The following is a 57,671-nucleotide window of genomic DNA, read 5'->3' on the forward strand; positions in this document are numbered from 1 at the left end:
AACGGCGCCGGCACCCAAAGCGGATCCCGCGCGTCGCGCACCGCCATCGTCTCCAGCCCCAGGCGGATGTCGCGCACGGAACGCGCCAGAACCCCTTGGGAGGAGCCGATCTGCAGACAGAGCGAGCGTTCGCCCTTGCCGGTCGGGTTGAAGGCGGGCACCCGGCCGGTGGTCGGACGCATGCCGTAGATGCCGCAGGCGCTGGCCGGCAGCCGGGCGGAGCCGGCCAGATCGTTGCCATGGGCCAGCGGACCGATGCCGGTGGCGACCGCGGCGGCGGCCCCGCCGCTCGAACCGCCGACATTGCGGGCGGGATCCCAGGGGTTGAGGGTCAGGCCATGCGGCTCGTTGTCGGTGAACCAGCGCACCGAGAAGGGTGGGGCGTTGGTCCTGCCGATGAAGACGGCACCGGCCTTGCGCCAGTTGGCGACCGGCGGGCTGTCGGTTTCGGCGATCAGGCCGGTGAAGGCGGCAACACCGTTGGTGGTGGCGACGCCGGCCTGATCGACGTTGATCTTGGTCGTGACCGGCACGCCATGCAGCGGTGCGAGCGCTGCGCCGGTCGCCGCCAGCTGATCGGCCAGATCGGCCTCCGCCAGGGCGCCGGCGCTGAGATCGCCGACCATGGCGTTGACCGCCGGGTTCACGGCGCCCAGCCGTTCCAGACAGCTCAGCGCCGCGTCCCGTGCGGACAGCTCCCGTCCGGCGATCCGGGCGGCGAGGTCCGTGGCATCCATCTGCCAGGGGGCCGGTGTTCCAGTCCTCTCGTCAGTCATGATCGTGAATCCCTTGTCGATGCGCCCGTTCGCCGGGCTGCCTGCCTGTTCGTCCGGCCCCATGATCCGCCGGGGCCTGACGCCGTGCCCAATTATCGGGCGGCGCCATTTTTTGTTCATGTTTCGCTTGACACCGATAGCACCCGATCTGCATGTTGGTCAAACGATTTGGTCAAACGACCAGATTTTTACGGAGACCCCGGTCCAACGGCTCTCCGGACCCTTTTGCGAAGACAGTTCAAGGAGCGGTCGCACCGCTTCACGCCTGGGTCTATCCTGTCCCCAAGGGGCAGGGAGTCCCCGTCTCCGGACAACGATCCGGCGGACGAACCACAGCAAGGACATTCCGGCCCGGCCGACATTGCGAGCGGCCGCGGCGACAGCGAATGCCACTGAACAGGCAGCTTCTGGGAGACACATCATGAGGTCTTCGACCCTTCGGTCTTTCGCGGCCATCACCCCTCTCCCGATTGCGCGGAACCTTCGGGCCGGACCGGCATGCAGCCTTCCCGGACTGCGTTTTGGCGATCCGCTGACGGCGTGATCCATCGCGGCCTCCTGGCCGCCGGACCGCTCTCAACGGCTTCTTTCCCGCCGCCTCGCAGCATCCGGGCCGACCGGCTGTGGCCGCAGTCCCGGTGCTCCCGACTCCCCCATCGAGAGAGTGCCGCCCCCATGTCCAACCCGCCCAACTCGTCCAATTTCTCCGATTCCGGGGTGCCGCAGGACGGCGCCCAATCCGCCGACAGCCCGCTGTCGACCGCCGCCATCACCCTCTTCGGGATCGTCGGCCCCTACAGCTTCCTCGTCTCGCCGGTGGTCGCCGGCCAGATGGCCGGCCAGCTCGACTGGTCGGCGGGGACCATCGGGCTGATCATGGGATGCGAACTGGCCGGCGCCTCGCTGGTCTCCTTCCCCGCCATGCGCCTGCTGCGCGTCCTGTCGCCGCGCACCGTCGCCCTGCTGGCGACCGTCCTCTTCATCCTCGCCAACGTCGCCTCTGCGCTGGTCACCTCGGTGGAACTGTTCCTTCCGGCGCGCATCGTCGCCGGTGCGGCCGGCGGCATCCTGTCGGTTGTGGCGCTGGTATCGGCCGCGCGTGCGGCCAATCCGCCGAAGGCCTTCGCCTATTGGAGCGGCGGCCAGACGGTGGCCGCTGCGATCGGTCTGCTGTATCTGCCCGATCTGTTCGTCAGCACCGGCATCGGCGGCATCTATGCCTGTCTCGCGGCGGCCGCACTGCTGTCGCTGGTGGTGATCGCCGGCTTCGGCGGCGGCCTGCTGCCGTCGCTCAGCGGTGGCGGCGAGCGGCACAACCTGAAGGCGGCGCGCTGGACGCTGGTGGCGATCTTCGGCTTTTACGTCGCGGTCGGCGGCGCCTGGGCCTTCGTCGGCATTCCGGGGGCCGAGCTGGGCTTCACCGACGCCGGAATCGGCATGCTGTCGTCGCTGGCGATGACGGCCGGCATTCTCGGGTCCGTGCTCGCCTCCCATGTCGGCGGCAAGGCTCATCACAACCGCTTTGTCCTCGGCAGCTATCTGCTGCTGGTTCTCTGCCTGGGAGTAATCGAACTGGTGAGCGACCATATGGTCTTCGCCGGGGTGATCGTCCTGCTCCAGGTTCTGTGGTCCTTCCTGCTGCCGCTCCTGCTGGCCTCGCTGGCCGACAGCGACGATGATGGCAACATGGTGATCCTGTCGAATATGATCATCGGCGGTGGTGCGGCGCTCGGCCCCATGCTGGCGGGCTACACCATCGACTTCCTCGGCGGCTATGGGGCCGTCGCCACCGAGGGCGGCATCATCCTGCTGCTGTCCGCCGCCGCCTTTGCCCGTGCCCGTTCGAAGGCCCTGGCCAAAGCGGCGGCGATCCAGGCTCCGACCAGCTCCCTTTCTCATGGATGACGATCATGGTTGATACCACCCGGTTCTACATCGACGGCAAATGGGTGCAGCCGCAAGGCTCCCGTCTGATCGATGTGATCAATCCGGCGACGGAGGAGGCGGTCACCCAGGTGGCGCTCGGCACCTCGGCCGATGTCGATCTTGCTGTCGCCGCGGCCCGGAAGGCCTTCGAGAGCTTTTCCCGGACCACGCCCGCCGAGCGCATCGACCTCTTGTCCGCCATCCTTGCCGCCTACCAGCGCCGCATCGAGGAGTTCGGCGACGCGATCCGGCAGGAGATGGGGGCGCCCCAGGGCTTCGCCTGCCAGGTTCAGGCCGGCATCGGCGTCGCCCATCTGGCCCAGACAATCGAGACCGCCCGCAGTTTCCCCTTCGAGGAGGATCGGGGAGCCCAGCGCATCCTGCGCGAGCCGGTCGGCGTCGTCGGCTTGATCACCCCGTGGAACTGGCCGATCAACCAGATCACCTGCAAGGTGGGGCCGGCCATCGCCGCCGGCTGCACCATGGTGCTGAAGCCGAGCGAGCTGGCGCCTCTCAGCGCCGCCCTGTTCACGGAAGTGATCCACGAGGCCGGCGTTCCGGCCGGCGTGTTCAATCTGGTCCACGGTGACGGACCGGAGGTCGGGCAGGCGATTTCCGCCCATCCGCACATCGACATGGTGTCCTTCACCGGCTCGACCCGCGCCGGCATCGCGGTGGCGAAGATGGCGGCCGATACCGTCAAGCGCGTCACCCAGGAGTTGGGCGGCAAGTCGCCCAACATCATCCTGGCCGACGCCGATCTGGCCAAGGCGGTGAGCCGGGGTGTCGAGCGCTGCTTCGGCAACACCGGCCAGTCCTGCAACGCGCCCACCCGCATGCTGGTGCCGGAAGTGCTCTATGAGCAGGTCGCCGAGCTGGCGAAACAGGCGGCGGCGAAGGCGGTGGTCGGCGATCCGCTCGACCCGGCGACCACCCATGGCCCGGTGTCGAACGCCAACCAGTTCCGCAAGATCCAGAGCCTGATCGAAACCGGCATCGCCGAGGGGGCTGAGCTTCTGGTCGGCGGTCCCGGCCGGCCGGAGGGGCTGGAGCGCGGCTATTTCGTCCGTCCGACCATCTTCGGACGGGTCACGCCGGACATGACCATCGCGCGCGAGGAGATCTTCGGGCCGGTGCTGTCGATCATCACCTATCGGGACGAGGAAGAGGCGATTCGCATCGCCAACGACACCGTCTATGGGCTGGCCGGCTATGTTCAGACCGGCGATCCGGCCCATGGTGCTGCGGTGGCGCGGCGTCTGCGCGCCGGCACCATCTATGTCAACGATCCGCCCTGGTCGCCGGCCGTGCCCTTCGGCGGTTACGGCCAGTCGGGCAATGGTCGCGAATATGCCGAGTTCGGGCTGGCTGAGTTCGTCGAGATCAAGGGCGTGGTCGGTGCCTGAGTTCGATGGCTGGGGTTTGAGTGCCTGAGTTTGAGGTCCCGTGCGGGTGACGGTTCACGCGTAGGCGCCTGAACCGGCCGCATCCAAGTCCGGGGGCGGAACGGTCGGGATTTCCCGGCCCGTTCCGCCCGAACCGGCGCAAAAAATCAAGATATCACGAACGGAGAGTGCTTCATGTGCAACGCCCTGCGCGTCGCGCCACGGATCGGTGCGCGCTTTCTCAAGTCCGTCTGTTTGGCCGGCACCGCCCTCCTGGCGCTGACCGCCGCCGCCCATGCCGACGTAACGCTCTATGAGCAGAACGGTGTCACGCTGGAAGGCGGCTTCACTGCCGGCCTCGGGGCCATCGGCGTCAAGAACGCCAATCTCGGTGCCGGGGTGGTCACGCCCAGCGGCGAGGTCCAGAAGGACCGCAACTGGGTGGAGGGCTACATCGCCCCCAGCCTGAAGCTGACCTATGCCACCGAAAGCGCCGGCACCCTCTACGGCGGTGTGCGCGCGGTGTCGAGCGGGACCGGCGGCGACGGCGATGCCGGCGGCTTCACCCAGGGCCGCCAGGGCCGCACCGACCTCGACAATCTCTATGTCGGCTGGAAGAGCGGCGACCTGCTGTCCAGCCTGGGCAAGGATGCCGTCGACCTCAGCTACGGCCGGCAGAACTTCGTGATCGGCGACAGCTTCATCATCGGTGACGGCACCCTTGATTCGCAGCGGCAGGGCACCTATTGGCTCGGGCCGCGCCGCGGCTGGAACACCGGGACCGCCGTCGCCAAATTCGACATCGCGCCGGTCCATGCCGACCTGTTCCGCCTGAAGAGCGACAAGAACAGCAACACCGACGTCATCTATGGCGGCAATCTGGAATGGCGCTTCGGGGCGGAGGGCAAGAGCTCGGTCGGCGCCTCCTACATGCGCATCGACGAGTCGAAGCTGGCGACCCGCAAGGGCATGGACATCTACAATCTCCGTGCGCTTGGCGTCACCGTCCCGTCGGTCCCCGGCCTGACCCTGTCGGCGGAATATGTGAAGCAGCACAACAGCCGCGCCGGTGCTGCGCTGGACGCCTCGGCCTGGTACGGCGAGGCCGGCTACAGCTTCGCCGACGTCGCCTGGACGCCGCGCGCCAGCTACCGCTACAGCCAGTTCAGCGGCGACAATCCGGGAACGGTCAAGAGCGAGGCGTTCGACCCGCTCCACATGGGCTTCCCGCGCTGGGGCAGCTGGTTGCAGGGCGAGATCAACGGCCAGTATTTCCCGACCTCCAACAGCAATGTGAAGGTCCACAATGTCCAGTTCGCCGTCCAGCCGGCCGAGACGGTGACGCTGACCGCCCTGTTCTACGACTTCCGCTTCGACCGCAAGCCGGCCGGCGTCACCAGCGGCCATGTCGGCAACGAGATCAACCTCGCGGTCGACTGGGCGGCGACGCCAAACCTGCTGGTCTCGGCGGCGGTCGGCCGGTTCTTCGCCGGGGACGGCGGCAAGCAGTTCCTGCGCGGCACCAAGGACAGCTCCGTCTTCGAGCTGGCGGCGATCTTCACTTACTGAGACTCGCGGCCTTCGATCCTGACCTGTCAGGATCGAAGGCCGCGGCCGCCTGTTCCACAACAGCAAGTGCTGGAGTTCCAACTCCCGCGCCACACGCGCCGCAGCGGGGCAAGATCGGCCGGCCCATCACCGGAGCTTGCGGACAGGCCCTTTCATGAGGGGAAATAGCCAAGGATGGCTTTGGTTTCGAGGCACTCCTCCAACCCGAACAGGCCATACTCGCGTCCGTTGCCGGAATGCTTGTAGCCACCGAAGGGGGCATGGGCATCCCAGGCGGGATGATTGATGTGGACCTGCCCGGACCGGATTTGGCGTGCGACCCGCCGGGCGCTGTCGAGATTGGCCGACTGGACGTGGCCACCCAGCCCGAACACCGTGTCGTTGGCGATGGCCACGGCCTCCTCCTCGGTCTTGTAGGGCATGATGCAGAGGACCGGACCGAAAATCTCCTCCTGCGCGATCCGCATGCCGCCGGTCACGCCGGAAAAGATGGTGGGCCGCACGAAATGGCCGGTGTCGAGCCCCGTGGGCTTGCCGGGCCCTCCACAGAGCAGCCTGGCGCCTTCCGCGATGCCGACCGCGATCATCTGTTGCACCCGGTTGAACTGTGCCTTGTTCGCGATGGGGCCCAGGGTGGTCTGCGGGTTGCGCGGGTCGCCGACGACGATCGTCCCGACATGGTGCCGGGCCAGAGCCTCCACCTCGTCCAGCCTGTCGGCAGGCACGATCATCCGGGTTGGCGCGCTGCAGGATTGTCCGACGTTGCGGAAGGCCGAGGTGATGCCCAGCGGCACCGCCCTTTCGAAATCGGCGTCCGGCAGCAGGATGTTGGGCGACTTGCCGCCCAGTTCCTGGACGACGCGCTTGACCGTGACGGCGGCAGCCTGGGCCACCAGCACCCCGGCCCGCACCGACCCGGTGATGGAGACCATGTCGATGCCGGGATGGGCGGCGATGGCGGCCCCCACCTCCTCGCCGGTGCCGTTGACCAGATTGAAGACGCCCGGCGGCGTTCCGGCATCCTGCATGATCCGGGCGAACAGCAGTGCGCTCAGCGGCGAAAGTTCGCTGGGCTTCAGCACGACGGTGCAGCCGGCGGCAAGCGCCGGCGCCAGCTTGGCGGTGATCTGGTAAAGCGGCCAGTTCCAGGGCGTGATCAGGCCACAGATGCCGATCGGTTCTCGGACGATCGCCGTCGTCCCTTTCCGGGCGAGGAAGTCATAGCTGCCCAGAAGCTCGACCATCGCCCGCAGGTGGGCGATGGCCAGCGGCACCTGCGAGCTGCGGGCGAAGCCGATGGCGGTTCCCATCTCCGCCGTCATGGCGAAGGCCAACTCCTCGGATCGTGCCTCCATCAATTCCGCAATCCGCTGCAGCAGGGCTCGCCGCTCCTCCACCGGGGCTATGGAGAAGGTCGCGAAGGCCCTGCGGGCGGCGATGACGGCCTTGTCCACATCCTCGGCGGTGCCCGCCGCGATGGAGCCGATGACCGCTTCGGTGGCCGGATCGACCACGGCGATCGTCGCGCCGGAGGAGGGCGCGACCCATCGGCCGTCGATGTAGAAGTGCCGCGCGTCCTCCAGATTCATCGTCTCTCTCCTCTTGCGGCCGTCGCGGACCGATCCGCTGTCCGGGCCGGTTCTCAGTGCAGAATGTCCTGCAGCTTGTAATAGGCGCCGACGAAGGGCAGGAACCAGGTGGGACCGAAATGGCCAGGAATGGCAGGCCAGTCGAAGTCGCGCAATGGATTGGCGGCGGCATTGCCGTCCATGACCTTGGCCATGACCTGGCCCATGTGGGTCGACATCTGGGTTCCGTGGCCGCTGTAGCCCATGGAATAGAACAGGCCGTCCCGTTCCCCGGCCCGCGGCAGGCGGTCCGCCGTCATGTCCACCATGCCGCCCCAGCAATAATCGATCCTGGCATCGGACAGGTCGGGGAAGATCTCGAGCATCGACCGCCGGAGGATGGTGCCGCTCTTGACATCCGATCGGGCATTGGATTTGGCGAAGCGCGCCCGGCCGCCGAACAGCAGCCGGTTGTCCGGCGTGACGCGGAAGTAGCAGACGAAGTTCCTGGTGTCCGTCACGTTGCGGCGATGCGGCAGCAGGGCGTCCAGGCTTGCGGGCGACAGGGGCTCCGTCGCGATCAGAAAGGCGCCGACCGGCACAATGCGGCGGCGGAAATAAGAGAGGGGACCGACCGCCGAGGTGCCGGTCGCCAGCAGGACCTGCTTGGCGGTGACGGAACCGGTGGGGGTGGAGAGCCGGTGCGCGTATCCGCTCAGCCGCGTCAGGCCGATGACCGGCGTGTTCTCATGCAGCCGCACTCCCTGGCGTGCGGCCGCCGTCGCCAATCCATGGGCGAACTTGCCCATATGCATGGCGGCACTCTTGGGAAAGATCAGGCCGCCGAAATAGCGGTCGCTGCCCAGCTCGTTCCTGAGATCCTGTCGTGAAACCATATAGCTGTCGGGGTCGGCACCACGCGCCATCAGGTCCTGCGAGCGCGCGAGCTTGTCGTAATGCGCCGGTTTCGCCGCCACCTTCAGCTTGCCGACCCGCTTGAAATCGCAGTCGATGCCTTCCTCGCGGACGATGCGCTCGACGGTGTCGACCGCGGCGTCATAGCTCAGGTAGAGCCGCTTGGCGGCGTCCGCGCCCAGGCGGCCGACCATCGCGGCATAATCGCCGGCGAAGCCGTTGTTGCACATGCCGCCGTTGCGCCCGGATGCGGCTCCGCCCAACTGTCCGGCGTCCAGCAGGATGACCCGTGCGCCCTTCTTCGCCAGGGCGAGCGAGGCCGACAGGCCGGTGAAGCCGCCGCCGACGATCGCCACGTCATAGTCGCCCTCGACCGGTCCCTGGTGGACAGCGAGGAACTTGGGGACGGTGTCGAGCCAATAAGGTGTCAGTTTCATCGCATTCGCCTCAACCGAAGGGCTGGCTTGCAAGGTCATGGATGCGCACCGGCCCGGCCGCCGGAGGGCGTGTGCCCCAGCCCGAGCCCCAGCCCGAGAGCGGCGCTCAAGTCCTCCCGGCGATAGGGCCGGCCGACCGCTTGCGGCAGCGGCAGCGCGCCGTCGAGGTCAGCGGCCGTCACGGCGCTCCGCATCAGGGGGGCAGCGGCGGGAATCACCGTTCCAACTCCTTCAGGGACTCCACCCGTTTGATGGTGTGCTGGTCCCGGCTCCGTGGTGCGGGGCAGCGGCCCGGACCGCGATGGCGTCGATTTCCACCAGATAGCCGTAATGGAGCTCAGGCACCGGGACGACCGAGCGCGCCGGTCTGGCGTCCCCCAGCATCTCCGCATAGATCGCGTTGAAGCGCGGCCAGTTCGCCACGCCCACCAGATAGACGGTCACCTTCAGCAGGGTCGCGGCGTTGCCGCCGGCGGCCTCCACCACCGCGATCATGTTCCTGATCGCAAGGCGGGCCTGCCGGTCGAAATCCGCGTCCGCGTGATGGGTGCCGTCGGGCGCGATGGGCAACTGGCCCGAAACATAGATGAGGTCGCCATGACGGACGCCCTGGGAATAATGACCTCCCGCCGGCGCTGCGCCGTCGGTGGATATGGGCGCCACGTCCAAGCCCTGTGACATCGGGTCCGTCATGTCACCACCCTCCGAAGCGGGGCCAGACGGCCTCGATCTTGTCGCTGCCGCTTCGCATCACATGATAGGCCCCGTGCTGGGCGCCGGTGGCGCAGGCGTGGTTGGGGAGGATGCGCACGCGGGTGCCGATCGGCAGGTCGGGCAGCCGGGCGTCCGTTCCCGGACGCAAGGCGATGATCCCGTGTTCCTGGTTGGCGTCGGACAGGATCAGGTCACCGAACGGCTTTCCGTTGATGTCACAGACGAGGCCGTAGCCCTGGTCGATCCTCTGTTTGGAGGTTCCGCGGTCGCGGGACATGGCCATCCAGCCGGCATCGACCAGAATCCAGCCCTTTTCCGGCTGATGGCCGATGACCGTCGCAAGCACGGAAAGCGCGATCTCATCGATGCTGCAGACGCCGATGCCCGCCATCACAAGGTCGAAGAAGACGAACACGCCGGCGCGCACCTCCGTCACCCCGTCCAGCGCCTCCGCGAAATGGGCGGTGGGCGTCGAGCCCACGCTGACCACCGGACAGGCGAAGCCGGCCTCGCGCAGCAGGGTCGCCGCCTCTACCGCGCTGGCGCGCTCCACCTCGGCGCAGTGGCGCAGGGCGTCGTCGCCGACCGCGCCGTAGCTTGCCCCCGCATGGGTCAGGACGCCGCGCAGACGGCCGCCATCCTCCAGCGACCGGGCGATCCGGACCAGCGTCGCCCCGTCGGCGGGCAGAACCCCGGACCGGTGTCCGTCGCAGTCGATCTCGATGAGGGCGGGAATCGGATCCCCTGTCCGCCGGGATGCTTCGGCTACAGCCCGGGCCTGGTCCACGGTATCGAGCGTGACGGCCAGATCGACGCCGCGGGCGCGCAGCGCCAGGATGCGGTCGATCTTGTCCGGAGAAACGCCCACCGCATAGATCAAATCCCGGACACCCGCATCGGCGAACTGTTCCGCCTCCTTCAAGGTGGAGACCGTCGCCGGGCCCGACGGGGACATCATCACCTGCTGCGCGGCGTCGACTGATTTCGCCGTCTTCAGATGCGGCCTCAAGGTCACGCCCAGCCTGTCGAGCCTCTGGCGGAGGCGGCGGACATTGCGGTCCATACGGTCCCGGTCGAGAAGGAGGCAAGGGGTGCCGACATCCATCAGGCCAAGGGCTTGGGAGAGGTTTCGCATCGGGTCATCCAGCATGGCCAAGGTCCGTTCCGCGGCTCAAGACCGCGACAGTCCTTGCATTCTAGGGCATGCCATGTAGCATGCAATTAATGATGTCTACAGGCATTATTAAGGTAGCACTTAATGCTCACGAGCGATGATCTTGTCTTCTTCGGCGTCGTTTCCAGCTCCTCCTCGCTCGCCGAGGCCGCAAGGACGCTCAATGTGACGCCGCCTGCCGTCACGCAGCGGCTGAAGGCGCTCGAGCAGCGCGTCGGCGTCCGCTTGATGGAGCGCACGGGCCGCGGGCTTGCCCTCACCGACGAAGGCGAACTGCTGGTCGCTGAAGGAGCGGCCATCATCGAGGCCATCGAAGGGCTGGCTGAGTCGCTCGACCGGCGGACATCGCGGGTCAGAGGCAGGCTGAGGATCGCGGCGCCTTATGGGTTCGGGCGGGAGCATGTCGCGCCGGTCGCGGCGAATTTCGCGCGACAGCATCCGGAGGCCACCGTTGCGCTGGAGCTGTCCGACCATCCCAATGTGCTGACGGCCGACAGCTGGGATGTCGTGATCCATATCGGCACGCTCAATGCTGCCGAACGGCTGGTCACGACGCTCGCGCCGAACGGACGGGTGGTCTGCGCCTCTCCGGCCTATCTTGCGGAACACCCTCCCATCGAACAGCCCGAAGACCTTCTAGAACATCGCTGCCTCGCCCTCAGGGAGAATGACGAGGATGTGACGCTGTGGCGCTTTTCCCATTCGGCCGGGAGCGCCAGAACGGTCCGCATCAAGCCGGCGATGTCCACCAACGACGGTACGATCCTGCGAACCTGGGCGATAGCGGGGCTTGGTGTCATCGTCCGGTCGGAGTGGGACGCCACCCAGGATCTCGCCGCCGGCCGGCTGGTCCGGATCCTGTCGGATTGGCTATGTCCGGCTGCGGATGTCGTCGCCTTGCTGAGCACCCGCCATGGCCGCAGCCGGAGGTCCACGGCGTTTCTGGCGATGATGCGTGAAGCCCTGAATCCGCCTCCCTGGCGCCTGCGCGACCAGAGCTCTTCCCCACGCTGGCCTGACAACATGTTGGATTAGGCTGCCGGGCCGGCTCTGCTGCAAAGTTTTCCGGCGATCGCGAGATGATGGTTACGGGCATCGCCGCCGACGCTATGCGTCCTGGCGCTCGAACTGCTGGGTGATGAACTGCAGGGCCTTGGGGAGCGCGTCGCCCCGCATGTCGCGGGTGATGGTGAAGCTGGACGCTTGGCCGTTGCGGAGCGCCCGCATCACCTCAAATCCCTTGATCGTCGCGTAGGCCGTCTTCAGGGTCTTGAAGCCCCGCACCGGGCTGATCAGCTGCTTCAGCTTGCCGTGGTCGGACACCACGACGTTGTTCAGATGCTTGCGCCCGACTGTCCGGGATCGGGGAACAGGTCAGTCGTGAAAGGGCAGTATGGCTGCTTCGGGAGTTTCTCCGCGCCAGATCGCCTGCAACTGCCCGACGATGTGGTGCCCGAACTCTGCATAGGGCACATGGATGGAATCGAGCCAGGGAGCGATCCAGCCATTGAGATCGCTGCCATCGATGCTGATGACGGGGCAGTCGTCCGGAATGCGGATGCCCTGTTCCATGGCGAAGCGGTAGACGCCATAGGCGATCTGGTCGCTGACACCAAGAATACCGTCCGGCCCAGGCCGCCCGGCAAAGAGCGTCCCTGCGGCGGCATAGCCGACGTCCAGATGCGACAGGCCCGGCGCCTTCACTCTGGCCAGCCGGTCCGGCGGAATGCCCAGTTCCGTCATCCGGCGGCAGAAACCGGCCTCGCGCTCCAGCGTCACGACCGAACCCTCCAACGGCATGATGACTGCCGGGCTCCGGCAGCCGCGCGCCCACAGCCGGTCGGCCGCAGCCGCCCCCGCCGCCTCGTTGTCGATGCCGACGAAGGCGCCCGGAGCATCGGGGTCGGCGGCGTAGGGGTTGGGACGGCAGGCGAAGACGACCGGCTCGCCGCGGGCGACGAAATCGGCCAGCCCCGGACTCTTGATGTTGGTGACGAGGATGTAGCCGCCGACCGACTGCGACCGCATCGCCTGCAGATACTCGTCCTGCAGATCCTCGCGGTCATGGGTGTCGCACAGCGTCATGACATGGCCGATGTCGCGCAACGCCGCTTCGGTGGCCGTGGCGATCATGGCCATGACCGGGTTGTTGAGGTTCGCGGTCAGCATCGCCACGACCCGGCTTCTCCCCTGCTTCAGGGCGCGGCCGATCTGGTTCGGCTTGTAGCCCAGCGACTCCACCGCCTGCTGGATGCGAGTCACGGTTTCGGGCGAGGCGCGGTGGGTCTGGCCGTTGACGATGCGCGATACCGTAGAGATCGACACACCGGTCGCGGCGGCGATGGTGGCGAGCGAAACCGGCCCCGCCGCCTTGCGACTCTTTTCCATGGTCCGTTCGCCCCCTCTTGCTGCCGGTCCGTCCGTCCGGCCCTTGATACACTGTCAGGACGGAACCGGCAGCAGGTCTGACGCGGAGCGGTTGCTGCCGGTCAGGCGCCGGCCAGCGCGACGGCGACGGTCCGCCAGCCGTCGGCGGTGCGTTCAGATACCGTCGTGCCGCCGACGATCTCGAGGGTGCGGCGCTCCTGCGGGGGCAGAAGCAGGGTCAGGGCCGTGGCGACCGGCGGGCGGTTGCCCTCCTTGGCAATCGCCACGGTCAGGCGGTCGGCCCCGGCAGTGACGGCCACCGTCCAGCGGCCATGGCCACCGGTGCGGTAGGCCTCGCTGTCACCGTCATCCTCGTAGCATTCGGTCTGGAATGCACCGGTGCCGCGGTGGGGGAACAGGACGAAGCCGCGCTCGTCAGCTCCCTGGGTGGCCCCCTGGTTGAAATGCTGCTCGGCGAGGTTCAGCGGAATGGCGCAACCGGCCCGCGCCAGCAGCGGCGGACGGTCCCACGGCGCCGCCAGCGTCACCGTTTGGCCGCCGGCGAAGCTCTCGCCGGTCCAGGCGTCGTACCAGTCGGTCCCCGCCGGCAGATAGACCTCGCGGTCCCGCCGGCCCGGCTCCACCACCGGCGCCACCAGCAGGTTGGAGCCCAGCATCATCTCATCATTTTCGTCGAAGCAGCGCGGGTCCTCGGGGAAATCGAGGAAGGTCGGCCGGATCATCGGCTCGTAGGAGGCGTGATAGCGCCACAGCAGGTCGTAGAGATAGGGGACCAGCCGGGCGCGCAGCTTGATCAGCCGGCTGATCGCCGGGGTGATCTCCTGATACATCCAGGGCTCGTTGACGGTCTTGTCGTCGTTCCAGGAATGGATCGAGAAGCGCGGCAGGAAGATGCCGAACTGCACCCAGCGCAGGAACAGCTCCGCATCGGGGGCCGGGCCGGCGAAGCCGCCGATGTCGTGGCCGGTGTTGGACACGCCCGACAGAGCGAGGCCGGTGCCCATGCGCACATTGTATTTCAGAGTTTCCCAGCTGGTGTAATTGTCGCCCGACCAGGTCTGCACATAGCGCTGCATGCCGGCGGCCCCGGCGCGCGAGATCAGGAAGGGCCGGGTGGCGGGCGCGAACTCCTTCTGGGCCTCTTTCGAGGCGCGGATCATCAGCAGCGTGTGCAGCGGCTTGGCCTCGCGCGCCGGGAAGGGCGTGCCGAAGCCGGCCGCCAGGGCGCGGTCGCTCCAGATCTCGAACTCGTTGTTGTCGTTCCAGGTGGCGGCGATGCCGGTTTCCAGCAGCGCCTCCTTCACCCGCGCCTTCCACCAGTCCAGCGTCTTGGGGTTGGTGAAGTCGAGATAGGCGCCGGCCTCGTCCCAGAACTGCACCATCGCCGGGCTGCCGTCGGGATCGCGCACCAGCAGCCCCTCGCGCACCGCCTCCTCGAAGCGCGGGTGGTCGCGCAGCAGGCATGGCTTGATGTTGGCGCACAGCCGTACGCCATGGTCGAGGTAATGGTGGGCGAAGGCGGCCGGGTCGGGGAACTTGTCGCGGTTCCAGTGGAAGACATAGCGTTTGTCGGCGATGGACGTGTAGCCCGACGACAGGTGGAAGGAATCGCAGAGGATGTCATGTTCCTCGCACTTCGCCAGGAACTCGTTCATGCGGTCCTGGGCGTCGGGCGCGTCGGTGTAGGTCATGGTCGAGCCGGAATAGCCCAGGCTCCATTTCGGCATGAAGGCGGGACGGCCGGTCAGCCAGGTGAAGCGCCGGGTGATGTCGGCCGGAGCCGAACCGGCGATGACGTAGTAATCGAGGTCGCCGGCATCGGCGACGAAATAGCGGTAATGGCCGTGGTAGTTGTCCAGCTCCCGGCCCATGTCGAAGCTGCAGTCGGACAGGGTGTCGTAGAAGATGCCGAGCGGGACCTGCGCCGCCTTCTTCCAGGTGATGTAGAAGGGGATGTGCTTGTAGAGCGGATCGGTCGTCCGGGCGCTGTAGCCCATCGCGTCCAGATTGCTCATCCGGTAGGACTGGCCGTGGCGGTCGGCGGTCCCCGAGCGCTCGCCCAGGCCGAAATACATCTCGTCGGCGCCGTCGCGCTTCAGATAGTGATAGACCCGCTCGTCCCACCAGCCGAAATTATAGTTCTGGGTCGGACGGTCGGCGGCCACCGCATGCCACGTTCCGCGCACCAGGGTTTCCCAGCGGCAGAACAGGCCGGTCAGCGCGACGGTCAGGCGCAACCGCGCGGTGGCGACGACCAGGCTGCCGGCGCTCTCCTCCACCGTGAAGGCCGGGCAGGAGAAGCCGGTCAGGTCGAAGCGGTCGCGGCCCTCCGCCGGCACATCCTCCGCCCCCGGCGCCACCGTCCAACTGCGCGGGCTGCGCAGCGTGCCGCCGGGCAGCACCATGACGCGGACGATGTCGTCCTCCAGAACGAACAGGTGGGCGACATGGCCGCCCTCGGCCGCGCGCAGGGTCAGGCGGGCGCCGTCCCGCTCCGCCAGGGCGAAGACCGGGGGGGCGGACAGCGACGTCGCGGTTCGGGCGGAAGCCGACGGGGTCGGAAGCGGCTGGGTCATGATGGGTCTCGATGGGTTTGCAAGGGGGCGGCGCCGGAGACGCCGCGCCCCGTGGGAACTTTTGAGGACTTGCGGTCAGCGGGCGGCAGCGATCCCTGCCGGGGTCTTGTCGCCGCGGTCGCGCAGCAGAGCGATGGCGACGCAGGCGCCGACCAGATCGAAGACGGTCAGGCAGACGAACAGCGGAGCGAAGCCGATGGTGGTCGCCAGCGCGCCGACGATCAGCGAGAAGGTCAGGCCGCCGGTCCAGGACGCCATGCCGGTCAGGCCGTTGGCGGTCGCCACCTCGTGGCTTTCGAAGACGTCGGCGCTCAGCGTGTTGATCAGGGCCGAGATCATCTGGTGGGCGAAGCCGCCGATGCAGAACAGGGCGATGGCGGTGTAGGCGTCGGTGGCAAGGCCGATCAGGCCGGGGCCGATCATGCAGATCGCGCCGATGACGATGCCGGCCAGACGCGAATTAACCACCGAGAACTTGAAGTGCTTCATGAAGAAGGGCGAGAGATAGCCGCCCAGGATGCCGCCGAAATCTGCCGCCAGGAACGGCATCCAGGCGAACATGGCGATCTGCTTGATGTCCATGCCGCGTTCGGTGGCGAGATAGAGCGGGATCCAGAAGCTGAAGGTCTGCCACGCCGGTTCGGCCAGGAAGCGCGGGATGGCGATGCCCCAGAAACGCTTGGTGCTGAGGATCTCCTTGACCTTGGGCTTGGCGCGGACGCCGTCGGCATCGATCACCGGCGGATTCTGGCCGGCGACGATGTAGGCGTGTTCCTCGGCGGTGATGTTGGGATGCTCACCCGGCGAGCGGTAGAACATCCACCACAGCGCTGCGAAAACGAAACCGAGAGCGCCGGTGACGATGAAGGCGGCCGACCAGCCGTGCTGCATCTGCACATAGACGACCAGCGGCGGCGCCAGCATCGCGCCCAGCGAGGTGCCGGCGTTGAACCAGCCGACCGCGACGGAACGCTCCTGCTTCGGGAACCACTCGCCGACCGCCTTGATGCCGGACGGGATGGCCGCGGCCTCGGTCAGGCCGAGCATACCGCGGAACAGGGCGAGCGACACCCAGCCGGTGGCGAAGCCGTGCAGGCAGTTGGACACCGACCACAGGACGGCGAACAGCGCGAAGCCGATCTTCAGCCCGAGGAAGTCGACGATATAGCCGCAGACCGGCTGCATCACCGTGTAGGCGAGCTGGAAGGCTGCAACGACATAGGAATATTCCTGCGTCGTGAAGTTCATCTCGGTCTTCAGGATGGGGGCCATCACGCCGAGAGAGTTGCGGGCCAGATAATTGACGACGGTTCCCAGGCAGATCAGAACGATGATCCACCATCTCAATCCCTTGATCTTCAACGTTTCCTCCAAAAGCGGGCAGCATCGTGGCTTTTCTTGGAGCGGTCCATGGCAGGACGGCCCGGAATCGGAAAGCGGCGGTGCCGGGGGGATGGCCCGGTTTGAACGGCCGCCGGGCGTCGGCCTTTCGAGATGAGAGCGGAGGATGGGGCGTCAGACGCCCGAATAGGCGGCGAAGCCGCCATCCACCGGAATGACGGTGCCGTTGACGAAGCCGGACGCCTTGGCGCTGGCCAGCCACAGCAGGGTGCCGGTCAGCTCGTGCGCCTCGCCGAAGCGGCCCATCGGGGTGTGGTCGACGATCTTGCGGGCGCGCGGCGTCATCTCGCCGGTGGCCGCGTCGATCAGCAGGGCGTGGTTCTGCGCGGTCAGGAAGAAGCCCGGCGCCATGGCGTTGACGCGGATGCCCGCCTTGGCGAAATGCACCGCCAGCCATTGCGTGAAGTTGCTGACCGCCGCCTTGGCACCGCTGTAGGCGGGGATCTTGGTCAGCGGGCGGAAGGCGTTCATCGAGGAGACGTTGATGATGCCGCAGCCCTGGCGGCCGATCATCTGGCGGGCGAAGATCTGGGTCGGCAGCAAGGTGCCGAGGAAGTTCAGGTCGAAGACGAACTTGATGCCGACGGGATCGAGGTCGAAGAAGCTGGTCAGCGACGGATCGTCGGGATCGCCCTCCTCCAGCCATTCCTTTGTGGTGGTGCCGCGCGGGTGGTTGCCGCCGGCGCCGTTGACCAGCAGGTCGCACGGCCCCAGGCTTTCCAGCACAATGGCCGCCGCCCGCTCCAGCGAGGCGCGGTCGAGCACGTCGGCGGCGATGCCGATGGCCTCGCGGCCTTCGGCCCGCAGCGACGACGCCACCTGTTCGGCGGCCTCCGCTTTCAGGTCGAGGATTGCGACATGGGCGCCGGCCTCGGCCAGCGCGCGGGCGAAACCGGCGCACAGGACGCCGCCACCGCCGGTGACGACGGCGACCTTGCCCTGGAGATCGGCGGGGTTGAACGGATTTTCCATGGCCGGTCGCCTCACTTACCGCCGGTCGTCTTGGCGGCCGTCTTGGCGGCTTCGCCCTTGGCGACGCCTTCCCACAGGCCGTTCAGGTAGACGGCGCCCAGCGCCCGGTCATACAGGCCGTAGCCCGGCTTGCCGGTCTCGCCCCAGATCATGCGGCCATGGTCGGGCCGGGCATAGCCGTCGAAACCGGCTTCGTAATAGGCCTTGACGATCTCTGCCATGTCGAGCGAGCCGTCGGCGGAGCGGTGGCTGGTCTCATGGAAGTCGCCGGCCTCATTGATCTTGACGTTGCGCAGATGGGCGAAGTGGATGCGCTTGCGTCCGGCGAATTCGCGCACCAGGGCCGGGATGTCGTTCTTGCAGGACGCACCGAGCGAACCCGAGCAAAGCGTCAGCCCGTTGGCCGGATCGTCGACGATGGCCAGCAGCCGCTGCAGGTCGGCGCGGTCCTTGACGATGCGCGGCAGGCCGAAGATGGGGCGGGGCGGATCGTCCGGATGGATCGCCATGCGGATCCCCGCCTCGGCGGCGACCGGGATGATGCGCTTCAGGAAATATTCGAGGTTCCGCCACAGAATCTCCTCGTCCACCTCGGCATAGTCGGCCAGCAGGGCCTTCAGCTCCTCCGGGCGATAGCTGGCGTCCCAGCCGGGCAGGGAGATGCCCTTGCTGACGTCGATCTTCTCGACCGTCTCGGTGTCGAAGGCCAGCGTGGTGGAGCCGTCCGGCAGCGTCATGTCGAGCGCCGTGCGGGTCCAGTCGAACACCGGCATGAAGTTGTAGCAGATCACCTTGATGCCGCACTGGGCGAGATTACGGATCGTCGTGCAGTAATTGTCGATCAGCCGGTCGCGCGACGGCTTGCCCAGCTTGATGTCCTCATGGACCGGAACGCTCTCGATCACCTCGAGTTCCAGTCCGTGGGCTTCGATCTTGCTCTTGAGCGCCTGGATGTTGGCGACCGGCCAGACCTCTCCCACCGGCACGTCGTAGACGGCGGACACGATGCCGGTCATGCCGGGGATCTGCCGGATATGGCTGAGCGGGATCGGATCGGAATCGCCGTACCAGCGGAAGGTCATCTTCATCGTCGGTCTCGTTGATGGCTTGCCGGCCGGTGGCACCGGCCCGGTGGGGGAGGATGGAACAGGTCAGGTGCATGAGTCGGATCGATGGTCCGGTGGCCCACTGGCCTGACCACTAGGCAAACGTTAGCCTAACCTCTTGCCCGGCTGCAAGAGGGCTTTGAAGGCACAGCCTTGGGGAGCGGGGAGGCCGTTTCCGGCAAATGGCTGATGGGGCTTGGATCTTGCGCCGTCGATGGTGTTGGATGCGTCACCGCGTCGCACAGGTGCCGGGCCTGACCGGCGCGATCATCGCGGCCCGTGCAAGCAAGAGTGGTTCCGGAGCTGTGTCATGGATTTGCCGACTGTCAAGGTCGAGCGCCTGTATCGCCAGATATCGAACGTGCTGATCCAATTCATCCGCGATGGCCATTTTGCGCCGGGGCAGATGCTGCCGGGGGAACGCGATCTCGCCAAACAGCTCGGCGTCAGCCGATCCTCGGTGCGGGAGGCGCTGATCGCGTTGGAGATCAACGGCTGGGTCGAGATCCGGACGGGGCACGGGGTTTATGTGCGCCCGGCCCTTCCCAGCGGTGCGGAGGATGTGGCGGGAGAAGACACGGCCGACGAGGGCATCGGCGTCGAAGCGCTGATGGAGGCTCGGGAGACGATCGAAGGGGAAATCGCAGCGCTCGCCGCGAAGAAGGCGACGGAGGCGCAGCTTCTCGACATCACCCGCATCCTCGAACGGATGGAAGAGGATGCGGCGACCGGCGACATGGAGACCTTCCATGAGCATGACCGGCACTTCCACCAGATGATCGGTGCGATGACCGGGAATCCAGTGTTCGTGGAAATCACCGACATGCTGTGGAGGAAGCGCAAGACCCTCCACTATGCGAAGTTCGAACGCCGGTATTCGGACGGTTCGATCATCGTCAGCATGTGCGCCGATCACCGGGTGATCCTGGAGGCGATCCGCAGCCGCGGCGCCGGAACTGCCAGACAGGCGATGCGCAGGCATATCCGGAACGCGCAGAAATGTCTGTTCGACGGTCGCGGGAAGTAATTCTACTCTGTCATAAATACTGTTTTTGGAAGATGGCCTGCGGTTCGAACGGCATTGAAGCGTCGTTCACAGCCAGTTTCAAAAGTCAGGTGCCGTCGTCTTGCTGTGCCTGCGCGCGCGTCCGGTGGAGGAGCTGCGGCGTTGTTCCTGGCGATGGGGTAGGGCAGGGCGCTCGGTGGCTGGCTCTTCGACCGAAATTTGGACCGTGTGGATTCCCATCACGGGATTTTGGCATCGCGCATGGCCTGGATGCTCTGGCCGAAGTCGGGCGCGTCCATGGTTGCTTTCCCCCTCTGCCGTCTCCCGACTTGCGGTCTGTTCATTCATTGCACTTTTGAATGGCATTGCGCTTTGGAACAGAAAGTGCGACTGCGAATCATTTTCATTATTGTGTTTCGTACGTGCCTGAGTATGTTGCTGATCAAACGTGACATATTGCGTTCGACCTAGAGGTCCCGCTTGGGAGGTGTGGAATGGCTTGGGACGATACCGATCAGCCCTTGCTGGCCGGCCTGTAAACGGCTTCCGGCCTCTGGTGGGTGGAGGGGACGCACGGCAGCAAGGCCGACCGCCCGGCTCCTATCGGGCGCGTCTACCGACATTCGGCCGCTGAGCCTGCGCAAGGCGCTCGACGCCACCCAGTGAAAAGTGGCTGCGAGGGTCGAAGTGGACATGCCGGCATCTGGATTTATGGGGAATCCTGATGCTTGGAACGCGATTAATACTCAATCGCTTAAAAAATATTCAACCGATGCCGTGTGCCTTGGGGGGGCGCTGAGATGATGTGGAACGAGAAGGGGCTTATGCGCCCATCGGAAGCCGATTCCGCGTGGGGTGGACTGAAGAGCGGCGTCTCGCATGCCGTGCTGCTTTGGGCGCTGGCGCTGACCGGACCGGTCGTGCTGGCTGGCGATGCCGCAGCCCAGACCGACGGCGAGGCGCCCGTGGTCCTCGATACCCTTATGGTCGGCGGGACGCCGCAGGCCCGCTACGACAGCCGCAAGACCGATGTCGGCGGCCGGCTCAGCAGCGATATCACCGAGATCCCCCGCACGATCGACGTGGTTCCCGAGCAGTTGCTGCAGGACCAGCACGCGCGGGAAATGGAGGAGGTCTACCGCTACTTCCCCAACGTCGTGAACAACGACGGCTACGGCGGCACGCGCGAGGACTACATCATCCGCGGCTTCCGCCGCCGTGACGACGTCTATCGCAACGGCGTCCGTCTGAAGAGCAACAGCCGCATCGATCCCAGCACCATCGAGAGCATCCAGATCATCAAGGGGCCGGTGTCCGACATCGGTCAGATGACGCCGGGCGGACTGGTGAACATCACCACCAAGAAGCCGAGCTGGACGGCGCGCAACCATCTGGAAGTCAATGTCGACTCCCATGGCGAGCGGCAGACCATGTTCGACAGCACCGGCCCGCTGTCGGAAAATTTCGCCTACCGCATCGTCGGCAGCGCCGAATCGAGCAACAGTTTCCGCGACGACACCCTGGTCCAGCGCCAGTTCTTCGCGCCGACGTTAAGCTGGGTCGGTGCCAGCGGCGCCAGCGTGACCGTCGGCTACGAATTCAGCAAGGACAAGCGGCCGCTCGACCGCGGTTTCATCACCTATCCGGCCGGCGGCAGCCTGCGCAACGTCGCCGACGTCTCGCGCTCGACCCGCTACGATGCGAACTTCAGCAAGCGCGATTCGACCTATCATCAGGGCGAGGTCGACATTTCGATCCCGCTGCATTCCGATAAATGGACGCTCGAAGGCAAGCTGTTCTACAACCACGAACGCACCGACGAAATCCATACCGAGGTGCGCAGCATCCAATCGAACGGGCTGCTGGTCCGCCGGGTCGAAGGCAACGACGACCGCAACCTCGACACCTTCTTCGGCCGGCTGCAGACCAGGGGTGAGTTCGAGGCGCTGCTGCCGGTCAAGCTCGCGACCGGCATCGAATACCGCACCCAGAAGGAAAGCTGGATCAACTATGTCGGCGCCGACCAGGTGGGCGGAACGGTGTCCAACCCGGCGAGCTGGCGCCTGACCGACAACAGCGCGCGACCGACCGCGAGGACCGCGCGCCGGGTCGAGCAGACCGATTTCGGCCCCTTCATCCAGGCCGACATCAGCCTGCTGCCGACGGTGACGCTGACGCTGGGTGCCCGCTACGAACTGTCGAAGGGCAGCGCCCGCGTCGAGAATCTGCTGGGCCGCGGCACGACGGTCGGTTCCTATCCGGTCGACCGCAACCTGACCAAGACCGCCGGGGTGATGTGGAAGGCGTTCGAGGACGTGTCCTTCTTCGCCAACTACGCCGACACCTTCCAGCCGCACAATTTCTACAATGGCGATACGCAGGTCTTCCCGGCCGAGAAGGGACGCCAGTACGAGGTCGGCTCCAAGGTCAACCTGATGGGCGAGCGGCTGTTCATGACGGCATCGCTGTTCGACATCAAGCAGAGCAACGTGGTGGAGTCGGTCAACGGCGTCGCCGTGCTGACCGGTGGGCAGAGATCCCGCGGCGCCGAGCTGTCGGTGGTCGGCAACCCGGCCGAGGGCTGGAACATCCGCGCCGCCGTCGGCTATGTCGATGCCAAGCTGGAAAGCGCCGACCGCAGCATCGACGGCAATCGCCCGACCAACGTGCCGACCCACAATGCCAGCCTGTGGTCGAGCTACGAGTTCAAGGACCCGTCGAGTCCGCTGGTCGGTCTCGGTCTCGGTGCCGGCGTGACCCTGGTCGGCAACCGCTACGGCGATGCGCAGCATACCTTCGAACTGGGCAGCTACACGCTGGTCGATGCCGGGGCCTGGTACTACATCCCGGTCGGCGAGAAGAAGATCCGCTTGGATGTCGGCGTCAAGAACCTGACCGACAAGTCGTATCTGACCGCGTCGGGCGGTACGTACCGTGTTTCGGTCGGTGCGCCGCGGACCGTCTATGGCGGCATCAGCCTTGACTTCTAGGCGGCATCCGTTCGGCCGTCGTGACCGCTGGCGGCTCTGGGGCGCCTTCTGGGCGCTCCAGGCCGCTCTGCTCGCCCTGGCGGTGGTCAGTCTGGGCGGCGAGGCCGGCCTGCTGCTGGCGGTGATGGAGATCGGATTGACCGGCAGCCTGCTGACCGCCCATCTGCGCGAACCGCTCAGGCCGGAGCGGCGGCAATGACACGGCAGGCTTTCCGCGTGTTCCTGATCTCGCTGGTCAGCCTGCTGGCCGGTCTGCCGTTGTCGCTGGCGGCGGTTTCCGGCCTGTGCGCGCTGGCTGGCGTCGGCGGGATCGACCGCATCCACATCGTGATGGTGGCCGGGCCGGTGGTCTGGACATGCCTCTGGTTCGGCATGCTCTGGCTCGCCGGCCCGCGGCCGGTTCGTCCGGGGAATGGCCGTCCGGAAGACGGCCGCCCAGGAAACAGCCGCCCGGAAAACAGCCGTTAGGGAAGGCCATGCCAAGCCAGTCCGTGTCCGCCCGCCTGCTGTCGATCCACCGCCTGATCAGCCTGGTCTTCTGCCTGCTGATCTCCTGGTCGCTATGGACCGGGCTGCTGGCCTTCTACGCCGATTTCGTACGCCCCTGGATGATGCCGGGTCTCGCCGAGGCGGCCGGGCGGCCGCTTCCGACCGCCGTCGAGGCGTTGCGGGCGGTGGCATCGCGCCACGACGTGGGTCTCGACTGGACGATGATGGCGCCGACGCCGTTGCGCGACTTCTTCATCTTCTCCGGCCGCTTCGGAGAGGGGGCGCCCCTGACGAACCTGATCGTGAATCCGGCGGCCGATGTGATGGCGCCGTGGAACAGCGTGTTGACGGACTCCCTGTTCCGACGCATCCATACCGATCTGCTGCTGCCCAAGCCCTATGGGCGTTTCCTGATGGGGCTGGCCGGCATTGTGATCGTCCTGTTGGTCGGCACCGGCCTGTTCATCCACGGCAAGGTGATCGTCGAGGCATGGAGCTGGCGACGCCGCTCCCGCCTGATCGATCTCAGCGACGCGCACAAGCGGTTCGGCTTCTGGCTGATCCCATATCTGTTCCTGATGGGATTGAGCGGGGGAATACTCGGGCTGAAGGTGGCGAGCCAGCCTTTGGACGCGGTGCTCCAGGCGGGTGGAAGTCCGAAGGCGGCACGGGCCTTGTTGAGCGACGACGGCCCCGAAGCCATGGGGCCGGGCCGCAGCGTGACCGCCGTGGTGCCGGACAACCTGCCGCTTTGTCTCGACCGCTTCGCCGAGCGGTTCCCGGACAACCGCATCGGGCGCCTGCAACGGCAGGGAGACCAACTGATGGTCGAGGGCATCCCCCGCGGCCGGCTCACCTGGGCGGGTGAGGGGGCGGGCAGCCTGCGCGCCTATTGCAGCCTCGTCGATGCCACGGTCGGTTCGATGCGCGATTCCCGCGATGGCGGTTGGGGTGGCGTGGCGGAAAGTGCGCTGCGGCCGTTGCATTACGCCCGTTTCGGCGGAACCGGTACGGTTCTTGTCTATTGCCTGCTCGGCGTGCTGTGTCTTTGGATCGTCGATTCCGGCATGAAGCTGCTGTGGCTGCGGGCGGCGAAGGACGACAGGCGTCCGCAGGACCGGCTTACCCTGTCCCGCCGGCTGTTCCATGCCAACAACGCGCTGTATCTGCTCGTGCCGCTGCTGCTGCTCGCCGACAATCTGACGACCGGAACGACCCATGGCGGGATGGTGTTCGCCGTATCCGGGCTGGCGATCCTGTTCTATCTGTTGCCCAGGCTCGACGGCGGGCGGCGGGCGGTGGAGCGGCTGATGTTGCCCGTTCTCGCCTTTGCCTATGCCGGGCTGCCGCTGCTGCGGCTGGCGCTGTTTCCCGACGCCCCCTGGTTCGGGGTGACGGCGGTGATGGTGGTGGATGCAACCGCCCTGCTGATGGCGGGATGGCTGGCCGGCGTCGCGCTGTCGCGGCAGCGCCAGCAAGTCCGCGGACGTTGATCACCACCCATCGGCTGTGTCTCGGCATGTCCTTCCGTGCGCAAGCGCTGCTGCCAATGGATGGCCGTGCCTTCGCTGATCCCGAAACAGTGCGGGCGGGATGCGGCGTGGATTGGAAATTGACGGACGCACTATATAGGTATATTCAATAACAATCATTTCATAAAACAGTGTCCGGGTGCCGGTCCGGCAGCGGGAACCCCGCGGCAGGTTTCCGGCAGTGGCGGGCAGGTTTCCTGTGCCATGGCGGCCCTTCGGTGCCGTATTGCCGCCGATCCCGGACAAATCCAGAATTCGGGAGGACTGCGAATGGAGTCAGCCACGGGCCTGCCCTTTCCGGCGGCGGGCGTCACAGCGGCCAGTGGCGATGCCGCCACCGTGGTGCGCGACGTCTATCGCCGCGTCGGCGCCATCGGCCTGGAACTGGCGGACATCACCGGCAATGTTCAGGAGGTGGCGGCGGTGGTGGACCGGCAGGGCGCCCAGTTCCGCACCTTGCGAACCGCCGCCTCGGCGATGACATCCACCAATGCAGCCATCGACCGCACTGCCGAACAGGCCAGCACCGCCGCGGCGACAGCGACCGGTGAGATCGCCCACTCGCGCAATGCCGTCACCGATGCCGTCCGCAAGATCGCCGAGCTGATCGACGGCGTCACCCGCATGGAACGGCAGCTGGCGCTGGTCAGCACGTCGCTCGGGCAGGTGGCGTCGGTGTCGCGGGCGATCCAGGCCATCGCCAAGCAGACCAACCTGCTGGNGTGGCGACCGAGGTGAAGGAACTGGCCCGCCAGACCCAGATGGCGACCGTGCAGATCGGCGATACGGTGCAGGCGCTGACCTCCCAGGTATCGGGCCTGATCCAGGACGGCGCCGCAGCCACAGCCAGCGCAACACTGGCCCGCGAGGGCACCGCGCTGATCGAGCGGGTGGTGGCACGGATGGCGGAGTCGGTCGCCACGGTGCATGACGCCACCCACGCCATCGCCGAAGGGGTGCGCGCCAATCTGAAGGATTGCACCGCGGTCGAACGCGAACTTGACGAACTGGAGCAGGCGGTCGCCGGCTCGTCCAGCCATTTGTCGGCAGCGAACCGGCGGCTGGAAAACCTGCTGGAACTCAGCGAGACGCTGATCGACCATATCGGCACCAGTCCGGTCGCGACCGACGACAGCCCTTTCCTCGCCGCGACGGTGGAGGCGGCGGCCCGGGTCTCCGCCCTGTTCGAACGGGCCGTCGAGTCCGGCGAGATCGCGATGGGCGATCTGTTCGACGAGACCTATCGGCCGATCCCGGGCACCAACCCCGAACAGGTCCTGACCAATTTCACCGCCTTCACCGACCGGGTTCTGCCGCCGGTGCAGGAACCCTTGCTGGATCTCGACCCGCGCATCGCCTTCGCCACCATCGCCGACCGCAACGGCTATCTGCCGACCCACAACCGCAAATACAATCAGCCGCAGGGGCCGGATCCGGTGTGGAACGCCGCGCATTGCCGCGGACGCCGGCTGTACCGCTTCCGCGCCGGGTTGAAGGCTGCCAGCTCGCCCCGGCCATCGATCCACACCATGCCGCGCGACATGGGCGGCGGCAAGCGGGTGCTCATCACCATCCTGAACGCCCCGATCCTGGTGCGCGGGCGTCAGTGGGGCGCCTTCAGTATCGCACTGCTGCCGCCTGCCGATTGACCCAGCACCGCGGTGCGATTCAGGCGTTGACGCGCACATAACAGTTATATAACATAACAATATGCCCGATGGTCCATAAGCTGCCGAAAATGGCAGGGCGGATTGGAGACTCCCATGGAACATGTGTCTGTTGCCGCGCCGACCGATCTGCTGATCGGCGGACGCACGGTTTCCGCGACCGGCGGGCGCCGGTTCGAACGCCGCAACCCGATCACCGGCGGCGTCGCGACGGTCGCCGCCGCTGCGTCGGCTGCCGATGCCGGTGCGGCGGCGGAGGCGGCGCTGGCCGCTTTCGCCGGCTGGTCGGAAACCGGTCCGAACACCCGTCGCGCGCTTTTGTTGAAGGCTGCCGATGCGCTGGCCGGCCGTGCCGACGATTTCGTCTCGGCGATGGCGACGGAGACCGGTGCGACCGAAGGATGGGCGCGTTTCAATGTGATGCTGGCGTCCTCGATGATCCGCGAGGCGGCAGCGCTCACCACCCAGATCGCGGGGGAGGTGATCCCATCCGACAAGCCCGGTTGCCTCGCCATGGCGGTGCGCCAGCCGGTCGGCGTCGTGCTGGGCATCGCGCCGTGGAACGCCCCGGTCATCCTCGGCGTGCGCGCCGTCGCCACCGCCATCGCCTGCGGCAACACAGTGGTGCTGAAGGCGTCGGAGCTCTGTCCGCGCACCCATGCGCTGATCGGCCAGGCCTTCCAGGAGGCCGGCCTGCCGGACGGCGTGGTCAATGTCGTCACCAACGCGCCGGAGGACGCGGCCGAGGTGGTCAACGCCCTGATCGACCATCCCGCCGTCACCCGCATCAATTTCACCGGATCGACCCGCGTCGGCCGGCTGATCGCCCAGCGCGCGGCGGCGCAGCTGAAGCCGGTGCTGCTGGAACTGGGCGGCAAGGCGCCCTTCCTGGTGCTGGACGATGCCGACCTTGACGAGGCGGTGAAGGCTGCCGCCTTCGGCGCTTTCTTCAATCAGGGCCAGATCTGCATGTCGACCGAGCGGATCGTGCTGGATGCCAAGGTGGCCGACGCCTTCCTGGAGAAATTCGTCGCCAAGGCCGCGACGCTGGTCGCCGGCGATCCGCGCGAGGGGCGGACGCCGCTGGGGTCCGTCGTCGACCGCAGCGCGGCGGATCATGTGCAGGGGCTGATCGACGACGCGGTGGCCAAGGGGGCGGTGCTCCACCGCAACGGCGCGCCCGACGGCACTCTGCTGCCGGCGGCCATCCTCGACCATGTCACGCCGGAGATGCGCATCTATGCCGAGGAATCCTTCGGCCCGGTGGTGACCATCGTCCGCGTCGACGGTGAGGAGCAGGCGGTCGCCGTCGCCAACGACACCGAATACGGACTGTCCGCCGCCGTCTTCACCCGCGACACGGCACGCGGGCTGCGCATCGCCCGGCGCATCCGCTCCGGCATCTGCCATGTCAACGGCCCGACCGTGCATGACGAGGCGCAGATGCCCTTCGGCGGCGTCAAGGCCAGCGGTTATGGCCGCTTCGGCGGCAAGGCCGGCATCGACGCCTTCACCGAGCTGCGCTGGATCACCGTCGAGACCCAGCCGGGCCATTTCCCGATCTGACGATTTTCCAATTGGCGCCCGCGCGCCGGGCGAAGACCATCAAAAGGATAGCTTTCATGACGCAGCAGCAGACCACCGCCCAGCCGGACACCGCCGAAGACGTGGTGACCGTCGAGTTCGACAATGGCGTCGCCTGGGTCACGCTGAACCGGCCCGACAAGCGCAACGCGATGAACCCGGCGCTGAACGCGCGCATGCATGGCGTGTTGGACGATCTGGAGGTCGATGACCGCTGCCAGGTGCTGGTGCTGACCGGTGCGGGCGAATCCTTCTCCGCCGGCATGGACCTGAAGGAATATTTCCGAGAGACCGAGGCCAAGGGCCATATGGCGACCCGCCGTGCCCAGCGCGATTCCTATGGCTGGTGGCGCCGCCTGCGCTGGTTCGAGAAGCCGTCGATCGCCATGGTCAACGGCTGGTGCTTCGGCGGCGCCTTCTCCCCGCTGTTCGCCTGCGATCTGGCGGTTGCCGCCGACGAGGCGCAGTTCGGCCTGTCGGAGATCAACTGGGGCATCATCCCCGGCGGCAACGTCACCAAGGTGGTGGCCGACCTGATGAGCCAGCGCGAGGCCATGTACTACATCCTGACCGGCGACACCTTCGACGGCCGCAAGGCGGCGGAGATGAAGCTGGTCAACTTCTCGGTCCCGCGGGCGGAGCTGCGCGCCAAGGTGCGGGCAATCGCCGACAACCTGCTGGAAAAGAACCCGATGACGCTGAAGGCCGCCAAGGACGCCTTCAAGCGCGTGGTTGAAATGCCGTTCGACGCCGCGGAAGATTACCTGGTGGTCCGCCAGGAATCGCTGAACTTCCTCGACAAGTCGGAGGGGCGCAAGCAGGGCATCAAGCAGTTCATCGACGACAAGACCTATCGTCCGGGGCTCGGCGCCTACAAGCGCGGCTGAAATCCGGCGAGTCAATGATCGGCCGCGCCGGCGGTAGAACGCCGGATCAAACGGGCAGGACCGGCGCGGCTTGAAATGGGGAGGTTGGGAATGTCTGTGACCGAACCCGGAGCATCCGGGAAAACCGGGGAGGGCGGGACCGGCGCCGGCCTGCGATGGGAAGCGCCCGATCCCGTCGCCTATCAGGCCGCGGTGCAGCCGGGAGCCCCGGCCTGCGTCGACCTCGCCACCGGCGAGCGACTGACTTACGAGGCGCTGCATCGACGGATCGATCGCCGTGCGGCTTGGCTGATCCGGTGCCTGGATGTAGAGCCGGGCCAGGGTGCCGGCGGGCGGCGGGTCGCCTGGCTCGGCCGCAACGGCATCGATCAGTTGATCATGGCCTTCGCCTGCGTCCGCGCCGGTGCCGTGTTCGTGCCGTTGAACTGGCGGCTGACGGTGCCGGAGCTGGCGGTTTTGGTCAACGACGCGACGCCGTCGCTGCTGATCCATGGCGACGGATTCGCCACGACGGCGCAGGGCGTCGGGGAAGGCGTGCGCGGAACGGTGCCCGGACTGCGGCTGGTGGATGCGGCATCCGTGCGGAACGGGCAGGAGACGGCGGAACCTGTCACGGGCCTGCCGCCGCGCGATGCCGGGGCGCCATCGATCATCATCTACACCTCCGGAACATCGGGTCAGCCGAAGGGCGCCATCCACACCGAACAGACCGCCTTCTTCACCGCGACCAACTTCGCTCTGCTGAACCGGGTCGACCACCGCAGCGTCTTCCTGTGCGACATGCCGCTGTTCCATGTGATCGGCATCGTCACCATCTGCCGCACCACGCTTCTTCAAGGCGGCACGCTGCTGCTGTCGTCCGGCTTCGACCCGGTGCTGACGCTGGAGCGGCTGTCCGACCCGGCGCTGGGGGTGACGCATTACATGTGCGTGCCGCAAATGGCCCAGACCCTGCGCCAGCAGCCGGGCTATGATCCGGCGAAGCTGTCGCGGCTGGTCTTCTTCGGCACCGGCGGCGCTCCCAACCCGCCGGCGCTGGTACGGCGCTTCGTCGACGATGGCGTGCCGATGGCCGACGGCTATGGCAGCAGCGAAGGTGGGACCGTGCTGGGCATGCCCGTGGACGATCTGCCGCGCATCGCTGCTAAGGCTGGGTCTGCCGGCCTGCCGCCGGCTTCTGTCCGGCTGCGGCTGGTCGACGATGCCGGCGAAGACGTTGCCGACGGGGAGGTCGGCGAGATCCTGGTGCGCGGCCCGAACGTCTCGCCCGGCTACTGGAACCGCGCCGCCGACGCGGATGCTGGCACGGAGGGCTGGTTCCGCACCGGCGACACGGCGCGCCGGGATGAGGACGGCTTCTATTACATCGTCGACCGTAAGAAGGACATGTTCATCTCCGGCGGCGAGAACGTCTACCCCGCCGAGGTCGAGGCGGTGCTGCTGGAACTTGATACGGTGGCGGAAGCCTGCGTGATCGGGATCGCCGACGCCCAATGGGGTGAGGTCGGCTGTGCCTTCATCGTGCCGCGCGCCGGTTGTTCGGTGACGGAGCAGGGGGTGATCGATCATTGCCGCAGCCGTCTCGCCCGCTTCAAGACGCCAAAGCGCATCGTCATCGCCGACGAATTGCCGCGCACCGCGTCGGGCAAGCTCCGCAAGAACCTGCTGCGCGAACAGTACCGGAACGAAACGGCCCTCTGACGGCCGGTTGCCCGGCGGTCGATCTGCCGGCGCCATTTTACGCAGCGACAAAAGCGAATCCGATGATCGCGATGGAAGGGAGAGGACAGCCATGTCCCCGGAACGCAGCATCGACGTCCAAGGCTTTTTGAACGCACATCCGTTTTCCCGCCGACAGATCGGCATCGTCGTCCTGTGCCTGTTCATCGTCCTGCTGGACGGCTACGACACGGCGGCCATCGCCTATATCGCGCCCTCGCTGCTGACGGAGTGGGGGCTGCAGCGCCCTGACCTCGCCCCGGTGCTGAGCGCCGCCCTGTTCGGCCTGGTGGCCGGATCGCTGACCGCCGGACCGCTGAGCGACCGGATCGGCCGGCGGCCGGTGCTGATCGCAGCGGTCCTGGTCATGGGAGCGGCCTGCCTGGCGTCCGCCTTTGCCGGCGATCTGACCACGCTGATCGCATGGCGGTTCATCACCGGAATCGCCCTGGGGGCTGCCATGCCGACCGCGCTGACCCTGGTCAGCGAATATTGCCCTGCCCGCCGCCGGGCGCTGACGACCAACCTCGTCTTCTGCGGCTTTCCGCTGGGTGCGGCGCTGGGGGGCTTTCTGGCCGCCTGGATCATCCCGGCCTTCGGCTGGCGCAGCGTCCTGCTGGCCGGCGGGGTGGCGCCGCTGCTGCTGACCCTGCTCCTTCTGCTGTGGCTGCCGGAATCCGCACGCTTCGCCGTCGCACGCGGCAAGCCGGTGGAACAGATCCGGCGGCTCCTGACGCCCATCTCCGCGGCCGCAGCCGACGCCACCCGTTTCGTGGTGACCGAGACGGCCGCTGCCGTCGGCGACAGCCGCGGCGCCATCCGGCTGATGCTGTCGCGCGGCTACATCGTCGGCACGCTGATGCTGTGGATCGCCTATTTCATGGGGCTGACCATCTTCTACGCCATGGTCAACTGGATGCCGGTGCTGTTCCGGGATGCCGGGCTGGCTCCGGCGACCGCGGCACTGGTCGCCGCCCTGTTCCCGCTGGGCGGCATCGGATCGCTGTTCTCCGGCGCCCTGATGGACCGTTTCGACGGCAACCGCATCGTCGCCGTCTTCTTCGCGCTGACCGGGCTGGCTTTCATCGTGATCGGCCAGATCGCCGGGCAGGTCGGGATGCTGATGGTCGCGGTGCTGGTCACGGGCGTGCTGATGAACACCGCGCAGTCGTCGCTGGGGGCGCTGGCCGCCGCCTATTACCCGACGCAGGCGCGGGGCACCGGCATCGCCTGGATGATGGGCCTGGGCCGTTTCGGCGGCATTGCCGGCTCCTTCCTGGTCGCCGTGCTGGCCGGATGGCAGCTGAGCTTCTCAGGTATCCTCACCGCGCTGGCGGTGCCCGGCTTTCTGGCGGCGGCGGCACTGTGGCTGAAGCAAACGGCCGGGGCCCCGCAACCCTCCGCCGCTCTGAAGGCGGCAGCGGCACCGGGTCGCAGCTGAGGCCGCGGCTTCAGCCGCTCTTGCGCCTTCCCGGTCCCTTGGCCTGTCCCCCGGCCTGCCCTTTGGCACGTGCCTTGGCGGGGGCAGCATCGGCCTCGTCCGCATCGTCGGGCGAGGCCGATGCGTTTCCGGCGGCGTTCATCCGGCCGAGCAGGGACAGCAGCTGGTCGCGCCCGTCCATCCCGATCTGCTCGCAGATGCGCCGCTCATGGTCGGCCCACAGCCGGTGCAGTTCGGCCAGCAGCGTCGAGCCCTTGGCGGTCAGGTGAAGAGCATGCGACCGGCGGTCGCCGACCGCCAGCTTGCGGGCCACCAGACCGCGCTCTTCCAGCGAATCGAGCAGCGGCACGAAGTTGGTGCGCTTGATGTTGAGCGCCGTGCTGACCTGCGACTGCTTCAGGCCGGGGTTGCGGCCGATGATGACCAGTACCGAGAACTGTGCCGGACGGAGATCGACGGCGGCAAAGGTCTCGATGAAGTCGGCGAACACCGCCATCTGAGCCCGCTTCAGCAGAAAACCCACGGATTCTCCCAGAATCCCGAGATCGACGGCGCTCCTGTCGTCGGCCGCCGCTTCCGCATCGGAGTGGTGGCTGTCCTCGCCCCGCTTGCGGGAGGATTTCCGGACGGCTTCGGCCATAGAATCTATACCCATATCGACTGTGGGGATGGCGGGCCTATTGCCCGGCGAGCGAAGCGGAGAGTAGCAGGCCGTTCGGCTTTTCAGAATCGCCATCCTGCAAAAATCGCCGCATAGGGCCCCCGATACTCGATCCAGGCCGGTGTTGAACGCTCCATTGTATACATAAGTGCCCTTACCGTTGACGGGAGGCTGGCTGGCCCGGCATGCCCATTGCGCTCCGGATCGCCACCATCCTGAGTGTTTTCGCCGTTTCTGTACTACAACGCAGGGCGGATCATGATGATCTATATCAATTTGGCTTGAGTTCCGCCGAGCACAACTGTATACAGAGTCTCGGCGGCGGCCCGATTGGAGACTGCCGATCCCAAGTGCAGAAGTCAGTTCACGACCGCCAGCCCCAAGGGAGGGAGCGTTGAGTGAAACCGCCAGGGACACCATCCCGACATTTCCGATGAACGCGTGGTATGCCGCGGCCTATGACGTGGAGTTGCGGCGGGAACTGTTGCCGCGCACCATTTGCGGCAAGAAGCTGGTTCTCTACCGCCGGTCGGACGACAGCATCACGGCGCTGGAGGATGCCTGCTGGCACAGGCTGCTGCCGCTGTCGAAGGGGCGGCTGGAGGGGGACAATCTCGTCTGCGGCTATCATGGCCTTGTCTTCAATCCGGAAGGCCGCTGTGTCGGCATGCCGTCGCAGGAGACGCTCAACCCGTCGGCCTGCGTGCGGCGCTATCCGGTGGTCGAGCGACACCGCTTCGCCTGGGTGTGGATGGGCGACCCGGCGCTCGCCGATCCGGACAGGATTCCGGACCTGCATTGGAACCACGATCCGGACTGGGCCGGCGACGGCCGGCTGATCCATGTGAAGTGCGACTACCGGCTGGTGCTCGACAATCTCATGGACCTCACCCACGAGACCTTCGTGCACTCCTCCAGCATCGGCAACCGTGCCGTTGCCGAGGCCCCGTTCGAGACGACGCACAACGACCGCTTCGTCACGGTGACGCGCTGGATGCGCGACATCGAAGCGCCGCCCTTCTGGGCCAAGCAGCTGGGCAAGCCGGGCAATGTCGATCGGTGGCAGATCATCCGCTTCGAGGCGCCCTGCACCATCGCCATCGATGTCGGCGTCGCCCCGGCCGGAACCGGTGCCCCCGAAGGCGACCGGTCGCAGGGGGTGAACGGCTTCGTCCTGAACACCATCACGCCGGAAACCGACAAGACCTGCCATTACTTCTGGGCCTTCTGCCGCAACTACAAGCTGGGAGAGCAGAGGTTGACGGCAGAGCTGCGGGACGGCGTCACCCGCATCTTCGGTGAGGACGAGGTGATCCTGGAGGCCCAGCAACAGGCCATCGACGATCATCCCGACCGCGCCTTCTACAATCTGAACATCGACGCCGGGGCGATGTGGGCAAGGCGCCTGATCGACCGTCTGGTACAGGCGGAGCGGCGGGCGCCGGTCCGCCACGCGGCGGAGTAGGGCCGCAGGGCATGGAGGAGCAACCCCGCAACTCCCAGACCGTCCGGACGCTTCTGCAGCTCCGCGAGCTGATCCTGAACGGTGAGCTCAGTCCGGGAGAGCGCGTGTCGGAACTGGGCATCGTCGACCGGCTGGGCGTGTCCCGCACCCCGGTCCGGGTGGCGCTGGTCCGGTTGGAGGAGGAGGGGCTGGTCGATTGCCTGCCGACCGGCGGTTTCGTCGTCCGCGCCTTCGACGAAACCGACATCGCCGATTCCATCCAGCTGCGCGGCGTTCTGGAAGGGATGGCGGCCCAGCGGGCGGCCGAACGCCGCCTGGACCGCGACGCGCTCGCCGATCTCCGCGGCATCGTCGAAGCCCTCGACGATCTGGTTCACCGGCGGGCTCTGACCATCGGCGATTTTTCCGACTACATCCGCCTCAACGACCGGTTCCATGCGCAGTTGCTTCATCTCGCCGACAGCGCGGTGTTGAAACGGTCGATGGAGCGGGTGCTGTCGCTGCCCTTCGCGTCGCCCGGCGCTTTCGTCCGGGTCCAGGCGGAGTTGCCCGAATCGCGGGAGATCCTGGTCATCGCGCAGGAGCATCATCGCTCGATCCTGGAGGCCATCGAGAAAGGGGAGGGCAGCCGGGCCGACCATCTGGCGCGCGAACACTCCCGCGTGGCCCTCCGCAACCTTGAAAACGCCGTCAAGAACCAACGCCAGCTCGACCGGGTACCGGGAGCCTCCCTGATCCGGCTGCGCGGCGCCTGACCCACCTTCCCAAACCCGGTTCCCCAGACCCAACCCTTTGCCTGAGGTTCCCCCATGCGCTTTGCCATCGATTGGCAGGATGCCCGGCTGCGCGCGGTGCGCGATCTCGCGCCCGACATCCGTCTGTTCGAAATCGAACCCGGCAATCCCGCCCGGACTCCGGCGCCGGGCAGCCACATCGGCGTCACGATCGCCATCGACGGACGGACCGATGCGCGCTGCTACTCGCTGATCGGCGAGGCGGAGGATGGCCTCTACCGGATCGCCGTCAAACGCCTGCCGGAAAGCCGTGGCGGATCGGCTTATATGTGGACGCTGGAGCCCGGCGCCCGGCTGCGGATCTCGGAACCGCAGAACCTCTTCGAACTGGCGCTGGACCGCCCCGATTACCTTCTGATCGCCGGCGGGATCGGCATCACGCCGATCCATGGCATGGCGCTCGCCCTGGCGAGGCGGGGGGCGCCGATGCGTCTGCTCTATGCCTGCCGGCGGCGCTCGGAGCTGGCCTTCGCCGATGAATTGCGCGACCACCTGGGGGACCGGCTGTCGACCTTCGTCGACGAGGAGGGGCAGCGCATGGATCTTGCCGCGGCCATCGATGCGCTTGCGCCGGACGGCGAGCTGTATCTGTGCGGTCCCATCGGCCTGATGGAGGCGGTGCGCCGCCAATGGCGGGAGCGGGGGCGGCCGATGGAGCGGTTGCGCTTCGAATCCTTCGGCAACAGCGGACGCTATGCCCCGGAACCCTTCACCGTCCATATCCCCCGCCTGGGCAAGACCATCACCGTGCCGGAAAACCGCTCGATGCTCGACGCGCTCGAGGCGGCGGGGGTGGAACTGCTGTCCGATTGCCGCCGCGGTGAATGCGGCCTGTGTGCCGTCGACATCCTTGCCGTCGATGGCGAGGTCGATCACCGCGACGTGTTCTTCAGCGATGAGCAGAAGGCTGAGTCCCACCGCATGTGTGCCTGTGTTTCCCGAGCCGTCGGCGGCGGCATCACCATCGACACGGCGCGGCGGGACTGACAGGCCCGGCCGCAGAGATGAGCGGACGAGATGCCGGGGAATGTGAGACCCACCTCGGCAAGCCATCAGCGAGCCGAGCAGCTACGCGCCCATCATCATACGGTAGCGGATCTGGTCGAAGATCACCGCCAGGATCAGCAACCCGCCGAGCAGCACCATCTGCAGATAGGAGCCGATCTGGGCGAGGTTCATGCCGTTCTGCACCAGAACGATGAACAGAGCGCCCAGCACGACGGTCTCGACCCGGCCGATGCCGCCGCGCAGCGACACGCCGGCGATCACGCAGGCGGCGATGGACTCCAGAGCGAGCGTTCCGCCCAGATTGGCTTCTCCCGATTCCACCCGTGCGGTCAACAGCAGGCCGGTCAGTGCCGCGATCAGGGCACACAGGACATAGGCGACGATCAACGTGCGTCCGGTGTGGATGGCCGACAGCTTTGCCGCCTTGATGTTGCCGCCGACGGCGTAAAGGTGGGCGCCGGTCCGGGTGCGGGTCATGACGACCCAGGCGATGGCGATCGCAACCGCGGCGACCAGCACCGGCACCGGAATGCCCAGCCAGCGGCCGAAGCCGAACAGGTCGGCGAACTCCGTCGGCAGGCCGGACACCGGGACGCCGCCGGTCAGGAACAGCGAACCGCCGGCCGCCACCGAACTGACACCCAGCGTCATGATGAAGGGCGAGACGCCGAACAGCGCGACGCCGGTGCCGTTCGCCAGTCCCACCAGCGCCGCCACCCCGAAGCCGGCCAGCGCGCCGAGCGCGATCACCAGGGCCGGAGCATCCGGGAACATCGGGCCGAGCGCCGCCATCACCAGCGCCGCCACCACGGAGGTGAGGGCGACGGTCGCCCCGACCGCAAGATCGAACCCGCCGGTGATCAGCACCGTCATCTGCCCGAGAGATATCAACACCAGATAGACCGACTGGCGCATCACATTGACGAGATTGTCCGCGGTCAGGAAACGATCCGAGGCGAGCGTGAACACGATCAGCGCCGCCGTCAGGAAGAAGGGCAGCACGCCCAGGCGGATGAACAGCGCCCGCCCGGCCGCACGCAGCCGGACGGAGGTGGGAGCCGGGACGGTGCCGGAGGAGGACGATGCGGCGGAGGAGGGGGCGCTCATGCGGGCAGTCTCGCTTCCTGGTCGATGTTGGATGCCGGTGGGGTGGCAGCCGACGGGATGGGATCGAAGAAGTGGGAAAGAATGGCCGCTTCGCTGATGGCGTCGCCCTCCAGTTCGGCGGCGATGCGGCCATGGGCGAAGACCAGCAGGCGGTGGGCGAGGTTCATCGCCTCCGGCAGGTCGGAGGAAATGACCACCACCGCCTTGCCGGCCTCCGCCAGTTCGCGGATCAGACGGTAGATCGCGGCCCGTGCGCCCATGTCGACGCCGACGGTCGGCTCGTCGAAGATGTAGAGGTCGTAGTCGCGGCCGAGCGCACGGCCGAACAGCGCCTTCTGCTGGTTGCCGCCCGACAGCTTGCCGACGGCCCGGCCGCGATAGGCGGCCGGCAGCTCGACCCGTTCGGCGGTCGCCTCGCAGCGCTTGCGGATGCGCCGCCAGGGCAGCAGGCCGAAGCGGCTTCGCGTGCCGGCCAGCTCCCCCTGGGCCAGATTGTCCCGCGTGCTGAAGGCCAGCTGCAACCCTTCGGTCTTGCGGTCGGGTGGCACATAGCAGAGGCCAGCCCGCATCAAATCGCGGGTTGCGGCACCGGTGAGGTCGCGCCCTTGGACGGTCACCCGTCCGGCATGGATCGGCAGCAGTCCCATCAGCGCCCTGAAACAGCGCGACTTGCCGGAGCCGACGAGGCCGGCCACGCCCAGCACCTCGCCCGCGCGGACCGCCAGATCGACGCCATGAACGCCCCACGCCCGCAGTCCCTCCGTCCGCAGCAGGACCGGACCGGGGTTGCGGGCGATGGACGGGTAGATTTCCGCGATGGCGCGGCCTGCCATCATCTCAAGCAGGGCCGCCTCGCTGGTGTCGGCCATCGCCACGGTGCCGATCCGCCGTCCGTCGCGCAGAACGGTGACGCGGTCGGCGATGCGGGCGAATTCCTGCATCCGGTGCGAAATGTAAATGATGCCGACGCCGCGAGCCTTCATGCGCGCGATCACCGCGAACAGATGGTCGACCTCGCGGTCGGTCAGCGACGCCGTCGGCTCGTCGAGGATCAGGATGCCGACCTCGCCGTGCAGGGCCTTGGCGATCTCCACCATCTGCTGTTCGGCTCGGCTCAGCGTGGCGACCAGCCGTTTCGGGTCGATGGCGAAATCGAGGTCGGCGAACAGGGCGGCGGCCTTGCGCCCCATCGCCCGGCGGTCGAGGAAGGGACCGTGGCGCGGCTCGTCGCCCAGGAACAGATTCTCCGCCACCGTCAGGGTGGGCACCAGCGAGAATTCCTGGAAGACGGCGGAGATTCCGGCGGCGCGGGCATCGGCGACGCCGGTGAAGCGGGCATGATGGCCACGCACCAGGATCTCGCCCTCGCTGGGGGCGGAGACCCCGGCCAGCAGCGAGATCAGGGTCGATTTTCCGGCGCCGTTCTCTCCGAACAGCACATGGACCTCGCCGGGGCACAGGTCGAAATCGACGCGGTCGAGAGCGGTGACGCCAGGATAGCGCTTGGTCAGGGCGACGGCCCGGATCAGGACGGGAGGGGACATGCGCACACTCCGGATGGTCCCCGCCGCCGGCTCCCTCCGGAGATCGGCGGCGGGAGAAACGACCTCACTTCACGCTGAAGACGGGAGCGAAATTGTCCGGCGGCAGGATGGTGTCGCGCGGCACGCTGCCGACATTGGACTTGTCGACGACGAAGATCTTCGGGCCGACATGGCGGACCAGATCGGTCTTCTCCAGCGCCCGCACCGCCTGATCGATGGCGATGCGGCCCTGGATGACCATCGAATCGGCCGGCGCCGCCTGGATGAAGCCGCGCTTGATGCCCTGGTGGACGCCGGGCGTCATGTAGAAGGCGATCAGCCCGACCTTGTCGGTCAGCCCGCGCTCGCGCAGCAGGCCCTGCGCCGCCTCGGCGGTCACGGCGGTGCCGGCGACGTATTTGATGTCGGGCGTCGCCTGCAGCGCGTCTTCGACCAACCGCAGCTGCGCCTCCTTGCCGGTGTCGCCGTAACGCGGTTCCAGCACCTGCACGGCGGAACCGGCCACCGCCTCCATGAAGCCCTTGTTGGCGGCCTCGACCCAGCCGGCGCCGGCCGGACCGGGGAACCAGCCGACCTTCACCGGCGGACTGCCGGCGGAATGCTTCGCCGCGAGATAGCGGCCGGCCTCCGCCCCCATGGTGTGGAAGGACACCAGGGACTTGGCGGTCAGTGCCGGGGAGGAGATGCCGTTGATGACGTCGATCACCGGAATGTTCTTCTTCGCCAACTCCGCCACCAGATTGTTCAACCCGTCGAAGCTGATGGCGCCGATCACCACGGCATTGGCGCCGCGTGCCACGCAATCCTCGATCTGGCTGATCTGCTTGTTCAGCTCGGTGTAGCCGCCGGCCTCCACCACAGTGACCTTCACCCCCAGCCGCTTGGCTTCCTCCACCACGCCGTAATCGACGCCGAGCCAATAGGCGTCCTTCATGTGCGGGAAGGACACGCAGATGTCCCACTTCTTCGCCGCCTTGGGCAGCGGGCTGTAGGAGATGTCCTTCGGCTTGCCGTCGGCGGAGAAGGCTGGAGTCACCTCCACCGCCGGATAGGGAAACCACTCCGCGGCTGACGCCGGGAGGGCGGCGAGACTGCTTCCAAGAACTGTGGCGGCGACAAGAGCGCGAGCGAGGGCGTTCATGCGAGTGGTCTCCACGGCATGGGATTGGACGGATTGGGGTTTGGAGAGGCGGGGGATGTTCAAAAAAGGAGGGAGGCGGCGGACGGGGTGCCGCCTCCCCTCCGGTCAGGCCAGGGCTTCGCGCAGGCGGGCCAGGCGACCGGCTTCCTCGGCGCGGGCAGCCAGCGCCTGATCCATGTCGACCTTGACGAAGCGGACGCCGGTGTGGGGCTGCATCTGGCCGATCAGGTCCATGTCGGCGGAGATCACCGCGCCGAGCGTGAAGTAACCGCCGCCCGACACGGCGTCGCGGTGGAGGACGATGGGCTCGGTGCCGCCCGGCACCTGGATCGAGCCATAGGGGTAGCAGGCATCGACGATGTTGGACGGGTTGGAGCCAGCGCCGAAGGGCTGTTCGCGCGGCTCGAAGGTGAAGGGGCGGCCGCCGCGGAACCGGTAGCCCATGCGGTCGGCCTCCGGCGCAACCTTCCAGCTGTCCTCGAAGAAGTTGCGCCCGGCCTCCTCGGTGATCAGGCGCCAGTAGAGGCCGGGCAGAACGCGCAGCTCGGCGCTCTTGCCCACCGTGCGGCGCAGGGCGTCGGGCACCTCGGTGCCGTGGCGCAGCGCCCCCGGCTTGCCCAGCGGCACCATGTCGCCCGCCGCCAGCGCCCGGCCGTGATAGCCGCCGAGCGCGCCGATGATGTAGGTGGAACGGCTGCCCAGCGCCGGCGGCGTGTCGATGCCGCCGGAAATCGCGATATAGGCGCGCGCGCCGCCCTTCAGATAATCGAAGGACAGCACCTGCCCGGCGCGCACCGAGAAGGCGGTCCAGGCCGGATGGGGTTCGCCGTCGACGCGGGCCGGCAGGTCGGCGCCGGTGACGGCGACGGTGGCGTCCACCTCGAACTCCAGCTGCGGCCCCATGAAGACCGCCTCCAGCGCCGCCGCCCCTTCCGGATTGCCGACCAGCAGGTTGGCGGCGCGCAGAGCATAGCGGTCCATTGCCCCCGACATCGGGATGCCGAGATGGAAATAGCCGGGCCGGCCGAGATCCTGGACGGTGGTCAGCAGGCCGGGGTTGAGAACCTTAAACGCCATGGAGGGTCTCCATCAGCCGCTGGTTGGTGCCGTCGATGTCCGCGTTGAAGCTGTCCAGATCGAATGTCACCTTGCGGATGCGCGGTTCGTAGCGGTTGGCCGCGACGTCGGCGGTGATGGCGTCGTATTCCTCGCGGTCGATCGGCTTCCATTTCACGATGTCGCCGGGCCGGAAGAACACCATGAACTCGCGCAGGTAGGAGACCTTCTGTGTTGGGTCGTAGATCGGCATCGGCGTGATGCCGAACATCTGGTAGCCGCCGGCGCCGCGAACCGAATAGACGCAGCCGAAGCAGCCGCCATGACCGATGGTGTGCTTGGGCGTATCGGTGCGCGGGCGCAGATATTTCGGCACCTGGATCTGCCGCGACCGCTCGACCAGCTGGTAGAGGAAGGGCAGGCCGGCGACGAACCCCACCATCGACACGAACCAGGGCGAGGCATGGTGGGCGTGGATGAACTGCTCCACCGTGTCGTAGCCGTTCATGCGGGCGGCGTATTCCAGATCGGTGCTCTGCGGATCCTGGTGCCGCTCGCGGAAGCGCATCAGCGTCTCGGTGGTCCAGGGATCGCGGTAGAAGACCGGCACCTCGACGATTCGGGTCTCCAGCCGCTTCTCCGCCTTGTTGGCGGCCTGTTCGAGCGACTGGAGCCTGCTCATCAAGACGTCGGGGGCGATGCGGTCGGGATCGAACTTGATCTGGAAGCTGCCGTTGGCCGGGCAGATCTCGGTGATGCCGTCGATGTGCGCCGCGCGGACCGCGTTGGTGATCGACATGCTCTTGAAGAAGGCTTCGAGCGACATCTCCTCGTCCATCTCGACGAAGATGTGCTCGTCGCCACCGTAGGAATAGCGGGTCTGCATCCGGTGCTCCTATTGCGCGGCCTTCTGGGGATTGAATGCGGGGTTCCCGGCCAGCCAGCCTTCCAGGAACCGGGTGTGCGCCTTGCCCGCCCGGACATCCGGATCGGCGGCGAGCGCCTTGTGCAGCGGCACGGTGGTCTTCAATCCGGTCAGGGTGAAGCCCTCCAGCGCCGCCGCCATGCGGTCGATGGCCTCGCCCCGCGTTGCGCCATGCACGATCAGCTTGCCGAGCAGGGAATCGTAGAAGGGCGGAACCGTGTAGCCCTCATAGATCATGCCGTCGAAACGGACGGACGGATCGGTCGGCACCGACAGCTGTTCGACGGTGCCGGGGCAGGGCAGGAATCCCGCCGCCGGATCCTCGGCATTGATGCGCACCTCGATGGCGTGGCCGGTCCGCGTCACCTGATCCTGGGTGACCGGCAGCGGCTCGCCTCCTGCGATGCGGATCATCGCCGCCACCAGATCGATGCCGGTGATCATTTCGGTCACAGGATGTTCGACCTGGATGCGGGTGTTCATCTCGATGAAATAGAAGGCGCCGGTCGGCTCGTCGTAGAGATATTCCAGCGTACCGGCGCCGCGATAGCCGACGCTTTCGGCCAGCGCCACCGCCGAAGCGCAGAGCTGCGCACGGGTGGCCTCGTCCAGGCAGGCGGCGGGCGCCTCCTCCCACACCTTCTGGCGGCGGCGCTGCAACGAGCATTCGCGCTCGAAGCAGTGGATGGCTCGCGTGCCGTCGCCGAGGATCTGCACCTCGATGTGGCGGGCATTCCCGATCACCCGTTCCAGGTAGAGTCCGCCGTCGCCGAAAGCGGCCTGGGCCTCCGACTGCGCCTGCGGGGCGAGGCGGCGCAGTTCCTCCGGCGTTTCGGCGATCCGGATGCCGCGTCCGCCGCCGCCGGCTGCCGCCTTGATCATCACCGGATAGCCGATGGCTTCGGCGGCGGCGAGTGCTGCCTCGACATCTGCGACGCGGCCCTTCGATCCGGGCACCACCGGCACCCCGGCGGCGATGGCGGCCTCGCGGGCGGCGGCCTTGTCGCCCATGCGGCGGATGGTGTCGGCTTTGGGGCCGACGAAGACCATGCCGAAGCTCTCGACCATGTCGGCGAACTCGGCATTCTCCGACAGGAAGCCGTAACCGGGATGGACGGCATCGCAACCGGCCTTCCGCGCGGCGGCCACCAGACCGGCTGCATCGAGATAGGAATGCCGGGCGGCCGGCCGGCCGACGCAGACGGCCTCATCGGCCAGTTTGACCGCCAGCATGTCGCGGTCGGCTTCGGAATAGGCCTGGACCGTCTCGATCCCCAGGCTCTTGGCGGCGCGGATGATCCGCACCGCAATCTCGCCGCGGTTGGCGACGAACAGGCGGCGGATCGTCATCGCGCTCAGCCTTCCAGCTCGACGAGGACGGCGCCGGCCATCACCGGCTCCTCATCCTCCACCGCGAAGCTCAGGATGGTCCCGGCGACATCGGCGCGGATCTCGTTGAAGCTCTTCATCACCTCGACGAGGCCGATGACGTCGCCCGGTTCCACCCGGTCGCCGACCTCCTTGAAGGGCGGCTGATCGGGGGCGGGGCGGCGGTAGAAGGAGCCGGGCAGGGGAGAGCGGATTTCGGGCATCGATACAATCCTTCCTGAGCGGGCCGCCTGAGGCGGGGTGAAGATATCGAGGTGTTCAACGCTTCTGGGTGACCAGATCGGCGGCCGCGACGATGCGCAGTCCTTCCGCCAGCAGGGCTTCGCGCACGGCGGTACCGATCGCGAGCGCCCCCGGCGTGTCGGAATGGAAGCAGATGGAATCGAAGGCGATGTCGATGTCGTCGCCCTCCACTGTCCGCACCTTGCCGTCGCGGCAGGCGCGGACGCATTTGTCGGCGACCTCCGCCGGGTCGAGCGGGCGCATGCGGCGGGCGAAGACGATCGAGCCGCTGCGGTCATAGTCGCGGTCGGCATAGAATTCGCGGATGACCGGCAGGCCGGCCGCCTCGGCGACGGCGCAGGTCGCCGACACGTCCATGCAGAACAGCAGCGTGTCGGGGCTCGACTTCAGCAGCGCTTCGACCATCAGGCGGGACAGCGTCTCGTCCTTCGCCGCTTCCATGTAAAGCGCGCCATGCGGCTTGACATGCTGCAGCCGGGTGCCGTGACGGCGGGCGAATTCACGCAACGCGCCGACCTGGTAAAGGATGTCGTTCACCAGTTCTTCGGGCTTGGCCTGGATGACGCGGCGGCCGAAGCCCTGCAGGTCGCGGTAGCCGGGATGGGCGCCCAGCGCAACGCCGCGCTCCACCCCCAGCCGCACCACGCGATCCATCAGGTTGGGATCGCCTGCATGGAAGCCGGTGGCGACATTGGCCGAGCTGATGAGGTCCATCAGCGCGTCGTCGGAGGCCTCACCGAGCGTCCACTGGCCGTACCCCTCGCCGAGGTCACAGTTGAGATCGACCATTGTACGAGCCAACGCCTTACTCCCTTGCTTGCTTACGGAACCGGGGGCTCTCGAGCCCCAGGGATGAATCCGCGGAATGGCTGCCTTGCCATATGAGCGTATGTTGTTCCCCAACCTTTGCAATTTCTAATTTCTGAGATTACTTTATCTATTTTTCCGCTGCCAAAATCCGCCTGAAAATCAGGCAAGACAGTGGAACGCCGCCGTTCCTACGGAAGCTTGGCCTGTACAGGATTTAGGCATATTCTGTTTTCTCGATAATTGACCATGCGAAAATCCGGGGATGGCCATGCTGAATTTCCGCCATGTGAAATATTTCGTCGCCACCGCCAATCTGGGGCAGGTGTCGCGGGCGGCCCGGGAATTGTCGATTTCACAGTCGGCCATCACCTCCGCCATCAAGGAGCTGGAGGCGGAAGTGGGCGGGCGGCTGTTCGTCCGGACAGCACAGGGCATGGAGCTGACCGACACCGGCCGCCGCTTCCTCGCAGCGAGCCACCGAATCATGGCGAGTGTGGAGGAGGCGCTGCATCCGGCCGATACGGCGGCGGAGGTGGCCGGCAGCCTGTCCATCGGCGCCAGCTATACCGTTCTCGGATATTTCCTGCCGCAACATCTGGAGCGGCTGGAGCGCCGCTATCCCAATCTGCGCATCCACATCCACGAACTGACGCGCGAGATGATCGAGGACAATCTGATCACCGGCCGGCTCGACATGGCGGTGGTCCTGACCTCCAACATCAGCAATCCGGAGCTGACGACGGAAACGCTGATCGGAAGCCAGCGGCGCCTGTGGGTGCCGGCCGGGCACCGGCTGCTCGAACTGGATTCCGTCGGGTTGCAGGATGTGGCGGAGCATCCCTACATCATGTTGACCGTTGACGAGGCCGCCCATTGGACCAACCGCTACTGGAGCGCCTCACCCTTCCGACCCAATGTGCGATTGCGCACCTCGTCGATCGAAGCCGTGCGTTCCACGGTCGCAAATGGTCAAGGCGTGACCATCCTGTCCGACATGGTCTACCGGCCATGGTCGCTGGAAGGCAAACGCATCGAGACGATCATCATGCGTGAGCGGGTTCCGGCGATGGATGTCGGTTTGGCCTGGCGGCAAGGGGTCGAACTGACGCCAGCCATGCGCCTGTTCCGCACTCACTTCAGCGAGGTTTATCAAACTCCACAAAGTCGGATGCCGCGTTGACCTGATCTGGGCCAGCCCACATCTCTTGCCTGCGGGCAAAAAACGATGTGTTATGCGACATCGCATGATGCTTTCAATGATTTCCATAATATATATTATGTGCTGGAAATCTGCACGCGCAAAGTCGGAGAGTGCCTTTTCCCACTTCGAGGCGTTGGAGGGTTCTCTGAATGCCCATGGCCGGCCGCGGGCCTTCTACTCGGACAAATACTCGACGTTCCGGGTCTCGCAACGCGAGGCGAAGCGGCTCCGGTACTTGACCGCGCCGCCGAGCCGAATCCCAACGCAGCCATGCCAGATATGCAGAAGAAGCCCGATGGCCAAACTACACGGCCAAGCCGAAGCTACCTCTCTGACAGTCCTACTTTGTGCAAACCACTGGTATTTCTATCCGGTGGCAAAATTTTCCATGTTGGAGGTGATGGTGGCATTGCGGCTTTTTGTGTTACCGGCTCTACTGATCGCAGCGAATATTCCTCTTGCGCAGGCCAACGGATACGCAAAGGAGTATTTGCAACGTGTGCGTCCTGGAATGTCGGAGGCGAGCGTTCGCGGAATATTTTCGGAAATACGGTGTGATGAAGTTAGAGAGAGGCTTCATCAAGACCGTGTGAATGGCAAGACCCAAGACCGCCTAAATTTAGAATGTGTCGCACGTAACCTTTACTCTCCTTACAGCGTCGATTTCTCTCCATTGTCAGAGGGGCGGAAGGCTCAGTCGATCAGGTATTTTTGGATTGATGTTAGAGACGAAGATATGATTGCCGTAGAGGTCGCAGAGACCATTGGCCTACCGATGGTAAAAAAGGAATGGCAGAATACGTTAGGTAAAATATATCCGTGTTGGTTCTTTGAGAATAATGCCGTCAGAGCGCCTCTATGTCATAACAGCGAAGATGAAGGGTATCGGGTATGGCACTTGGGTTACACAGCAAAGCGCTAGACCGGCGGCGCATGACAATTAGCAAGGCCTTTGTGTGCATCGATCGACAGACCTAGCTACAGTATAGCCGCATCAGCAAGCAACCTATGATGGAGCACTTGATGCGGCTCTGTTGCAAACTTTTGCTGTAGGCGCGAGATGATTATTACGGCATCACAGCCGATGCTATGCGTCCTGGACTTCGAGCCGCATCGCGGTCACTGTCCTGGACCGCGCCAAGCGCCTCAATCGTGTCGCGGAACAGCCGCATCAACCGGCCGATATCGCGCGTCGTGGCGGCGCCGGTCATCGTACGCCGCTGCAGATCAGTGCCGGTCCCGGCGTCACGCCGCCGTCGGCCCGCGTATCTCGGCCGGCAAGTCCAGGGTGACGGCGGTCCCGCCCGAGCCGGACTGGATGTCGAGCGTCCCGCCCAAGGCCTCCGCCCGCCGGCGCATGTTTCCCAAACCGTAACTGCCCGGCCGGCTGGCCACCCCGCCCTGCCCCTGATCACGCAGGCACAGGCGCACGCCATGGCCTGGCAGCGGGGACGGCCCGGCCTCGATGGTCAGTGTGGAGGAGCCGCTGTGGCGGGCGGCGTTGATCGAAGCCTCCTGCAGGATGCGGAAGATGTTGAGGGTGGCGCCGGGGTGCAGCCCCTTCACCTCCGGCAGGACGCCCGCCCGCCACACCAGCGTCATGCCCTGGGCCATGAGCTGCGGCTCGATGCGTTCGCGGAACAGGGCGAGCATCACGCCGAGATCGTCGCCCGAATTCTCCAGCGACGCCACCACCAGCCGGAGGTCGGCCAGCGCCCCGCCGACCGAGAGGGCGACCTCGCCCGAGGATTCCCCGCGCAGCTCGCACAGCGCCAGGATCGAGACGAGTTGGCCGGCGATGCCGTCGTGCAGGTCGCTCATCAGGCGCACCCGCTCGGCCTCCAGCACGGCGGCCTTGGCCTGCTGCTGCTCGCGGGCGAAGCTGCGGCGCAGGGCGCGCTCGGCGGCGGCCACCTCGTTCTTCAGGCGTTGGCTGAACTGGTCCAGCACGTTCATGGTCTGGGCGAAGCGCCAGATCAGCACCGCGGAGACGACCGCCATGATGACGGGCCAGGCGAAGCGGCCGAGCAGCACCCGGTTTTCCCCCAGGGAGTCGCGGGTGAGCAGAATGTCATGCACCGCGATGACCAGATTGAACAGGAAGGCGCCGGCCAGGGCCGTGGCCGCGATGTCGCGCTCGCGGAACGCCACGCGCACCACCACGGACAGCACCCACAGGGCGGCGACGCTCATGAGCGGAAAATAGACGGTCGTCAGCAGCCAGCGGTGCAGATCGACCGGGAGGGTGAGGAAGCTGACGGCGACCAGGAAGGGCGGCAGCAGGAAGGCGCCGAGAGGGACCGGGAGCGGGCGGTGGACGAACAGCAGCGCCATGGGCAGGACGAGGCAGGTGGTCAGGAAGCGGGTGTGGTTGATCAGTTGCAGGGTGGTTTCGCCCAGCACCCCATCGCCCAGGACCGCCGGCAGCGACACGGCGGCGTGCGACAGGATAACGAGGCTGGTCACCAGGAAGACCTGCTCCCGACGGCAGGCGAGCCAGATCATGAACAGCGACAGGCCCATGGTGATGTGCCAGCCGTCGAGCATCCGTTGCAGGGTCGCGAACAGGAACCGCCGCCTGTCATAGTCCGGGCGCAGCAGGGAGTCGGGCCCGATGGCGACGCGGTCGAGGAAGGCGCTGACGACGCCGCGCTTGGACAGCGCGATCTCGAACTCGTTCAGGCCGGGATGCAGACCCGGCACCGTCACCAGGAATGGAACATTGCCCGAGACATCCGCTTCCGCCCGCGTCCAGGCACTGGAGGCGAGGAAAACCCCGTTCAGGGAAACGGTGAGCACGCCCTGGAACGAGGGCGCATAGAAGGACATGACGCCCCGATCCGCGGGTCGGGCGGCCGGATCGTAGCGGTATGCGATGCGGAAGGTGACGGCACAGCCCTCCACGGCCGCCGTGGTCGGGCAGCGGTAGGGCAGAAGCACCGGCGTCCAGGCGGCCGGGCCGCCGGGCTGGTCGCCGGGCACCGCCAGCAACGCCTCGCCGATGAACAGGGCTGCCGCATCGTCGGACAGGGTGGGACCGATGACGAAGGCGAGGACGGTGAGGACGGGAATCAGGATCGCCAGGGTCAGGGCGGACCGCCATGCCCAGGCCGGCCGGGACAGCGGGGCTGGCGCCGCCGCATCACCGCTCATGACCGGAACGGCGTCCGTCGACGGCATGCCGGACGCTCAGCCCTTCAGGTCGATGATGTTGTGGTTGATCGCGGCGAACACCGCCTCGCCGCGCGAATTCACCTCCAGCTTGCGATAGATGTTCTTGACGTGGGTCAGCACCGTGTTGCGGGAGATGCCCAGCCGTTCCGCGATGTCGCTGTAGGTCAATCCCTTGGCGACCCCCCACAGGATGTCGGTCTCCCGCTCGGTCAGCGCCGGGACCGGCACGGACGGCGGCGCGGCTGACGGGGCGCCCGATGGGGCGTCCGGCCTGTTCTGGACACGGCGGACGATGGTGCGGGCGATGGAGGTCGAGATCGGCGAACGCCCGGCCACGAGGTCGAGCACGGAGCCGACCAGATCGATCGCCGCCGAATCCTTCAGGATATAGCCGGCGGCTCCCGCCTCTATGGCGGTCAGCACGCTGCGCTCGTCCCCCAGCACGGAGACCACCATGATCTCCATGGCCGGGTAGAGCCGCCGGGTCTCGTGAATCAGCTCCAGCCCGTTGCCGTCCGGCAGCTTCAGGTCGGTGACCAGCACCGCCGGCACATGGGCGGCGCACAGCGCGCGGGCTTCCGCCAGCGTGGCCGCAGCGGCCACCAGCTCCAGCCGGTCGGCGGCGCGCAGGATCGCGGACATGCGCTCGCGGATCGGACGGTCGTCCTCCACCAGCAGGACCCGGATGCGGTGGTCCGGCGACGGGGGGGCCTGCAACTCACTGGTCACGACAGGGGGAACGCCTTTCGTCCAAGGAGGGTCGTGTCTTGGCCTGCCGCCGCAGGATAGGAAGTTTCGCGAAACCCTGGCAATAGCCGAATACGGGTCGAAGGCGCGGACGGCGCCCTCATGAGGAGACTAGCCGCAGCGGGTTCGCCGCGGCATCCCACAAACATGTGAGGCGGCACTGCCGCCCTCCCCCGCTCCCCTCACACGATGTTGGGATACCGCGGCATGGCGGGGCTGATTATGGTTGTGCCGCATGTCGCCCAATCCTCCGCAACGGGAACCGGACCCGACGGAGCGGCCGGAGGCGGCCCCAATCAGCATCGCGCCGATCCTCGGCCCGGGCACAGCGGCCTGACGCCCGGAACCGGGCGGGAGCCGCCGCATCCGGGCCGGGCGGACAGCCTATGCCAAATCAAAAGACTGCAAACAGGGGTGAGCGGATGACCAGCGTCGATTCCCAAGCGTTCCGCAGGGCCGGATCGTCGAGCCGGCCATCGCGGCGGCTGCAGATCCTGATGGCGAGCGTCGCCCTGCTGGCGGGCCGGGAAAGCACGGCCCTGGCGCAGGCCCTGCCAAGCGGGCCGTCCGTCGCCGCCGGCTCGGTGTCCATCTCGACGCCGTCGGGCACCAGCCTGATCGTCGACCAGTCCTCCCCCAACGCAGTCGTCAACTGGCAGTCCTTCTCCATCGGGGCGGGGAACACGGTCCACGTCAACAACGGCGGCGGCGCCACGCTCAACCGCGTCACCGGCAACGTCCCCTCGCGCCTCGACGGCAGCCTGACCGCCACCGGCTCGGTCTATCTGATAAATCCCGCAGGCGTCGCGGTCGGACCCGGCGGGCGGGTCGCCACCGGCGGATCCTTCGTCGCCTCCACCCTGGATGTCCGCGACGCCGAGTTCCTGAAGGGCGGCGACAAGACCTTCTCGGGCACGTCCAAGGCGACGGTGACCAATGCCGGGTCGATCGGCTCGCTGGGCGGCGACGTGGCGCTGATCGCGCGGGCGGTCGATAACAGCGGCACCATCGCGGCGCCCAAGGGCACGGCGGCGCTGGCCGCCGGCTACGAGGTGCTGGCGCGGGATGGCGCGGTCAACGGCGGCAAGTTCCAGGTCAAGGTCGGCGGGGCGGACACCGAGGCGAAGACCACCGGCACCATCACCGCGGCGGTGGCCGAGCTGCGCGCCAACGGCGGCAACGTCTACGCGCTGGCCGGCAACACCGGCGGCGTCATCGCGGCGACCGGCACGGCGACGAGCGGCGGGCGGGTCTACCTGACCGCGGGCGACGACGGCGCGGTCGAGGCCGGCGGCACCATCGCCGCCACGCGGACGATGGAGACTGGCGCCACGCAGGGCGGCGACATCCGGGTGTCGGGCGGACGCGCCACGGTCAGCGGCACGCTGACGGCCAGGGGATCGTCGGCGCCGCCCATTCCCGGCGTCAAGCCGGCGCGGGGTGCCGGCGGCACCGTGGCGGTGACGGGCCGGACGGTGACGGTGGCCGGAACCGCCACGGTGGACGCCAGCGGCTCCAGCGGCGGCGCCGTGGCGATCGGCGGCGACTGGCAGGGCGGCAAGGATGCGGGGACGAAGACGCTGGCCGAGACGGTGGCCAACGCCGCGACCACCAGCGTCGCGGCCGGGGCGCGGCTGTCGGCGGATGGAAGCGCCGGGAACGGCGGCAGCGTCGTGGTGTGGTCGGACGAGCGCACGGAGTTCGCCGGCACGATCAGCGCGCGGGGCGACGGCGTGGGCGCCGACGGAAGCGCCGGGAACGGCGGTCGGGCCGAGGTGTCGGGCAAGGCGGTGCTGTCGTTCCAGGGGACCGCCGACCTGCGGGCCGGGCGGGACGGGGCCGGACGGACGGGGTCGCTGCTGCTCGATCCCTACGACCTGACGATCTCCAACGGCACCGACAGCGGCGTGTCGGGCTTCAGTGCCACCGGCAACGACAGCGTGCTCAGCGCCGGCACGCTGACGGCGGCGCTGGGGACGGCCAACGTGACGGTCTCCACCGGGTCGGGCGGCAGCCAGGAGGGCAACATCACCGTGGCGGCGCCGGTGTCATGGTCGGCCGACACGGCCCTGACGCTCCAGGCCGCCGGGAACATCGCGGTCAACGCCGCGGTGACGGCGACGGGCAGCAGCGCCGGGCTGGTGCTGGAACATGGCGCCGGCAAGGACTACAGCGTCGCCGCGCCGATCACCCTGTCGGGATCGAACGCCACGCTGCAGATCGGCCCGACCGGCGACCTCACGAGCTATACCCTGCTGCACGACATGAGTGCTTTCGCCCAATTGAACAATGACCCGATCGGAAACTACGCACTGGCCCAGAGCCTGAATGCCGACGGCACCACCTACACCGACAGCCCGGTCAATAGCGCGTTCTTCGGCACCTTCGCCGGGCTTGGCAACAGCATCTCCAACCTGACCATCAACGCGCTGTCCGCGGACGGGGTCGGCCTGTTTTACGATGCCGGGACCGGATCGGTCATCCGCGATCTGACTCTGACCGGGACCGTGACGGGCGCGGAACACACCGGCGGGCTGGCGGGGTATAGCCGCGGCCTCATCAGGAACGTCAACACCGCGGTGACGGTGACGGGCACCAACCATGTCGGCGGGCTGGCCGGCGAGATGACCGGGGGCAGCGTCATCGACTCGTCCGCCACGGGCGCGGTGAACGGAGCATCCTACCTCGGTGGACTGATCGGCAGTCTCGGAAATCAGGGCGTCACACTGACCCGGACCCATGCCACCGGGACCGTCACCAGCACTGCGAGCGGCGTACAATCCTACATTGGCGGGCTGGTCGGCAACAACGACGGCACGCCCATCGTGTCCTCCTACGCCACCGGCGACGTGAGGAAGAGCTCGGGCCCAAGCAACTACTCGGGCGGGCTGGTCGGCCGGAACCGGGGCGACATAAGCAATGCCTATGCCACCGGCCAGGTTGGCAACGCCGAAGCGGGCACCGTCGGCGGCCTGATCGGGCAGAACGTCAGCGGCGCGCTGTCGAAGGTGTATGCGACCGGCTCCGTCACCGGCACCAATCAAGTCGGCGGCCTGATCGGATCGAACAACGGCACCGTGACGCAAGCCTACGCCACCGGCGCGGTGCGCGGTGGGGGCACCGACGTCGGCGGCCTGATCGGACATGACGGCGGCACCGTGACCGCCTCCTATTGGGATACGGAGACCACCGGGCAGGCCAGCTCGGCCGGCGGCAGCGGGGTGGTCGGCCTGACCACGGCGCAGGCGCGGGGCCGGAGCAATTACGCCGGTTGGGACTTCACCACCGACTGGTATCAGGAGGGCGACCTGCGCCCGATCGGCCGGTGGGAGGCATCGGCGGACGGCACCATCACCAACGCGCATCAATTGCAACTGGTGGCCGCGGCGCCATCCGGCACCTACCGCCTTTCGCGCGACGTCGACGCGGGCGCCACCGCCGACAGCAGCAATGCGGGGATCTGGTCCTCCTCCGGCTTCATGCCGATCGGGACCGGCGGCACGCCGTTCTCGGGCACCTTCGACGGCGGCGGACACACGATTTCCAACCTCACCATCAACCGTCCCTCGACGGACGGGGTCGGCCTGTTTTCCATGGCCGTGACCGCATCGGTCATCAGCAACCTGACGCTGACCGGGACGGTGACGGGCCGGGCCTACACCGGCGGGCTGGCGGCATTAGGCTACGGCCTCGTCAACAACGTCAACACCGCGGTGACGGTGACGGGGACCGACCAGGTCGGCGGGCTGATCGGCGATATGTCGGGCGGCAGCGTCATCGACTCGTCCGCCGCCGGCGCGGTGAACGGAGCATCCAGCATCGGCGGACTGATCGGCAACCTCGGAGATCAGGGCGTCATACTGACCCGGAGCCATGCCACCGGGACCGTCACCAGCATTGCAAGCGGCGCACAATTTAACATTGGCGGTCTGGTCGGCTCAAACCTCGGTACGCCCATCGTATCCTCCTACGCCACCGGCGACGTGAGGACCGCCTCGGCCACCGCCAACTACTCCGGCGGGCTGGTCGGCGCCAACTACGGAACGATCCGGGATTCCTACGCAACCGGGTCTGTCACGAACTCCTCGTACGCCGGCGGGCTGGTCGGCCAAAACTCGGGCGACATAACCAATGCCTATGCCACCGGCCAGGTTGGCAACGCCGACGTGAACACGGTTGGCGGCCTGATCGGGCAGAACATCAGCGGCACGCTGTCGAAGGTGTACGCGACCGGCTCCGTCACCGGCACCAGCAAAGTCGGCGGCCTGATCGGAGACAACACCGCCGGCGTGACGCAAGCCTACGCCACCGGCGCGGTGAGCGGTGGGAGCACCGACGTCGGCGGCCTGATCGGAAGTAACGGCGGCACCGTGACCGCCTCCTATTGGGATAAGGAGACCACCGGGCAGGCCAACTCGGCCGGCGGCGGCGGGGTGGTCGGCCTGACCACGGCGCAGGCGCGGGACAAGAGCAATTACGCCGGTTGGAACTTCGCCACCGACTGGTATCAGGAGGGCGACCTGCGCCCGATCGGCCGGTGGGAGGCATCGGCGGACGGCACCATCACCAACGCGCATCAATTGCAGCTGGTGGCCGCGGCGCCATCCGGCACCTACCGCCTTTCGCGCGACATCGACGCGGGCGCCACCGCCGGCAGCAGCAATGCGGGGATCTGGTCCTCCTCCGGCTTCGTGCCGATCGGGTCAGGCGGCACGCCGTTCTCGGGCACCTTCGACGGCGGCGGACACACGATTTCCAACCTCACCATCAACCGTCCCTCGACGGACGGGGTCGGCCTGTTTTCCAATGCCTGGGCCGGATCGGTCATCCGCGATCTGACGCTGACCGGGACCGTGACGGGCGGGATGTATACCGGCGGGCTGGCGGGGCATGGCAGCGGCCTCATCAAAAACGTCAACACCGCGGTGACGGTGACGGGCACCGAGCGTGTTGGCGGGCTGGTCGGCGAGATGGCCCAAGACATGGCCGGCGGCAGCGTCATCGACTCGTCCGCCGCCGGCGCGGTGAACGGAGCATCCAACATCGGCGGACTGATCGGCATTCTCGGAGAGCAGGGCGTCATACTGACCGGGAGCCATGCCACCGGGACCGTCACCAGCATTGCGAGCGGCGCACAATCCTACATTGGCGGTCTGGTCGGCTTCAACAGCGGAACGCCCATCGAATCCTCCTACGCCACCGGCGACGTGAGGAAGAGTTCGGGCACAAGCAACTACTCCGGCGGGTTGGTCGGCTTCAACACCGGAACGATCCGGAATTCCTACGCAACCGGGTCTGTCACCAACTCCTCGACGGCCGGCGGGCTGGCCGGCTACAACGAGAGCAGCATATCCAATGCCTATGCCACCGGCCAGGTTGGCAACGCCGACGCGGACACGGTCGGCGGCCTGATCGGGCAGAACAGCGGCACGCTGTCGAAGGTGTACGCGACCGGCTCCGTCACCGGCACCAGCAAAGTCGGCGGTCTGATCGGAAACAACGATGGCGCCGCCGTGACGCAAGCCTACGCCACCGGCGCGGTGACCGGTGGGAACACCGACGTCGGCGGCCTGATCGGACTCAGCTGGGGCGCCGTGACCGCCTCCTATTGGGATACGGAGACCACCGGGCAGGCCAGCTCGGCCGGCGGCGACGGGGTGGTCGGCCTGACCACGGCGCAGGCGCGGGACAAGAGCAATTACGCCGGTTGGAACTTCACCACCGACTGGTATCAGGAGGACGACCTGCGCCCGATCGGCCGGTGGGAGGCATCGGCGGACGGCACCATCACCAACGCGCATCAATTGCAGCTGGTGGCCGCGGCACCATCCGGCACCTACCGCCTTTCGCGCGACATCGACGCGGGCGCCACCGCCGGCAGCAGCAATGCGGGGATCTGGTCCTCCTCCGGCTTCGTCCCGATCGGGTCGGGCGGCACGCCGTTCTCGGGCACCTTCGACGGCGGCGGACACACGATTTCCAACCTCACCATCAACCGTTCCTCGACGGACGGGGTCGGCCTGTTTTCCGAGGCCGGGGCCGCATCGGTCATCCGCGACCTGACGCTGACCGGGACCATGACGGGCGGCGCGTACACCGGCGGGCTGGCGGGGCGCGGCAGCGGCCTCATCAAGACCGTCAACACCGCGGTGACGGTGACGGGCACCGACCATGTCGGCGGACTGGTCGGCGAGATGGCCGGCGGCAGCGTCATCGACTCGTCCGCCGCCAACGAGGTGAACGGAGAGGGCTACATCGGCGGGCTGATCGGCCGGGTCGACGGCACCACCACCACGCTGACGCGGGTCCACGCCGACGGTACCGTCACCAACATCTCTCAGGGCGGGGCAAGGGCTTTCAACGGCGGGCTGGTCGGCTACAACAACGGCGGGACCATCGAATCCTCCTACGCCACCGGCGAGGTGAGGGCCGACTCGGGCACTGCCAACTACTCCGGCGGGTTGGTCGGCGAAAACACCGGCACGATCCGCGATTCCTACGCAACCGGGAACGTCCCCGGCTCCTGGGATGCCGGCGGGCTGGTCGGCAGAAACTGGGGCAACATATCCAATTCCTATGCCACCGGCTCGGTCGGCGGCGACGGGATGAACAGTGTCGGCGGACTGATCGGGGACCACTACACCGGTACGCTGTCGAACGTGTATGCGACCGGTTCCGTCAACGGCAACGGGCCGGTCGGCGGCTTGATCGGCTACATGGAAGCCGGTTCCCTCGCCGACGCCTTCGCCTCCGGTGACGCAAACAGCGCCTTCAGCCCGGTGGGCGGCCTGATCGGCCTAGTGGCCAGTGGCAGCGTCACGCGGGCCTATGCCACCGGGTCGGTAACCTGGTCCACCGGGCCGTACAACAGCCTGACTCCTTACGCCGGCGGCCTGATCGGCTTCAATGGCGGCACGGTCTCGCAGGTCTATGCCACCGGCAGCGTCACCGGCACCGACGTTGTCGGCGGCCTGATCGGACGCAACAATGGCCGCGTGACGCAAGCCTACGCCACCGGCGCGGTCAGCGGCTCGGGCAGCGCCATCGGCGGCCTGATCGGCTCCGGCAACGGCACCGTGACCGCCTCCTATTGGGATATGGACGGCACCGGGCAGGCCAACTCGGCCGGCGGCAGCGGGGCGGTCGGCCTGACCACCGCCGAAATGCAGACCCGGAGCAGCTTCAGCGGCTGGGACTGGAGGGTGTGGGCGCCGCCCGTAACGGGCAGCTACCGGCCGGAGCTGTACGGCGTCTCCGGGGTGGTCGGGGGTATCCGCAGCATCACCTATGGCGACGACCCGGCCGGCGCCGCAGTCACGATGGTCGGCGGCGGCTGGTGGAACAGCGTCACCGGCACCCTGTCCGTCGGCAGCCTCACGGCCACCGAAGCCGGGGCGTATGACCTCGCCGTGTCGGGTGCCAGCGGCACCACCCGCACCGGCAACGCCACACGCTTCGCCGGAGCCGGCATCGTCGACAAGGCGACGCTGACCATCACCGCCGCCAACGGCAGCATGACCTATGGCGACACCCCGCCGACCGGCATCACCTACACCGCAACCGGCTGGAAGAACGGCCAGACCAGCAGCCTGCTGACCGGTGTCACCACGAGCACCACCGCCACCGCCACCTCGAACGTCGGCAGCTACGCCACCTCGGCCTCCGGCGGCTCGCTGAGCGGAGCCGCCACCGGCAACTACACCCTCAGCTACGTCAATGGCGCGATGACCGTGACTCCGGCGACGCTGACCGTCACCGCCGGCAACAGCAGCATGGTCTATGGCGACACCCCGCCGTCCGACATCGCCTACACCGCAACCGGCTGGAAGAACGGCCAGACCAGCAGCCTGCTGAGCAGCGTCACCACGGCCACCACCGCCACCGCCACCTCGAACGCCGGCAGCTACGCCACCTCGGCCTCCGGCGGCTCGCTGAGCGGAGCCGCCACCGGCAACTACAGCCTCAGCTATGTCGACGGCACGATGAGCGTCACCCCGGCGACGCTGACCGTCACCGCCGGCAACGGCAGCATGGTCTATGGCGACACCCCGCCGTCCGACATCGCCTACACCGCAACCGGCTGGAAGAACGGGCAGACCAGCAGCCTGCTGAGCAGCGTCACCACGGCCACAACCGCGACCGCCACCTCGAACGCCGGCAGCTACGCCACCTCGGCCTCCGGCG

At 67.1% G+C, this 57,671-nt stretch carries 41 protein-coding genes and 1 pseudogene (2 of these 42 cut by a window edge); 19 read left to right on the top strand and 23 right to left on the bottom strand.

The window, feature by feature from the left end; genetic code table 11:
• Positions 1-776, bottom strand: partial view of an amidase gene (locus A6A40_RS22645; RefSeq protein WP_108548258.1) — the 5' portion only. Its footprint begins 676 nt before the window's first position; only the first 776 of its 1,452 coding nucleotides appear in the window; its start codon is at positions 774-776; its stop codon lies off the left edge, out of view.
• A 675-nt stretch (positions 777-1,451) separates the two neighbouring features.
• Between A6A40_RS22645 and A6A40_RS22650 the strand changes: the two genes are divergently transcribed.
• The 3 genes from A6A40_RS22650 (at position 1,452) to A6A40_RS22660 (ending at position 5,656) form a co-directional block, all read left to right on the top strand.
• The gene (locus A6A40_RS22650; RefSeq protein ID WP_108548154.1) at positions 1,452-2,681 is read left to right on the top strand and encodes an MFS transporter; all 1,230 of its coding nucleotides are present in this window, start codon (positions 1,452-1,454) and stop codon (positions 2,679-2,681) included.
• A 5-nt stretch (positions 2,682-2,686) separates the two neighbouring features.
• Positions 2,687-4,108, top strand: a complete 1,422-nt coding sequence (locus tag A6A40_RS22655) for an aldehyde dehydrogenase family protein (RefSeq protein WP_418208625.1) — start codon at positions 2,687-2,689, stop codon at positions 4,106-4,108.
• 174 nt (positions 4,109-4,282) lie between these two features.
• On the top strand, positions 4,283-5,656 hold the full coding sequence (locus tag A6A40_RS22660) for an alginate export family protein (protein ID WP_108548156.1): 1,374 nt from the start codon (positions 4,283-4,285) through the stop codon (positions 5,654-5,656).
• Positions 5,657-5,808: 152 nt separating this feature from the next.
• Here A6A40_RS22660 and A6A40_RS22665 read toward each other — a convergent pair whose 3' ends face one another.
• The 5 genes from A6A40_RS22665 to A6A40_RS22680 are packed head-to-tail and all read right to left on the bottom strand — an operon-like array spanning position 5,809 to position 10,425.
• Positions 5,809-7,245 carry an aldehyde dehydrogenase family protein gene (locus A6A40_RS22665; protein WP_108548157.1) on the bottom strand — a complete coding sequence of 479 codons (1,437 nt, stop codon included), beginning with the start codon at positions 7,243-7,245 and terminating at the stop codon, positions 5,809-5,811.
• Positions 7,246-7,298: 53 nt separating this feature from the next.
• Complete coding sequence (locus A6A40_RS22670) at positions 7,299-8,576, bottom strand: NAD(P)/FAD-dependent oxidoreductase (protein ID WP_108548158.1); 1,278 nt, start codon at positions 8,574-8,576, stop codon at positions 7,299-7,301.
• A gap of 35 nt (positions 8,577-8,611) precedes the next feature.
• Positions 8,612-8,794 carry a hypothetical protein gene (locus tag A6A40_RS30500; protein ID WP_146191613.1) on the bottom strand — a complete coding sequence of 61 codons (183 nt, stop codon included), beginning with the start codon at positions 8,792-8,794 and terminating at the stop codon, positions 8,612-8,614.
• Between the two features lie 13 nt (positions 8,795-8,807).
• Positions 8,808-9,269: a RidA family protein gene (locus A6A40_RS22675; protein WP_418208626.1), complete on the bottom strand. Its 462-nt coding sequence runs from the start codon at positions 9,267-9,269 to the stop codon at positions 8,808-8,810.
• 1 nt (position 9,270) lies between these two features.
• Positions 9,271-10,425, bottom strand: a complete 1,155-nt coding sequence (locus tag A6A40_RS22680; protein ID WP_236783972.1) for a DSD1 family PLP-dependent enzyme — start codon at positions 10,423-10,425, stop codon at positions 9,271-9,273.
• A 123-nt stretch (positions 10,426-10,548) separates the two neighbouring features.
• Between A6A40_RS22680 and A6A40_RS22685 the strand changes: the two genes are divergently transcribed.
• Positions 10,549-11,499, top strand: coding sequence for a LysR family transcriptional regulator (locus A6A40_RS22685; protein WP_108548160.1), 951 nt, complete (start codon positions 10,549-10,551; stop codon positions 11,497-11,499).
• 72 nt (positions 11,500-11,571) lie between these two features.
• Here A6A40_RS22685 and A6A40_RS32460 read toward each other — a convergent pair.
• The 6 genes and pseudogenes from A6A40_RS32460 to uxuA form a co-directional block, all read right to left on the bottom strand.
• Positions 11,572-11,805 (bottom strand): annotated as a pseudogene (locus tag A6A40_RS32460) (DDE-type integrase/transposase/recombinase); the annotation flags it as partial.
• Between the two features lie 33 nt (positions 11,806-11,838).
• On the bottom strand, positions 11,839-12,852 hold the full coding sequence (locus A6A40_RS22695) for a LacI family DNA-binding transcriptional regulator (RefSeq protein ID WP_108548161.1): 1,014 nt from the start codon (positions 12,850-12,852) through the stop codon (positions 11,839-11,841).
• A 101-nt stretch (positions 12,853-12,953) separates the two neighbouring features.
• Positions 12,954-15,428, bottom strand: a complete 2,475-nt coding sequence (locus tag A6A40_RS22700) for a glycoside hydrolase family 31 protein (RefSeq protein ID WP_108548162.1) — start codon at positions 15,426-15,428, stop codon at positions 12,954-12,956.
• Between the two features lie 75 nt (positions 15,429-15,503).
• Positions 15,504-16,790 (bottom strand): MFS transporter, encoded by a 1,287-nt coding sequence (locus A6A40_RS22705; RefSeq protein WP_108548163.1) that lies wholly within the window; start codon positions 16,788-16,790, stop codon positions 15,504-15,506.
• 153 nt (positions 16,791-16,943) lie between these two features.
• On the bottom strand, positions 16,944-17,801 hold the full coding sequence (locus tag A6A40_RS22710; protein ID WP_108548164.1) for an SDR family oxidoreductase: 858 nt from the start codon (positions 17,799-17,801) through the stop codon (positions 16,944-16,946).
• 11 nt (positions 17,802-17,812) lie between these two features.
• Complete coding sequence (gene uxuA / locus A6A40_RS22715) at positions 17,813-18,889, bottom strand: mannonate dehydratase (RefSeq protein WP_108548165.1); 1,077 nt, start codon at positions 18,887-18,889, stop codon at positions 17,813-17,815.
• A 214-nt stretch (positions 18,890-19,103) separates the two neighbouring features.
• Between uxuA and A6A40_RS22720 the strand changes: the two genes are divergently transcribed.
• From A6A40_RS22720 to A6A40_RS22765, 9 genes are all read left to right on the top strand, one after another.
• Positions 19,104-19,934, top strand: a complete 831-nt coding sequence (locus tag A6A40_RS22720; protein ID WP_236783973.1) for a FadR/GntR family transcriptional regulator — start codon at positions 19,104-19,106, stop codon at positions 19,932-19,934.
• A gap of 779 nt (positions 19,935-20,713) precedes the next feature.
• Positions 20,714-22,903 (top strand): TonB-dependent receptor, encoded by a 2,190-nt coding sequence (locus tag A6A40_RS22725; protein WP_108548167.1) that lies wholly within the window; start codon positions 20,714-20,716, stop codon positions 22,901-22,903.
• Entirely contained in the window at positions 22,893-23,102 is a 210-nt protein-coding gene (locus A6A40_RS30505; protein ID WP_146191614.1) for a hypothetical protein, read from the top strand. Before A6A40_RS22725 ends, A6A40_RS30505 begins: the two co-directional genes overlap by 11 nt.
• Positions 23,099-23,371, top strand: a complete 273-nt coding sequence (locus A6A40_RS22730) for a hypothetical protein (RefSeq protein WP_108548168.1) — start codon at positions 23,099-23,101, stop codon at positions 23,369-23,371. The genes A6A40_RS30505 and A6A40_RS22730 overlap by 4 nt, the downstream gene beginning before the upstream one ends.
• Before the next feature lie 8 nt (positions 23,372-23,379).
• A complete protein-coding gene (locus A6A40_RS22735) occupies positions 23,380-24,885 on the top strand; it encodes a PepSY-associated TM helix domain-containing protein (protein WP_108548169.1) in 1,506 nt (501 codons plus the stop codon).
• A 1,802-nt stretch (positions 24,886-26,687) separates the two neighbouring features.
• Positions 26,688-28,157 (top strand): aldehyde dehydrogenase, encoded by a 1,470-nt coding sequence (locus A6A40_RS22750; RefSeq protein WP_108548172.1) that lies wholly within the window; start codon positions 26,688-26,690, stop codon positions 28,155-28,157.
• A gap of 56 nt (positions 28,158-28,213) precedes the next feature.
• Positions 28,214-29,062 (top strand): p-hydroxycinnamoyl CoA hydratase/lyase, encoded by an 849-nt coding sequence (locus A6A40_RS22755; RefSeq protein WP_108548173.1) that lies wholly within the window; start codon positions 28,214-28,216, stop codon positions 29,060-29,062.
• A 90-nt stretch (positions 29,063-29,152) separates the two neighbouring features.
• Positions 29,153-30,763, top strand: coding sequence for an AMP-binding protein (locus A6A40_RS22760; protein WP_236783974.1), 1,611 nt, complete (start codon positions 29,153-29,155; stop codon positions 30,761-30,763).
• Positions 30,764-30,854: 91 nt separating this feature from the next.
• Positions 30,855-32,222: an MFS transporter gene (locus A6A40_RS22765; RefSeq protein ID WP_108548175.1), complete on the top strand. Its 1,368-nt coding sequence runs from the start codon at positions 30,855-30,857 to the stop codon at positions 32,220-32,222.
• A gap of 10 nt (positions 32,223-32,232) precedes the next feature.
• Here A6A40_RS22765 and A6A40_RS22770 read toward each other — a convergent pair whose 3' ends face one another.
• A complete protein-coding gene (locus tag A6A40_RS22770; protein WP_108548176.1) occupies positions 32,233-32,862 on the bottom strand; it encodes a MarR family winged helix-turn-helix transcriptional regulator in 630 nt (209 codons plus the stop codon).
• A gap of 454 nt (positions 32,863-33,316) precedes the next feature.
• On the opposite strand from A6A40_RS22770, the gene A6A40_RS22775 reads away from it, so the two are divergent.
• From A6A40_RS22775 to A6A40_RS22785, 3 genes are read left to right on the top strand one after another with little or no spacing between them, the layout of a single operon-like run.
• On the top strand, positions 33,317-34,348 hold the full coding sequence (locus A6A40_RS22775) for an aromatic ring-hydroxylating dioxygenase subunit alpha (RefSeq protein WP_108548177.1): 1,032 nt from the start codon (positions 33,317-33,319) through the stop codon (positions 34,346-34,348).
• 11 nt (positions 34,349-34,359) lie between these two features.
• Positions 34,360-35,103 carry a GntR family transcriptional regulator gene (locus A6A40_RS22780; RefSeq protein WP_108548178.1) on the top strand — a complete coding sequence of 248 codons (744 nt, stop codon included), beginning with the start codon at positions 34,360-34,362 and terminating at the stop codon, positions 35,101-35,103.
• Positions 35,104-35,157: 54 nt separating this feature from the next.
• Positions 35,158-36,129 carry a PDR/VanB family oxidoreductase gene (locus tag A6A40_RS22785; protein WP_108548179.1) on the top strand — a complete coding sequence of 324 codons (972 nt, stop codon included), beginning with the start codon at positions 35,158-35,160 and terminating at the stop codon, positions 36,127-36,129.
• An 81-nt stretch (positions 36,130-36,210) separates the two neighbouring features.
• Here the strand turns inward: A6A40_RS22785 and A6A40_RS22790 are convergent, their stop codons facing one another.
• From A6A40_RS22790 to A6A40_RS22825, 8 genes are all read right to left on the bottom strand, one after another.
• On the bottom strand, positions 36,211-37,257 hold the full coding sequence (locus A6A40_RS22790) for an ABC transporter permease (RefSeq protein ID WP_174718545.1): 1,047 nt from the start codon (positions 37,255-37,257) through the stop codon (positions 36,211-36,213).
• A complete protein-coding gene (locus tag A6A40_RS22795) occupies positions 37,254-38,801 on the bottom strand; it encodes a sugar ABC transporter ATP-binding protein (protein WP_108548180.1) in 1,548 nt (515 codons plus the stop codon). Before A6A40_RS22795 ends, A6A40_RS22790 begins: the two co-directional genes overlap by 4 nt.
• A 64-nt stretch (positions 38,802-38,865) precedes the next feature.
• The gene (torT, locus tag A6A40_RS22800; protein WP_108548181.1) at positions 38,866-39,942 is read right to left on the bottom strand and encodes a TMAO reductase system periplasmic protein TorT; all 1,077 of its coding nucleotides are present in this window, start codon (positions 39,940-39,942) and stop codon (positions 38,866-38,868) included.
• Between the two features lie 105 nt (positions 39,943-40,047).
• The gene (locus A6A40_RS22805) at positions 40,048-41,019 is read right to left on the bottom strand and encodes a 5-oxoprolinase subunit C family protein (protein WP_108548182.1); all 972 of its coding nucleotides are present in this window, start codon (positions 41,017-41,019) and stop codon (positions 40,048-40,050) included.
• Positions 41,009-41,884 carry a 5-oxoprolinase subunit B family protein gene (locus tag A6A40_RS22810; protein WP_108548183.1) on the bottom strand — a complete coding sequence of 292 codons (876 nt, stop codon included), beginning with the start codon at positions 41,882-41,884 and terminating at the stop codon, positions 41,009-41,011. Before A6A40_RS22810 ends, A6A40_RS22805 begins: the two co-directional genes overlap by 11 nt.
• Before the next feature lie 9 nt (positions 41,885-41,893).
• A complete protein-coding gene (locus tag A6A40_RS22815; RefSeq protein WP_108548184.1) occupies positions 41,894-43,273 on the bottom strand; it encodes an acetyl-CoA carboxylase biotin carboxylase subunit in 1,380 nt (459 codons plus the stop codon).
• A gap of 5 nt (positions 43,274-43,278) precedes the next feature.
• Positions 43,279-43,515: an acetyl-CoA carboxylase gene (locus A6A40_RS22820; protein WP_045584325.1), complete on the bottom strand. Its 237-nt coding sequence runs from the start codon at positions 43,513-43,515 to the stop codon at positions 43,279-43,281.
• Positions 43,516-43,570: 55 nt separating this feature from the next.
• Positions 43,571-44,344, bottom strand: a complete 774-nt coding sequence (locus A6A40_RS22825; RefSeq protein WP_108548185.1) for a 5-oxoprolinase subunit PxpA — start codon at positions 44,342-44,344, stop codon at positions 43,571-43,573.
• 289 nt (positions 44,345-44,633) lie between these two features.
• Between A6A40_RS22825 and A6A40_RS22830 the strand changes: the two genes are divergently transcribed.
• Together A6A40_RS22830 and A6A40_RS22835 are read left to right on the top strand one after the other, a co-directional pair.
• Positions 44,634-45,545 (top strand): LysR family transcriptional regulator, encoded by a 912-nt coding sequence (locus A6A40_RS22830; RefSeq protein ID WP_108548261.1) that lies wholly within the window; start codon positions 44,634-44,636, stop codon positions 45,543-45,545.
• Positions 45,546-45,861: 316 nt separating this feature from the next.
• Positions 45,862-46,488, top strand: coding sequence for a hypothetical protein (locus A6A40_RS22835; RefSeq protein ID WP_158279346.1), 627 nt, complete (start codon positions 45,862-45,864; stop codon positions 46,486-46,488).
• 323 nt (positions 46,489-46,811) lie between these two features.
• Here A6A40_RS22835 and A6A40_RS22840 read toward each other — a convergent pair whose 3' ends face one another.
• Positions 46,812-48,746, bottom strand: coding sequence for a sensor histidine kinase (locus A6A40_RS22840; RefSeq protein WP_108548187.1), 1,935 nt, complete (start codon positions 48,744-48,746; stop codon positions 46,812-46,814).
• A 9-nt stretch (positions 48,747-48,755) separates the two neighbouring features.
• Positions 48,756-49,469, bottom strand: a complete 714-nt coding sequence (locus A6A40_RS22845) for a response regulator (RefSeq protein ID WP_236783975.1) — start codon at positions 49,467-49,469, stop codon at positions 48,756-48,758.
• A gap of 440 nt (positions 49,470-49,909) precedes the next feature.
• Between A6A40_RS22845 and A6A40_RS22850 the strand changes: the two genes are divergently transcribed.
• Positions 49,910-57,671, top strand: the 5' portion of a protein-coding gene (locus tag A6A40_RS22850; RefSeq protein WP_158279347.1) for an MBG domain-containing protein. 1,652 nt of this gene lie beyond the right edge of the window; the window shows 7,762 of its 9,414 coding nt (coding positions 1-7,762); the start codon lies at positions 49,910-49,912; the stop codon falls past the right edge of the window.

The organism is Azospirillum humicireducens (assembly GCF_001639105.2).
Lineage (GTDB): Bacteria > Pseudomonadota > Alphaproteobacteria > Azospirillales > Azospirillaceae > Azospirillum > Azospirillum humicireducens.

Bases quoted from the DNA above. Each gene is read 5' to 3' on its own strand.
- A6A40_RS22650 (WP_108548154.1), top strand. From the start codon at position 1,452: ATGTCCAACCCGCCCAACTCGTCCAATTTCTCCGATTCCGGGGTGCCG.
- A6A40_RS22655 (WP_418208625.1), top strand. From the start codon at position 2,687: ATGGTTGATACCACCCGGTTCTACATCGACGGCAAATGGGTGCAGCCG.
- A6A40_RS22660 (WP_108548156.1), top strand. From the start codon at position 4,283: ATGTGCAACGCCCTGCGCGTCGCGCCACGGATCGGTGCGCGCTTTCTC.
- A6A40_RS22665 (WP_108548157.1), bottom strand. From the start codon at position 7,245: ATGAATCTGGAGGACGCGCGGCACTTCTACATCGACGGCCGATGGGTC.
- A6A40_RS22670 (WP_108548158.1), bottom strand. From the start codon at position 8,576: ATGAAACTGACACCTTATTGGCTCGACACCGTCCCCAAGTTCCTCGCT.
- A6A40_RS22675 (WP_418208626.1), bottom strand. From the start codon at position 9,269: ATGACGGACCCGATGTCACAGGGCTTGGACGTGGCGCCCATATCCACC.
- A6A40_RS22680 (WP_236783972.1), bottom strand. From the start codon at position 10,425: ATGCGAAACCTCTCCCAAGCCCTTGGCCTGATGGATGTCGGCACCCCT.
- A6A40_RS22685 (WP_108548160.1), top strand. From the start codon at position 10,549: ATGCTCACGAGCGATGATCTTGTCTTCTTCGGCGTCGTTTCCAGCTCC.
- A6A40_RS22695 (WP_108548161.1), bottom strand. From the start codon at position 12,852: ATGGAAAAGAGTCGCAAGGCGGCGGGGCCGGTTTCGCTCGCCACCATC.
- A6A40_RS22700 (WP_108548162.1), bottom strand. From the start codon at position 15,428: ATGACCCAGCCGCTTCCGACCCCGTCGGCTTCCGCCCGAACCGCGACG.
- A6A40_RS22710 (WP_108548164.1), bottom strand. From the start codon at position 17,801: ATGGAAAATCCGTTCAACCCCGCCGATCTCCAGGGCAAGGTCGCCGTC.
- uxuA (WP_108548165.1), bottom strand. From the start codon at position 18,889: ATGAAGATGACCTTCCGCTGGTACGGCGATTCCGATCCGATCCCGCTC.
- A6A40_RS22725 (WP_108548167.1), top strand. From the start codon at position 20,714: ATGATGTGGAACGAGAAGGGGCTTATGCGCCCATCGGAAGCCGATTCC.
- A6A40_RS22730 (WP_108548168.1), top strand. From the start codon at position 23,099: ATGACACGGCAGGCTTTCCGCGTGTTCCTGATCTCGCTGGTCAGCCTG.
- A6A40_RS22735 (WP_108548169.1), top strand. From the start codon at position 23,380: ATGCCAAGCCAGTCCGTGTCCGCCCGCCTGCTGTCGATCCACCGCCTG.
- A6A40_RS22750 (WP_108548172.1), top strand. From the start codon at position 26,688: ATGGAACATGTGTCTGTTGCCGCGCCGACCGATCTGCTGATCGGCGGA.
- A6A40_RS22755 (WP_108548173.1), top strand. From the start codon at position 28,214: ATGACGCAGCAGCAGACCACCGCCCAGCCGGACACCGCCGAAGACGTG.
- A6A40_RS22760 (WP_236783974.1), top strand. From the start codon at position 29,153: ATGTCTGTGACCGAACCCGGAGCATCCGGGAAAACCGGGGAGGGCGGG.
- A6A40_RS22765 (WP_108548175.1), top strand. From the start codon at position 30,855: ATGTCCCCGGAACGCAGCATCGACGTCCAAGGCTTTTTGAACGCACAT.
- A6A40_RS22770 (WP_108548176.1), bottom strand. From the start codon at position 32,862: ATGGCCGAAGCCGTCCGGAAATCCTCCCGCAAGCGGGGCGAGGACAGC.
- A6A40_RS22775 (WP_108548177.1), top strand. From the start codon at position 33,317: ATGAACGCGTGGTATGCCGCGGCCTATGACGTGGAGTTGCGGCGGGAA.
- A6A40_RS22780 (WP_108548178.1), top strand. From the start codon at position 34,360: ATGGAGGAGCAACCCCGCAACTCCCAGACCGTCCGGACGCTTCTGCAG.
- A6A40_RS22785 (WP_108548179.1), top strand. From the start codon at position 35,158: ATGCGCTTTGCCATCGATTGGCAGGATGCCCGGCTGCGCGCGGTGCGC.
- A6A40_RS22790 (WP_174718545.1), bottom strand. From the start codon at position 37,257: ATGAGCGCCCCCTCCTCCGCCGCATCGTCCTCCTCCGGCACCGTCCCG.
- A6A40_RS22795 (WP_108548180.1), bottom strand. From the start codon at position 38,801: ATGTCCCCTCCCGTCCTGATCCGGGCCGTCGCCCTGACCAAGCGCTAT.
- torT (WP_108548181.1), bottom strand. From the start codon at position 39,942: ATGAACGCCCTCGCTCGCGCTCTTGTCGCCGCCACAGTTCTTGGAAGC.
- A6A40_RS22805 (WP_108548182.1), bottom strand. From the start codon at position 41,019: ATGGCGTTTAAGGTTCTCAACCCCGGCCTGCTGACCACCGTCCAGGAT.
- A6A40_RS22810 (WP_108548183.1), bottom strand. From the start codon at position 41,884: ATGCAGACCCGCTATTCCTACGGTGGCGACGAGCACATCTTCGTCGAG.
- A6A40_RS22815 (WP_108548184.1), bottom strand. From the start codon at position 43,273: ATGACGATCCGCCGCCTGTTCGTCGCCAACCGCGGCGAGATTGCGGTG.
- A6A40_RS22820 (WP_045584325.1), bottom strand. From the start codon at position 43,515: ATGCCCGAAATCCGCTCTCCCCTGCCCGGCTCCTTCTACCGCCGCCCC.
- A6A40_RS22825 (WP_108548185.1), bottom strand. From the start codon at position 44,344: ATGGTCGATCTCAACTGTGACCTCGGCGAGGGGTACGGCCAGTGGACG.
- A6A40_RS22830 (WP_108548261.1), top strand. From the start codon at position 44,634: ATGCTGAATTTCCGCCATGTGAAATATTTCGTCGCCACCGCCAATCTG.
- A6A40_RS22835 (WP_158279346.1), top strand. From the start codon at position 45,862: ATGGCCAAACTACACGGCCAAGCCGAAGCTACCTCTCTGACAGTCCTA.
- A6A40_RS22840 (WP_108548187.1), bottom strand. From the start codon at position 48,746: ATGCCGTCGACGGACGCCGTTCCGGTCATGAGCGGTGATGCGGCGGCG.